The organism is Chryseobacterium ureilyticum (genome assembly GCF_900156735.1).
GTDB classification, from domain to species: Bacteria; Bacteroidota; Bacteroidia; order Flavobacteriales; family Weeksellaceae; genus Chryseobacterium; species Chryseobacterium ureilyticum.
In genome coordinates, this window is record NZ_FTOL01000004.1 from 288,358 (window position 1) to 346,028 (window position 57,671).

At 35.1% G+C, this 57,671-nt stretch carries 46 protein-coding genes and 1 pseudogene (1 of these 47 running past the window's edge); 21 read left to right on the top strand and 26 right to left on the bottom strand.

The window, feature by feature from the left end; genetic code table 11:
• From BW983_RS13955 to BW983_RS13995, 9 genes are all read right to left on the bottom strand, one after another.
• Positions 1-962 carry the 5' portion of a PepSY-associated TM helix domain-containing protein gene (locus tag BW983_RS13955; protein WP_076552513.1) on the bottom strand. It extends 313 nt beyond the left edge of the window, so the window shows 962 of its 1,275 coding nt (coding positions 1-962); it begins with the start codon at positions 960-962; its stop codon lies beyond the left edge, outside the window.
• A 244-nt stretch (positions 963-1,206) separates the two neighbouring features.
• On the bottom strand, positions 1,207-3,384 hold the full coding sequence (locus BW983_RS13960; protein WP_076552514.1) for a TonB-dependent siderophore receptor: 2,178 nt from the start codon (positions 3,382-3,384) through the stop codon (positions 1,207-1,209).
• Positions 3,385-3,596: 212 nt separating this feature from the next.
• Entirely contained in the window at positions 3,597-4,091 is a 495-nt protein-coding gene (locus BW983_RS13965; protein WP_076552662.1) for a hypothetical protein, read from the bottom strand.
• Positions 4,092-4,209: 118 nt separating this feature from the next.
• Positions 4,210-5,043 carry a hypothetical protein gene (locus BW983_RS13970; protein ID WP_076552515.1) on the bottom strand — a complete coding sequence of 278 codons (834 nt, stop codon included), beginning with the start codon at positions 5,041-5,043 and terminating at the stop codon, positions 4,210-4,212.
• A gap of 88 nt (positions 5,044-5,131) precedes the next feature.
• Positions 5,132-5,575, bottom strand: coding sequence for a hypothetical protein (locus BW983_RS13975; protein ID WP_076552516.1), 444 nt, complete (start codon positions 5,573-5,575; stop codon positions 5,132-5,134).
• A gap of 116 nt (positions 5,576-5,691) precedes the next feature.
• Entirely contained in the window at positions 5,692-8,874 is a 3,183-nt protein-coding gene (gene carB, locus BW983_RS13980) for a carbamoyl-phosphate synthase large subunit (RefSeq protein WP_076552517.1), read from the bottom strand.
• A gap of 59 nt (positions 8,875-8,933) precedes the next feature.
• Positions 8,934-9,287, bottom strand: coding sequence for a four helix bundle protein (locus BW983_RS13985; RefSeq protein WP_076552518.1), 354 nt, complete (start codon positions 9,285-9,287; stop codon positions 8,934-8,936).
• A 40-nt stretch (positions 9,288-9,327) separates the two neighbouring features.
• Positions 9,328-10,401, bottom strand: coding sequence for a carbamoyl phosphate synthase small subunit (locus BW983_RS13990; protein ID WP_076552519.1), 1,074 nt, complete (start codon positions 10,399-10,401; stop codon positions 9,328-9,330).
• Between the two features lie 131 nt (positions 10,402-10,532).
• Positions 10,533-11,423 (bottom strand): aspartate carbamoyltransferase catalytic subunit, encoded by an 891-nt coding sequence (locus BW983_RS13995; protein ID WP_065393996.1) that lies wholly within the window; start codon positions 11,421-11,423, stop codon positions 10,533-10,535.
• Between the two features lie 239 nt (positions 11,424-11,662).
• Between BW983_RS13995 and BW983_RS14000 the strand changes: the two genes are divergently transcribed.
• Positions 11,663-12,124 (top strand): Lrp/AsnC family transcriptional regulator, encoded by a 462-nt coding sequence (locus BW983_RS14000; protein ID WP_065393995.1) that lies wholly within the window; start codon positions 11,663-11,665, stop codon positions 12,122-12,124.
• 378 nt (positions 12,125-12,502) lie between these two features.
• On the opposite strand, the gene argH is transcribed toward BW983_RS14000, so the two are convergent.
• The 8 genes from argH to BW983_RS14040 form a co-directional block, all read right to left on the bottom strand.
• Positions 12,503-13,807, bottom strand: a complete 1,305-nt coding sequence (argH, locus tag BW983_RS14005) for an argininosuccinate lyase (RefSeq protein ID WP_076552663.1) — start codon at positions 13,805-13,807, stop codon at positions 12,503-12,505.
• Between the two features lie 313 nt (positions 13,808-14,120).
• Complete coding sequence (locus BW983_RS14010; protein WP_076552520.1) at positions 14,121-15,203, bottom strand: M20 family metallo-hydrolase; 1,083 nt, start codon at positions 15,201-15,203, stop codon at positions 14,121-14,123.
• Positions 15,178-15,972, bottom strand: coding sequence for an acetylglutamate kinase (gene argB, locus BW983_RS14015; RefSeq protein WP_065393992.1), 795 nt, complete (start codon positions 15,970-15,972; stop codon positions 15,178-15,180). The genes BW983_RS14010 and argB overlap by 26 nt, the downstream gene beginning before the upstream one ends.
• Positions 15,973-16,053: 81 nt before the next feature.
• The gene (locus BW983_RS14020) at positions 16,054-17,007 is read right to left on the bottom strand and encodes an N-acetylornithine carbamoyltransferase (RefSeq protein WP_076552521.1); all 954 of its coding nucleotides are present in this window, start codon (positions 17,005-17,007) and stop codon (positions 16,054-16,056) included.
• Positions 17,008-17,036: 29 nt separating this feature from the next.
• Positions 17,037-18,176, bottom strand: coding sequence for an aspartate aminotransferase family protein (locus BW983_RS14025; RefSeq protein WP_076552664.1), 1,140 nt, complete (start codon positions 18,174-18,176; stop codon positions 17,037-17,039).
• Positions 18,177-18,343: 167 nt separating this feature from the next.
• The gene (gene argC / locus BW983_RS14030) at positions 18,344-19,309 is read right to left on the bottom strand and encodes an N-acetyl-gamma-glutamyl-phosphate reductase (RefSeq protein ID WP_076552522.1); all 966 of its coding nucleotides are present in this window, start codon (positions 19,307-19,309) and stop codon (positions 18,344-18,346) included.
• Positions 19,310-19,363: 54 nt separating this feature from the next.
• Positions 19,364-20,560 carry an argininosuccinate synthase gene (argG, locus tag BW983_RS14035; protein WP_076552523.1) on the bottom strand — a complete coding sequence of 399 codons (1,197 nt, stop codon included), beginning with the start codon at positions 20,558-20,560 and terminating at the stop codon, positions 19,364-19,366.
• On the bottom strand, positions 20,532-21,170 hold the full coding sequence (locus tag BW983_RS14040; RefSeq protein ID WP_076552524.1) for a GNAT family N-acetyltransferase: 639 nt from the start codon (positions 21,168-21,170) through the stop codon (positions 20,532-20,534). The genes argG and BW983_RS14040 overlap by 29 nt, the downstream gene beginning before the upstream one ends.
• Positions 21,171-21,330: 160 nt before the next feature.
• On the opposite strand from BW983_RS14040, the gene BW983_RS14045 reads away from it, so the two are divergent.
• The 12 genes and pseudogenes from BW983_RS14045 to nhaA all read left to right on the top strand — a co-directional run bounded on the left by BW983_RS14045 (position 21,331) and on the right by nhaA (position 36,989).
• Complete coding sequence (locus BW983_RS14045; RefSeq protein ID WP_076552525.1) at positions 21,331-21,747, top strand: IS1/IS1595 family N-terminal zinc-binding domain-containing protein; 417 nt, start codon at positions 21,331-21,333, stop codon at positions 21,745-21,747.
• A gap of 238 nt (positions 21,748-21,985) precedes the next feature.
• Positions 21,986-23,365 (top strand): porin, encoded by a 1,380-nt coding sequence (locus BW983_RS14050; RefSeq protein ID WP_076552526.1) that lies wholly within the window; start codon positions 21,986-21,988, stop codon positions 23,363-23,365.
• A 106-nt stretch (positions 23,366-23,471) separates the two neighbouring features.
• Positions 23,472-25,052, top strand: coding sequence for an MFS transporter (locus tag BW983_RS14055; RefSeq protein ID WP_076552527.1), 1,581 nt, complete (start codon positions 23,472-23,474; stop codon positions 25,050-25,052).
• Between the two features lie 43 nt (positions 25,053-25,095).
• On the top strand, positions 25,096-25,323 hold the full coding sequence (locus BW983_RS14060) for a DUF6814 family protein (protein ID WP_065393983.1): 228 nt from the start codon (positions 25,096-25,098) through the stop codon (positions 25,321-25,323).
• A 73-nt stretch (positions 25,324-25,396) separates the two neighbouring features.
• Positions 25,397-25,591, top strand: a complete 195-nt coding sequence (locus BW983_RS14065) for a hypothetical protein (protein WP_076552528.1) — start codon at positions 25,397-25,399, stop codon at positions 25,589-25,591.
• Complete coding sequence (locus tag BW983_RS14070) at positions 25,584-28,286, top strand: ATP-binding protein (protein ID WP_076552529.1); 2,703 nt, start codon at positions 25,584-25,586, stop codon at positions 28,284-28,286. The genes BW983_RS14065 and BW983_RS14070 overlap by 8 nt, the downstream gene beginning before the upstream one ends.
• Before the next feature lie 9 nt (positions 28,287-28,295).
• Entirely contained in the window at positions 28,296-28,655 is a 360-nt protein-coding gene (locus tag BW983_RS14075; RefSeq protein WP_076552530.1) for a response regulator transcription factor, read from the top strand.
• 46 nt (positions 28,656-28,701) lie between these two features.
• Positions 28,702-30,588: an AMP-binding protein gene (locus BW983_RS14080; protein WP_076552531.1), complete on the top strand. Its 1,887-nt coding sequence runs from the start codon at positions 28,702-28,704 to the stop codon at positions 30,586-30,588.
• Positions 30,589-30,756: 168 nt separating this feature from the next.
• Positions 30,757-32,670: pseudogene (gene acs, locus BW983_RS14085) on the top strand (acetate--CoA ligase); the annotation flags it as partial.
• Between the two features lie 458 nt (positions 32,671-33,128).
• Positions 33,129-33,494, top strand: a complete 366-nt coding sequence (locus BW983_RS14090; RefSeq protein WP_076552533.1) for a hypothetical protein — start codon at positions 33,129-33,131, stop codon at positions 33,492-33,494.
• Between the two features lie 106 nt (positions 33,495-33,600).
• Positions 33,601-35,811 (top strand): RelA/SpoT family protein, encoded by a 2,211-nt coding sequence (locus BW983_RS14095; RefSeq protein ID WP_076552534.1) that lies wholly within the window; start codon positions 33,601-33,603, stop codon positions 35,809-35,811.
• Between the two features lie 2 nt (positions 35,812-35,813).
• The gene (gene nhaA / locus BW983_RS14100) at positions 35,814-36,989 is read left to right on the top strand and encodes a Na+/H+ antiporter NhaA (RefSeq protein WP_076552535.1); all 1,176 of its coding nucleotides are present in this window, start codon (positions 35,814-35,816) and stop codon (positions 36,987-36,989) included.
• A 107-nt stretch (positions 36,990-37,096) separates the two neighbouring features.
• On the opposite strand, the gene BW983_RS14105 is transcribed toward nhaA, so the two are convergent.
• Positions 37,097-38,116 carry a YihY/virulence factor BrkB family protein gene (locus BW983_RS14105; protein WP_076552536.1) on the bottom strand — a complete coding sequence of 340 codons (1,020 nt, stop codon included), beginning with the start codon at positions 38,114-38,116 and terminating at the stop codon, positions 37,097-37,099.
• A 134-nt stretch (positions 38,117-38,250) separates the two neighbouring features.
• Between BW983_RS14105 and BW983_RS14110 the strand changes: the two genes are divergently transcribed.
• Positions 38,251-38,724, top strand: coding sequence for a 23S rRNA (pseudouridine(1915)-N(3))-methyltransferase RlmH (locus tag BW983_RS14110; RefSeq protein ID WP_076552537.1), 474 nt, complete (start codon positions 38,251-38,253; stop codon positions 38,722-38,724).
• Between the two features lie 78 nt (positions 38,725-38,802).
• Here BW983_RS14110 and BW983_RS14115 read toward each other — a convergent pair whose 3' ends face one another.
• From BW983_RS14115 to BW983_RS14130, 4 genes are all read right to left on the bottom strand, one after another.
• Complete coding sequence (locus BW983_RS14115) at positions 38,803-39,258, bottom strand: tRNA (cytidine(34)-2'-O)-methyltransferase (protein WP_076552538.1); 456 nt, start codon at positions 39,256-39,258, stop codon at positions 38,803-38,805.
• Positions 39,259-39,381: 123 nt separating this feature from the next.
• On the bottom strand, positions 39,382-40,194 hold the full coding sequence (locus BW983_RS14120) for a tetratricopeptide repeat protein (protein ID WP_076552539.1): 813 nt from the start codon (positions 40,192-40,194) through the stop codon (positions 39,382-39,384).
• Positions 40,191-40,757: a phosphatase PAP2 family protein gene (locus BW983_RS14125; protein WP_076552540.1), complete on the bottom strand. Its 567-nt coding sequence runs from the start codon at positions 40,755-40,757 to the stop codon at positions 40,191-40,193. The genes BW983_RS14120 and BW983_RS14125 overlap by 4 nt, the downstream gene beginning before the upstream one ends.
• A gap of 1 nt (position 40,758) precedes the next feature.
• Positions 40,759-41,103: a Sec-independent protein translocase subunit TatA/TatB gene (locus BW983_RS14130; protein WP_065393969.1), complete on the bottom strand. Its 345-nt coding sequence runs from the start codon at positions 41,101-41,103 to the stop codon at positions 40,759-40,761.
• Positions 41,104-41,477: 374 nt separating this feature from the next.
• On the opposite strand from BW983_RS14130, the gene BW983_RS14135 reads away from it, so the two are divergent.
• Positions 41,478-42,428, top strand: coding sequence for a hypothetical protein (locus BW983_RS14135; protein ID WP_076552541.1), 951 nt, complete (start codon positions 41,478-41,480; stop codon positions 42,426-42,428).
• A gap of 76 nt (positions 42,429-42,504) precedes the next feature.
• Here BW983_RS14135 and BW983_RS14140 read toward each other — a convergent pair whose 3' ends face one another.
• Both BW983_RS14140 and BW983_RS14145 read right to left on the bottom strand, forming a co-directional pair.
• On the bottom strand, positions 42,505-43,305 hold the full coding sequence (locus tag BW983_RS14140) for an arylamine N-acetyltransferase family protein (RefSeq protein WP_076552542.1): 801 nt from the start codon (positions 43,303-43,305) through the stop codon (positions 42,505-42,507).
• 30 nt (positions 43,306-43,335) lie between these two features.
• Positions 43,336-44,556: a TCR/Tet family MFS transporter gene (locus BW983_RS14145; RefSeq protein ID WP_076552543.1), complete on the bottom strand. Its 1,221-nt coding sequence runs from the start codon at positions 44,554-44,556 to the stop codon at positions 43,336-43,338.
• 273 nt (positions 44,557-44,829) lie between these two features.
• Here BW983_RS14145 and BW983_RS14150 point away from each other — a divergent pair, with 273 nt between their 5' ends.
• From BW983_RS14150 to BW983_RS14170, 5 genes are all read left to right on the top strand, one after another.
• Positions 44,830-45,906, top strand: a complete 1,077-nt coding sequence (locus BW983_RS14150; RefSeq protein ID WP_076552544.1) for a hypothetical protein — start codon at positions 44,830-44,832, stop codon at positions 45,904-45,906.
• A 56-nt stretch (positions 45,907-45,962) separates the two neighbouring features.
• The gene (locus BW983_RS14155) at positions 45,963-46,427 is read left to right on the top strand and encodes a DUF4280 domain-containing protein (protein ID WP_228409010.1); all 465 of its coding nucleotides are present in this window, start codon (positions 45,963-45,965) and stop codon (positions 46,425-46,427) included.
• Positions 46,428-46,437: 10 nt separating this feature from the next.
• The gene (locus BW983_RS14160; protein ID WP_076552546.1) at positions 46,438-49,227 is read left to right on the top strand and encodes a peptidoglycan-binding domain-containing protein; all 2,790 of its coding nucleotides are present in this window, start codon (positions 46,438-46,440) and stop codon (positions 49,225-49,227) included.
• On the top strand, positions 49,214-50,134 hold the full coding sequence (locus BW983_RS14165) for a hypothetical protein (protein ID WP_076552547.1): 921 nt from the start codon (positions 49,214-49,216) through the stop codon (positions 50,132-50,134). The genes BW983_RS14160 and BW983_RS14165 overlap by 14 nt, the downstream gene beginning before the upstream one ends.
• A 61-nt stretch (positions 50,135-50,195) precedes the next feature.
• Positions 50,196-51,092, top strand: a complete 897-nt coding sequence (locus tag BW983_RS14170; RefSeq protein ID WP_076552548.1) for a hypothetical protein — start codon at positions 50,196-50,198, stop codon at positions 51,090-51,092.
• Between the two features lie 438 nt (positions 51,093-51,530).
• On the opposite strand, the gene secD is transcribed toward BW983_RS14170, so the two are convergent.
• Entirely contained in the window at positions 51,531-54,425 is a 2,895-nt protein-coding gene (gene secD, locus BW983_RS14175) for a protein translocase subunit SecD (protein WP_076552549.1), read from the bottom strand.
• 216 nt (positions 54,426-54,641) lie between these two features.
• On the opposite strand from secD, the gene BW983_RS14180 reads away from it, so the two are divergent.
• A complete protein-coding gene (locus BW983_RS14180; protein WP_076552550.1) occupies positions 54,642-56,015 on the top strand; it encodes a PQQ-dependent sugar dehydrogenase in 1,374 nt (457 codons plus the stop codon).
• 175 nt (positions 56,016-56,190) lie between these two features.
• On the opposite strand, the gene hemN is transcribed toward BW983_RS14180, so the two are convergent.
• Entirely contained in the window at positions 56,191-57,549 is a 1,359-nt protein-coding gene (gene hemN / locus BW983_RS14185; RefSeq protein ID WP_076552551.1) for an oxygen-independent coproporphyrinogen III oxidase, read from the bottom strand.
• Positions 57,550-57,671 lie beyond the last annotated feature (122 nt).

The following is a 57,671-nucleotide window of genomic DNA, read 5'->3' on the forward strand; positions in this document are numbered from 1 at the left end:
AATTTTGCAGCAACTACATTATAAACCGTCGCAGAATCTTTCCTAGGAACGCTCATTCTGATCTGTTTAGCCTCTGGAATTTCTTTAAAACCTCTATCAATAAAGTCTGTAAAAGACAATGCTTTTTTGTCGGGATCAAATTTCGGTTCGTATTTTTCAGCGATTTTATGGGCATCCGGAGCTCCTCCAAAAGTAACCTGGGTTAGATCTGTTAAAACTTTATATGCCATGATCAATCCGGTAATGGTAATAAAGACAGCCGGAAGTAATGAATAAAAGCCGAAGACATTATGGAAGTCATAATTTTTTCTTCTCCATTTTGTTCCGGATTTGATTTTAAATGCTGTAGTCCTTGTTGTTTTGTTCCATTTCTTGGGCCACCAAAGGATTAAACCACCAATTAATTGGATGAAAAATATGATGGATGCTATTCCCACCACTGTTTTCCCGAATTTACCTGCCAGCAATTGAGCGTGAATATGGGCAACAACATAAAAGAATTCGTAGCTTTTTGTAGAGCCCATTATTTTACCGGTATAAGGATCTAGATAATGATAGGCAAAAACACCTCTGGGACCACGCCCTTTTCCTTTTGGTTTGTCTGCTTTTTCTGCATTTTTATCTTTGGGTGGCTTGGTTGCTGAAGCCACACGGAAAGTTCTGTCTGCTTCTTTGTATGTATCGAAGTAAAAGGCTTTTCTGTCCGGAACCTGTTCATGAAATTTAACAAGTAATTCCTCGGGTGTCATTTTTTTTGCATGAGCCGGAGCCTGAATGTATTTTGCATTTCCGGCACAGAGGTCTACAATTTCGTCACAAAATACAAAAACGGTTCCTGAAAGGGTTACTGTAAGTACAATGATTCCTGAGATAAGCCCCAGCCATAGATGGAGCCAGCCTGTAATTCTTTTGGTCAGGGATTTTCCCTGCTTTTTCTTGGGGTTAGTTTTTTTATTATCCATATCTGAATCTGAAGATTGCTTTTATGATTGTTGGAAGGCGCGAATAAATGAAACGACATGCTGTTTTTAAGGCGCTAGAAAATCAAAGATTTTCAGTAGTTATCTGCTTAATATGTGGGAGATTATATTATATAGCCACGAATGCACTAATAAATAATTCGTGAATTCGTGGCAAAAAATAGCATGTTACATTATATTCTCTGTCTTTATATTTTCCAACAGCTTATTTTTGTTTTTTAGTTTATTAGAATTTAAATGCAAAATTTGCCAGAATTTCTCTTGGTTTCTGTGGCTGTCCATAGAAGTTCCAGTAGGTTTGGTTCAATGCATTATTCATTTTCAGACCTATTCTGTATTTTTTCTTATCGTAGAAAATGGTAGCTCCTACAGATGTATAGGCAGGTGCTAAGAAATGGTTGACAATATTGATATATGTTTTATCCACAAAATTGAATCCAGCCCCGAAACCAATTCCTTCATAAGTTCCATTCATGATTTTATAACTTGTCCAGAAATTTGCCACATGTTTTGGAGTCCAGGCGCTTCTTTTTCCTGCATCTTTACTTACATCATCAAATTTATTGTCATTGTAACCGTATCCAGCAACGATATTCAAGCCTTTAACTGGGTTTGCAACAATATCGATCTCAAAACCTTGATTTTTAATATTCCCATCCTGAATATATAATCCGGTAATAGAAGGATCTTCAATAAGACGGTTTTTAATTCTCATATTGTAATAACTTACCGTGGTTAATAATTTTTTACCAAATAAATCTAGTTTAAACCCGGCTTCAACCTGATTTCCCTCTTCAGGCTTATATTCTATAAAAACATCTTTATTTCTCGGATCTCGCTGAGGTGCTACATTTTTAAATCCATTGACATAATTAGCAAAGAATGAAACCTGATTTTTAACAATCTCATAGACTAATCCGAACTTTGGGGCAAACTGAGTTTGTTTATATTCTCCTTGCTTTTCCGCTCCGTTACTGATTAAATTTTCATTCTTATAATTATCCATTCTTAAACTTGCCATTACCAATAAGTTATCCGTAATATTCAATACATCAGAAACATATACACTGAATGTGCTTACTTTATTGATGTCATATATAGTTCCATTTCTTGGAAGGGATTTGATAACATCACGTGAAATAGGTACCCATGGAGACGTAGAATCTAAAAAAACAATATCATCGTCCTGCTTTTCGTCTTTTTTAACAATGATACCATTTAATGGATATGGAACAAATGCGGAAGATCCGTTTGATCCTACTTTATATACCGGATATTGATTTTTGCTAGTCTGCTGAAAATAATCGAAACCTACTACCAAACGGTTTCTTAAGTTTCCTATTTTAAAGTCACCAATAAAGTTCTGCTGAATATTATCTGTTGTGATCTTATAATTATCAAAAGGACGAATGCTTCTGCTTACCCTGTTATTATCCTTATAGTTTAATACTAAAAAGATAGACTCTTTTTCGTTGGCTTCACCTCTTTGGTAAGATGTTCTGGAAGTCCATTGATCATTGAATTTATGGGTAACTTCCGCCATGGTTACAAAATTTGTTCTTTTGGAACCGATATCATTACTTGTAAATGACCTGCCGTGAATGGCTGAAAGATCTTTCATAGAATGAAAAGTCAGGTTATCAGACTTTCTTACATAAGCATTCAATGTTTTCTCCGGAGCATGGAATTCTGTGTCTAATGTTACTGTCGTTTTATCACTTACTTTATACAAAATACTTCCTGAAAAGAACAGACCTTTGCTATATCCTGCATCCTGAAATGAGTCCTGAGAATAAGCAGCTACATTAAATCTTGCCAATGCTGTTTTTTCTTTATTTAAAGGGGTATTCACATCGGCTGTAATTCTACTCATTCCCCAGCTTCCGGTGGTATAATTGATAATTCCACCAAAGTTTTCCTGTGGTTTTTTGGTGATTACATTCACCACTCCACCATAGTTTGCCAGGGTTCCTCCAAAAAGGGTTCCGGACGGTCCTTTGATTACTTCTACTCTTTCAATATTAGCGATTTCCGACTGTACTCTTGGGTTTTGAGTCAATCCATTTCTAAAGCTTGCATTGGAACTGAATCCTCTCAGGAAAATATCGTTTCCGCTATCGTTTACACTGTTGTTTACTACAACTCCTGGCGCTGAAGCCATTGCTGTATTAAAATCGATAGCTCCCATCTCACTGATGATTTCTTTGGGAACAAGATTATAAACTGTTGGATTTTCAAGATTTTCCAATGGAAGCCTTGCTACTGATTCTGATTTTTTTGTTCTGTAATTGTGAGTTCCTTGTAGGGATACGGATTGGATCTCGGCTACTTTGAGGGTGTCACTTTGTTGTGCACTCAACATGGTTACTGCTAAAAAAGATGCAGAAATAATCGTTTTTTTCATTTTTATAATTAAGCTTAGTGTCGCAAAATTACTTTATTTTTATCGATTCTAAATAAAAATATGACACAAATCATAAAATTTTGTTAACAAAAAAGCCCATAAATAAAGGGTTTATGAAAATTCACAAACCCTTTATTTCAATTATGTATGATATTTAAATGTCTTATTTTAGATCTACGTTTTATATTTTTGATAAAATTTAGCTCTATTTTTTAAACAACCACCATTGTAGACATATAATAATTAGCACAGTGTAATGACGTTAGTAAAAGTATTTCTTTATTAGTATAATTCTCAAAATTTTCGGAGGTTGTTATCTGATATTCATAGTTCAGTGAGTTCCATTTAAAATGGGGCTTCATGACTAAAAGTTCAGTTCCAATTTTATCTGTGAGTACAAATGAATCCTTAAAAATTCCTCTGTGTTTAAATACAAAACTGTCTTTTATTCCATCAAAATAGGTCTGAACCACTATTTCGCCGTTCCAGTTCATTCTGAATTTTAAAAGAACTCTGTCTCCGTCTTTTAATTCAATGGTTGTTCCCCAAAATCCCTTAGGCTCTACTTGATAGTTTTTATGATCTGCCATTTCAATCACAGCATCGAACCTAAACCAGCTGTTATACGTAATTTTTCCCGTGAGCTGATCTTCTTTCGTGATTTCAAATGATAAAGAATTGCTGGATTTTGCTTGATATTCTGCCATGGTCATTTTGAATTTGGTGGGATATAATTAGTTTTTTTAAGAGTATCGGATAATTTATATTTTATGACCCTCTAATTTACAACCTCTTGTATAAATCGACAAGAAAATAAATGCATTATTATCTTCCAAACCAATATTCCCACTTTTCATGATCAATTCCGAATTTTCCCTGCCACCATCTCGCAGGATATCCTACATCATCATTTCTGACAGGTCTATGTTCTCTCTCGGGATAAGTAACGAATTGTTTATCATATCCAAAGTGTACGTCATCATGTAAAATGCCAATTACTCCTAAAATTTCCAGGACACCTAATCGTTCTCCTTCGTTTGATTTGAATGTTTTAGAAATTTTCTTCTTGAGCTGAGAAATTCTATCGTTGGGTTCAGATTCTTCAATTATTTTTTTCAAATCCGCTAGTATTTTATAGTCATTCTCAACAGGTTTGACGACAGGAAGTTTCGGGAATTGCTCCAAATCAAATAAGACCTGGATTAAGCTATCAAAGCAAGCTCCATCTTTATATTTGAAATAATTGATGGTATTAAACTCAATAGGGTCTTCAAATTCATAGGTATGAAGTTCACAAATGGCACAAATATCTTCATTAGGCTCCGGACTTGGTGTAAAACTATGTTCTACCAATGATTTTCCGATGCAGTAACTTGATAAAAATGAACGATACTCCAACTGTCTTGTACTTAAGCTATAAAGAAAGGTCTCTACAACTTCTTCTTTTTTAATTTTGGCAACTGCTGTTTTTATTCTTCTCCCAATTTCATCATGGCTTATATTTTCCTGATCGTACATTACAGAATTCTTCTTAGCATATTCAAAATCCTCTTTTGTAATATACTTCATATAAGAATCCCAATAAAACCAATCTCTTAAGCTTTCATTCTGAGAGGTTTTTATAGTTTTGAGTAAAATTTGTATTGCTTTTTTGTCCATTTAGGTTGGCTATTTTTTGATAATAATTTGGTGCTAAAATTCTAAACCTCATAGGTTTTAAAAACCTATGAGGTTTAATATATCCTTCTTATTCAATTTTATAAACATAATCATTACTAATAAACTTTGTTTTCTTCTGTAATTCTGTAGGACTAAAAATCTTTCCGTCAACCTCAACACTTTTTATCATATACCTCCATCTTCCGTTATAACTTTTGTCAATTCTTGTGGTTGAATTTGGCGGGATTTCCAGAACAATAGCCGAATCTTTCACTTCTATCTTTTCAAGTGACTTCAGATTCTTGACTTTTCGAAAAGCTGGTGGAGATAAAATTTCGTTTTCATAATTAAACACGAAACTATTAGGGTTATTATTAATTGCTTTTGAGACGTGATAATTATAATTGATCTTTATTATTTTTTTGCTTCCGGTGAGATTTTGAATATAAAAATCGGTCAAATAAGAACACCCTGAAAGGACCGTTACAAAAATAAGACTTAAGAATATTATCGTAATTGACTTTATACTCATTCTACTGAGATTTAGATGGTTTTTGTAAAAATAAGCAGATTACTTTAATTGATTAGTTTTTCAAAAAAAAAATCCCGCAAGAAAACTTACGGGATTTTAATATTTATGTTTCGAAATTACATCGTCTCCATTTTGAAGCTCATGCTTTCGATTACTTTTAGAATTGCTTCTACTGTATCCATTGAAGTTAAACAAGGAACTCCGTTTTCCACACTCATTCTTCTGATCTGGAATCCGTCTCTTTCTGCTTGTTTACCTTTTGTAGTTGTATTTACTACATACTGAACTTTTCCTTTTTGGATCAGATCGATAAGATTTACACTTTCTTCTCCGATTTTGTATCCTATTTTGCAAGGGATTCCTTTTTGTTCGAAGAACTTCGCTGTACCTTCTGTAGCCCAGATTCTGAAACCTACTTCATGGAATCTTGCGGCAAGATCAGCTGCTTCTTCTTTGTGCTTATCTGCTACCGTGAATAAGATAGAACCGTGCATTGGAACTTTTCTTCCTGCTGCAACTAATCCTTTGTAAAGTGCTTTTTCAAGCGTTGTATCTTTCCCCATTACTTCTCCTGTAGACTTCATTTCAGGTCCTAGAGAGATGTCAACTTTTGTTAGTTTTGAGAAAGAGAATACTGGTACTTTTACAAACACACCTTCTTTGTTTGGAACTAATCCGTTTTCATATCCAAGGTCTTTCAGTTTTTGTCCTAAGATTGCTTTTGTAGCAAGGTTAGCCATTGGAACTTCAGTGATTTTAGATAAAAAAGGAACCGTTCTTGAAGAACGTGGGTTTACCTCGATTACATATACATTTCCTTCGAAAAGAACGTACTGAATGTTCATTAATCCTATTACATTCAGTCCTTTTGCTAATCTCTTTGTGTAGTCTACTAAAGTATCGATTTCACTCTGAGAGATATTTTGTGGCGGATATACTGCGATAGAGTCTCCGGAGTGAACTCCTGCTCTTTCGATGTGCTCCATAATTCCTGGAATCACTACTGTTTCACCATCACAGATTGCATCTACTTCAATTTCTTTTCCAACCATGTATTTGTCTACTAAAACAGGGTGCTCAGGGCTTGCATCTACTGCATGCTCCATGTAGTGCGCCAATTCTGCTTCTGCGTATACAATTTCCATTGCTCTACCTCCAAGAACGTAACTTGGACGTACTAATACCGGGTAACCAATTTCGTTGGCAATTTTGATTGCTTCTTCTTTAGAAGTGGAAGTTCTTCCTTTTGGTTGAGGAATTCCCATTTCCTGTAAGGCTTTCTCGAATTTATCTCTGTTTTCAGCTCTGTCAAGATCTTCTAATGAAGTTCCTAAGATCTGTACTCCGTGAGAAGCTAATTTATCTGCAAGGTTGATCGCTGTTTGTCCTCCGAACTGTACTACTACTCCTTTAGGTTTTTCAAGCTCGATGATGTTCATTACATCTTCTTCCGTTAATGGTTCGAAGTATAATTTATCAGAGATTGAGAAGTCTGTAGAAACTGTTTCCGGATTGTTGTTGATGATGATCGCTTCATAACCCATTTCTTTGATTGCCCAAACTGAATGCACTGTTGCATAGTCAAACTCAACACCTTGTCCGATTCTGATAGGTCCTGAACCTAAAACGATGATCTTTTCTTTATCTGAAACTACACTTTCGTTTTCTTCTTCGTAAGTTCCATAGAAGTATGGAGTTTCACTTTCAAACTCAGCGGCGCAAGTGTCTACCATTTTGTACACCGGCATGATTCCGTTTTCTTTTCTGAAGTTGAAAATCTCACGCTCTTTTACATCCCAAAGAACTGCGATATTGATATCTGCAAAACCTAATCTTTTAGCTTCAATTAATGTTTCTTTATCAAATTTGTTTTCAGCAATAACTTTTTCGAAGTCAACCAGTTTTTTAAGCTTCCAGATGAAGAATTTATCAATTTTACTCCATTCTACAATCTGTTCCCAATCGTATCCTCTTCTTAAAGCGTCTCCGATGATGAATAATCTTTCGTCATCACACACTCTGATTCTTCTTTCGATTTCTTCAGCAGTAAGAGCTTGAGCTTGTTTTGTTTTTAATCCTAAGTGCTTGATTCCTGTTTCTAATGAACGGATTGCTTTCTGTAAAGACTCCTCAAGGTTTCTTCCGATTGCCATTACTTCTCCGGTTGCTTTCATCTGAGTAGAAAGTCTTCTGTCTGCAGTTTCGAATTTATCGAATGGGAATCTTGGGAATTTAGTAACTACATAATCCAGAGCAGGCTCGAAACATGCGTATGTTTTTCCTGTTACCGGATTCATGATTTCATCCAGTGTTAATCCTACCGCGATTTTTGCAGCGATCTTTGCAATCGGATATCCTGTTGCCTTACTTGCTAACGCTGATGAACGGGATACTCTAGGGTTTACTTCGATGATATAGTATTCGAATGAATGTGGATCTAATGCTAACTGTACGTTACATCCACCTTCAATTCCTAATGCTCTGATGATTTTTAGGGAAGCGTTTCTCAATAACTGGTACTCTCTATCCGAAAGCGTCTGAGAAGGCGCAACTACGATTGAATCTCCTGTGTGAACTCCAACCGGGTCAATATTTTCCATGTTACAAACCACAATGGCATTGTCGTTTGCATCACGCATTACTTCGTATTCAATTTCTTTGAAACCAGCAATTGATTTCTCGATAAGACACTGTGTTACCGGGCTGTGTTTCAAACCAAGTTCAGCAATCTCTTTTAATTCTACCTCAGTGGAAGCGATACCTCCACCTGTTCCTCCCATGGTAAAGGCAGGACGAACAATTACAGGATAACCGATTGCATCTGCGAAAGCAAGTGCTCCTTCTACTGTATTTACAATATCAGATTCCGGAACCGGCTCGTTCAATTCTCTCATCAATTCACGGAAAAGGTCTCTGTCTTCTGCTCTGTTGATCGCAGAAAGTTTCGTTCCCAATACTTCCACTTTGCATTCTTCAAGAATTCCTGATTTTTCAAGCTCTACCGCCATGTTAAGACCAGTTTGTCCTCCAAGAGTTGGTAGTAATGCATCCGGACGTTCTTTTCTAATGATGTGGCTTACAAACTGTAGTGAAATCGGCTCGATGTATACTTTATCAGCGATTTCCACATCTGTCATGATTGTTGCAGGGTTTGAGTTGATCAAAATTACTTTGTAGCCTTCTTCTTTCAAAGACAGACAAGCCTGCGTTCCTGCGTAATCAAATTCAGCTGCCTGACCGATGATGATAGGTCCTGATCCGATTACTAAAATTGTTTTTATATCTGTACGTTTTGCCATTTTTCTTTTTTTAGATACAAGATGTTAGATGTCAGATTTCAGACTTCCAACAGGATGTTTTACTTTTTTAAATTAGATTTGAATGTATAAATCATTCTTTGAATTTCATTCAGATTTGCTATTAAACTATCGACTTTTTCTGCATCAAGTAAATTCAATTCTCTAGTTAAAATTAACTGTGTTTGTAGTTCAAAAGAGGATGCATTTGCTATTCCAAGAAAATGATAAAATTCTCTATCATTATTTCTCCCCGCTCCCTCCGCTATATTTGAAGGAATAGATATCACAGATCCTTTAATTTGAGAAATCAAACCAAACTTTTCATCTTTAGGTAACTCCACACAAATGACATACACCTGTTTTGCAAGTTCAATTGATTTCTGCCAAAAAACTAGTTTTTCAAAATTATGCATGATAAAATCTGTTATCTGATGTCTAATATCTGAAGTCTTTTTACTTCTTAAAGTCTTCCATTAACTGGATAAACTCATCAAATAAGTAGTTTGCATCTTCTGGACCAGGGCTAGCTTCCGGGTGATACTGAACTGAGAAACAAGGGTGAATTTTGTGTTTCAAACCTTCATTTGTTCTGTCGTTCAATGCGATGTGTGTTTCGATAAGGTCTGTTCCTTTTAAACTTTCCTGATCTACTGCATATCCATGATTCTGAGAAGTAATAGCTACTGTATTTTTCGCTAAATCCAGTACAGGGTGGTTTCCTCCTCTGTGTCCGAACTTCAGTTTGAATGTTTTTGCTCCACAAGCAAGACCAATTAACTGATGTCCTAAACAGATTCCGAAGATTGGAACTTTTCCAAGTAATCCACGGATCATATCTAGAGCGTGTGGTACATCTTCCGGGTCACCAGGACCGTTTGAAAGCATGATTCCGTCTGGGTTCATCAATAAGATTTCTTCTGCTGTTGTATCCTGAGAAACTACGATGATGTCACAGTTTCTTTGAGATAATTCTCTGATGATTCCTAGTTTTGCTCCGAAGTCTACTAATACTACTTTGAAACCTCTGTTCGGGTTTGCATAAGGCGTTTTTGTAGAAACCTCTTCCACTTGATTGGTTGGGAAGTTTGTTTCTTTCAATTCTGTTGCAACTGCTGCTTCATCAGCATCAGCATTCACGATTTTTCCTTTCACTACTCCGGAGTTACGAAGAATTCTTGTCAGTCTTCTTGTATCAATTCCTGAAATTCCTGAAAGGCTTTTCTTCTTAAATAATTCATCTAAAGTAATCTGAGTACGGAAGTTAGAAGGAAGATCGCAAAGTTCTTTTACGATAAGTCCTTTAATTGCCGGCTCAATACTTTCATAATCATCACGGTTAATACCATAATTCCCGATAAGCGGATAGGTCATACAAACTATCTGACCGCAATACGATGGGTCAGAGATCAATTCCTGATACCCTGTCATTCCGGTATTGAAAACTACTTCACCTGCAGTTTCCAATTCTGCTCCGAAACCTTCTCCATGAAACACTTCACCGGACTCCAGTATTAATTTTTTCTTCATTTTTTCTATTTAGATTTTCTATTTTTTATTAACAGGTCGCTTATTTTTTATCTTCCATGGGTTTCACCCTTGGCTATTAACAGGTCGCTCCTACGGAGCTCGCTATACTTTTTACTTTTACCTTGGCTCTTTTATTTAAAGGTAAACCCTTTTTCTTCTAATGCCTCCTTTAGAATTGCCATTCTTGCGAAGACACCGTTTTGCATTTGTTTAAAGACTCTTGAGCGTTCACATTCTACAAGGTCTGAGTCTATTTCTACTCCTCTGTTAATTGGTGCAGGGTGCATGATGATTGCTTCTTTTTTCATTGCTTGTTCTCTTTCTTTAGTCAGACCATATCTTTTATGATATTCCGAAGCAGAGAAACTCATAGCTGCATCGTGTCTTTCGTGCTGAATCCTTAATAACATCAGAACATCTACTTCAGCGATCAGCTCATCTACTGAAAGGTAAGTTCCGTTGATTAATGCTCCTTCGTCAAACCATTGTTCGGGTCCTGAGAAGTATACTTTAGCACCTAATCTTCTTAAAGCTTCGGCATTTGAGTTTGCCACACGGCTGTGTTTTACATCTCCTACAATTCCTACTTTCAATCCTTCAAATTTCCCAAACTCCTGATAGATTGTCAAAAGGTCCAGCATACATTGTGACGGGTGGTTACCTGTTCCGTCTCCCCCGTTGATCACAGGGATCTTAATATTTTTTAATTCCTCAAAATATCTGTCTTTCTTGTCACGGATCACTACTAAGTTTACTCCCAGACTTTCTATGGTCTTTACTGTATCATAAAGGCTCTCTCCTTTATTCACTGAGCTGTGTGAAGCATCAAAAGGAACAACCTGAAGTCCCAATTTTCTTTCTGCAATATCAAAACTTGTTTTTGTTCTTGTACTATCTTCGAAGAAAAGGTTTGAGCAAAAAACTTCTCCTTCAATTTTAGCAGTTTTACCATTTGCAAAAGCCATCGCTTCTGTCAGTATACTGTTGATTCTCTCGGTACTTAGTTCTGTAATCGTAAACATAATTCTTATTTTTGGGCATAAAAAAAGCGAAGACAACAATCTTCGCTAATAACAATAAATATCGTAAAGGGCGCTTTCGCCCGGTAAATCTAATGATATAAATGCTTTTTTATTCATTAGGTGCAAAGATACAACAATTTTATGAACCTACAAAAACAAAGTTTAAAATAAATTAAAAACTTACGAATTCCTTATTCTCATTTAAAATTAATATTTTTGTTAAAACTCAAATATAGTTTATGGATTTAAAAGACAAAATGATTCTCAGCATCATACAGGAAGACTCTACTTTATCTGTTAAAGAAATTTCAGAAAAAATAGGTCTTACCTTTACTCCAACGTACGAAAGAATCAAACAATTGGAGAAACAGGGGATCATTGAAAAGTATGTAGGTCTCTTAAACCGTGAAAAATTGGGTTTAAATATTGTCGTTTACTGTAATGTCCGACTTAAAGAACAATCCAAGAAAGTATTGGAAACCTTCGAGAAGAACATCATAAAGTACGACGAGGTACAGGAAATCATCAGTCTTTCCGGAGAATATGATTATATGTTGAAAATTATCGCAAAAGACATTAATTCTTATAATGACTTTGCTGTAAGTGTAATTTCAAACCTTCCCAATATTGGACAATACCACAGTTCCATCGTCCTTCATGAGGTGAAAAAATCTACCAAGTTTAAAATTGATCTGGAATAAGTCCTTTTATTTTAAACTTAATATTAATTCTGGTTTTCACTTACTGAAAACAATATATCTCATTATCATTTTGCGCCTTTGCGTTTTCAAATAGGTTTTTTAAATCTCTTATTTTGTTATAAAAACGCAAAGACGCAAAAGAAATATATAAACTGTATGCTTTAAGGCACAAAGATTTTATCTTCGATAAAATTTACAACTGAGTAGTTTTCAAAAAATCAATCATCAAATTCAAAGAGCGAAGTAAAACCCAACCATTAAGACCGCTTAAGCAAATAAGATTTAAGGATTTACAAACGATAAAACATAAGGCGTATTCTAAAAGTAATTTTAGATTTTTATGTCAGCTTAAGTTTTATGATCTTAATGGTTCAGATTTTAACCCAATAATTTATTCTTCAGTTTATTGAACTGGTATTCTATTTTATCAAGACAAAGATTTCCGATACTTCCCTGATGGGTATGATCCAGATCTCCGATTTCAAAATCAAACTCATTGTTTTCAATCTCCTGTCCTACTTTCACATAGGCATCACGGAAAGAGCTTCCACTTTTCACTTCTTCATTGATCTTCTCTACACTGAAAAGATATTTATATTTTTCATCCTCCAAAATCCCGTCTTTTACCTGAATATTCGGCAAAGTATAACTTAAAATTTCCAGACATTCTTTTAAGGAATCAATTGCAGGGAAAAGAATTTCCTTTGTCAGCTGTACATCTCGGTGATATCCTGACGGAAGGTTATTCGTTAATAGGATCAATTCATTGGGTAAAGATTGAATTCTATTGCATCGCGCACGAACCAGCTCAAAGATATCAGGGTTCTTTTTATGTGGCATAATGCTGCTTCCAGTCGTAAATTCCTTAGGGAAGCTGATGAAATCAAAGTTCTGATTTAAATACAGACAAACATCATAAGCAAATTTACCAAGGGTTCCGGCTAAAGTAGCCATTGACATTGCCAGTAATTTCTCCGACTTCCCACGAGTCATCTGAGCATATACAGAGTTATAATTCATTGATTGAAATCCTAAATTATAAGTCGTACTCTCACGATTGATCGGGAAAGATGAGCCATAGCCGGCTGCTGAACCTAAGGGATTTTTATTAATGATATTTTTCACTGAAAATAACATTTCAACATCATCCAAGAGAGCTTCTGCATACGCCCCAAACCATAATCCGAATGATGATGGCATTGCAATCTGCAAATGGGTATATCCTGGAAGCAAAACATTTTTATGCTGATCTGCCAATTGAATCAAAATCTGGAAAAACTCATCGGTAAGCGCTGTAATTTCACGGATTTCGTCTAATAAATATAGTTTTATGTCTAATAAAACCTGATCATTTCTTGATCTTGCTGTATGGATTTTTTTTCCTGTATCTCCTAATTCTGCAATCAGGATGGCTTCTACCTGAGAATGGATATCCTCAGCATCTTTATCAATTTCAAAACTCCCATCTTCTATTTTATTTAAAATATCGTTCAATACGGAAAGCATCTGTACTGATTCTTCGTTGGAGATAATTCCGGTTTCTGCAAGCATCTTACAGTGTGCCATAGAACCTTTAACATCATATTTCGCTAAACGTTCATCAAAGTCAAGGTCTTTTCCTACTGTAAAATTATTGACTAATATATTGGTGGCGAGGTCATCCTTTTGCCATATCTTTTTCATAAATAAGTATTGATTTTCTACGATCATATGTTGTCGTGATACGATCCTACCATGATCTGATTTAAAATATTTGATTGATTTTGACAAGCCCAGCAAGACTTTCCTTAAATTACTATTAACTATAAAAAAACATTTTATTATTATATAAAGTCACTATTTTTAATCGTATTGTTTGCATAAATCCTTATTAAAAACGTAAACTTTAAATGTCTGCTGAGCGTTAGTCAAAATATATTGTAAGCCGGAAGTATAAAACTGGGAGTTAATAACAAATTGTAAAAACATCCTTTCTTCTATCTTCCTGCTCCATCATTTATAACACTTTTTCCAAAACCCGGATATAGATTTCTATCCCTTCCTCTATTTCGTTGATATAGATGAATTCATCCGCTGTATGGGAGCGCCTACTGTCTCCAGGACCCATTTTCACAGATGTGCATGGAATAATTGCCTGATCTGATGAGGTTGGTGATCCATAAGTTGTCCTTCCGATTTCCAATCCTGCCTGTACAAACGGGTGATCCATTTCTATTTTTGAGGAATTCAGTCGGAAAGATCTTGCAGTAAGTGTTGATTTCATTTGTGACTGAATGATTTCAAAGGCTTCTTTATTGGAATATTCATCCGTAACCCTTACATCCAAAGTAAAATTACAGGATTCAGGAACAACATTGTGTTGTACTCCGGCATGGATTCCTGACAGTGTTACTTTAACTTCTCCCAGATATTCTGAAATTTTTGGAAATTTAAAATTTAAAATTCCCTGCAGATCCTGCATACATTTCACAATCGAATTGTCATCATTGGGATGAGCAGCATGAGAAGGAGTTCCTTTCATTTCTCCGTCAATCACCAACAGTCCTTTTTCAGCGATTGCCAGGTTCATCTGCGTGGGTTCTCCTACAATGGCAAGCTCGATATTAGGTAACTGTGGAAACAGAGCCTCGATTCCGTCAAAACCTGAAATCTCCTCCTCTGCCGTCAACGCTATCACTAAATTATATTTTAAATCTTCTTTATCATAAAAATGTAAAAAAACCTGTGCCATGGAAACCAGAGAAGCTCCGGCATCATTACTTCCCAACCCAAACAGTTTACCGTCTTTTTCAATCGGCACAAACGGATCAAGTGTGTAAGCTTTATTAGGTTTTACGGTATCATGATGGGTATTCAGTAATACAGATGGTTTGAATACATCAAAGTTTTTATTCACTGCCCAAATATTATTTTTAAAACGTTTGGTAGGAATCTGGTGTTTCTTGAAAAAGTTTTCAATCTCCACCGATGTATTGAATTCATCTTTACTGAATGAAGGAATTTCAATCAAATTTTTAAGCAATCCGACTGCATTATTCAACAATTCTTCTTTATTATAAACAGATTTCAGTTCCTGCATGATGATTCTCTATATGATTTTTTAATTCGGTTTCTTTAATCAGAAATACCTTATTTACATTATTCTTTATGGCTCCAAGAGCGTTTTCAAGTTTGGGTAAAATCCCTTTGTGTAATTTTCCTTGTTCTTTCAGTGTAGAAAATTCTTCTTCATTTACACTTTTAATAATAGATTCCGGATCATTTACATCTTCTAAAACTCCTTCTTTATCAAAACAATACAACAACTCTACTTCATATTTTTCTGACAACGCCTGAGCAATCACAGAAGCAATGGTATCAGCATTCGTATTGAAAAGATTTCCTTTTTTATCATGTGTAATGGCTGAAAATACAGGAACAAGATCCAGTTTAATTAATTTTGAAACCAATTTCTTGTTCACACTTTTCTTATTGATATCGCCCACAAATCCAAAGTCAATTTCAGGATGTTCTCTTTTTTTAGCTTTAATAAGATTTCCGTCAGCTCCGGAAAATCCTATCGCATTACATTTTTTATGTTGTAATTTCTCAACAATATTTTTATTGATTCCACCTGCATATACCATCGTTACAATATCCAATGTTTCTTTATCGGTAATCCTCCTTCCGTTGATCATTTTCTGTTCTATTCCGAGTTTATCTGCCAGCGTTGTCGCTAGCTTTCCTCCGCCGTGAACAAGAATCTTCTTATCATTAATTCCGGAAAACTGATCTAAAAACTGATCCAGTAATCGTTCATCATCAATGAGCGCTCCGCCAATTTTTATGATGTATATTTTCTGTTTCATTTTTTTATTTATTGTATGGATAGATTAATAGGAATAAATTCCTATCTTGGTGTTAAATCGTCCCTTCGGGACTCTTGGGGATTATTTTATATGGTCTAAAATTTCGCTGAATACGGTTTGTGCTGAGAAAATACGGTTCTTTGCCTGCTGGTAGATAATAGAATTATCACCATCCATTACCTCATCACTCAATTCAACGTTACGACGAACAGGAAGACAGTGCATTACTTTTGCATCATTAGTGTTTGCCAGTTTTTCATTGGTCAACATCCAATTTTCTTCTACTTCCGGCATTGCTGCATAATCATCAAATGAAGACCAGTTTTTTACATAAATAAAGTCGGCATCTTTCAATGCTTCATCCTGATCATGAATTACTTTTGTATCTTTTGTAAAAGCAGGGTCCAAATCATAACCTTCTGGGTTAGTAATCACAAGTTCCACATCCATTTCCTGCATCCATTCTGCAAAAGAATTTCCGACAGCATGAGCAATTGGCTTAATGTGTGGTGCCCATGTTAAAACAACTTTCGGCTTATGATCTTTTTTCCAGTTTTCTGTAATAGTGATACAATCCGCAAAACTCTGTAATGGGTGACGTGTTGCCGATTCCAAAGAAATAACAGGAACTGTTGCATGTTTTTCAAACTGACTTAAGATGCTTTCGTTCACATCATCATCCTTGCTTTTCATCCCTGCAAAACAACGAACAGCAATGATATCACAATACTGGTTTAACACCTCAATAGCATCTTTGATATGTTCCACAGTATCTCCGTTCATCACGGCTCCATCTGCAAATTCAAGGTTCCATGCTTCTTGTGCAGCATTTAATGTCAATACATTTAAACCTAAGTTTTGCGCTGCAATCTGGCTGCTTAAACGTGTTCTTAAACTTGAATTTAAGAATACAAGACCTATTGTTTTTCCTTTTCCTTTTTCTGTTTCAGAAAGTGGGTTTGCTTTAATTTCTAAAGCTTTTTTTATGATTTCCTGTAAGTTTTCTACATCGCTTACTGAGGTAAATTTTTTCATTTGAATTGATTTTAAAGATTATTTTACTCTTAAATATTTTTCAACACCTCTTTCAAAGCATTGATAAAAAGATCCGTTTCCTCTTTTTTGATATTCAGTGCCGGAAGAATCCTTAAAACACTTTTATCATTAGAGTTTCCGGTGAAAATATGATGATCAAACAGTAAGCTTTTCCTTACTTCTGAACAGTCTCTATCGAGTTCTATTCCGATCATCAATCCTTTCCTTCGGATGGATTTAATATGTGGTAAATCTTTAATTTCATTTTCAATATACTCACCCATTTGTTGAGCATTTTCGATAAGGTTTTCATCTTTCATTACATCCAGAACAGCAATTGAAGCTACACACGCTAAGTGATTTCCTCCAAAAGTTGTTCCCAGCAAACCGTTGCTAGCTTCAAACTTAGGATTGATTAAAACTCCGCCAACAGGAAAGCCATTTCCCATCCCTTTCGCTGTAGTAATGATATCTGCTTCAACTCCAAATTCCTGATGGGCAAAGAAATATCCGCTTCTTCCATATCCTGACTGCACTTCATCCAGAATCAAAACAGCATCATATTTCTCACACAACTCTTTAATCTTAAATAAGAACTCTTCTGTGGGAATCATAATTCCGCCTACCCCTTGAATTCCTTCGATAATTACTGATGAAATTTCATTTCCGTGTACTTCAAAAGTTTGTTCAAGCTGCTTTATATCATTCCATTCGGATTTGATGAAGCGTTCTGAAAAATTTACCGGAGCAACAATTTTAGGATTATCCGTTACAGAAACTGCCGCAGAAGTTCTTCCGTGAAATGATCCTGAGAAATAAAGTACTTTGCTTTTTCCATTGTGAAAAGAAGCTAGTTTTAATGCATTTTCATTAGCTTCAGCTCCTGAATTACAAAGGAAAAGGTTGTAATCTTCATACCCCGAAAGTTTTCCCAGCTTGCCAGCCAACTCTACCTGCAATTCATTCTGAACAGAGTTAGAATAGAAAGAGATTTTCTCTAATTGCTCTTTCAACTTATTTTTGTAGTGTGGATGATTATGTCCAATTGAAATCACAGCATGTCCGCCGTAAAAGTCAAGATATTGTTCTCCTTTGTCATCCCAAAGAAAAGATCCCTGAGCTTTAATTGGATTTATGTTGAATAATGGATATACGTTGAATAAATTCATTTTTTTGTTTTTAATTAATTTCTTTTGTCTTGAAATCGAAGATTCGACATCGTCAAACAAAAGAAACAAAAGTTCAAGACCTGGAAACTTCCGCTAAAAATTAGTTCTATTCTCCTAAGTCAGATTTAATTCTAGTTTTTAAAACTTACGATTGACTTATTAACTATTTAAAAGGCTATCGGTTTCAAATTCAAACCTGTATTTTCTTCCCAGCCCATTGCGATATTCATATTTTGTACCGCCTGTCCTGAAGCTCCTTTCAACAAATTGTCAATCGCTGAATGAATTACGGCAACATTTCCATTCTTCTCAATCTGAATCACACAGCGATTGGTATTGACAACCTGCTTTAAATCAATCGCCCTTTCACTTACTGTAACAAAAGGCTCTCCTGCATAAAAATCCTGATACAATTGTTCTATCTCCTTCAATTCCAGATCAGTTTTCACGGTAGAACTTGTAAAAATCCCTCTTGCGAAATCTCCTCTCCATGGAACAAAATTCAGGTTTACTTCTTTATTATTAAATGAGATCAACTGTTGTAAAATCTCATCCACATGTTGATGTGTCAAAGTTTTATAAGCTGAAACATTATCATTTCTCCATGTAAAATGAGTTGTTGACTGCAAAGATTGCCCAGCTCCTGTAGAACCTGTAATCCCTGTGGTAAAAACTTCATTCAACAATCCTTTTTCTGACAATGGCAATAATGCCAATTGAATTGCGGTTGCAAAACATCCCGGATTGGCAATACTTTTTGACCCTGACAGTTGTTTCTTATTGATTTCAGGTAAACCGTAGATAAAATTTCTGTTTCCAAAATTTCCATCCAAGCGGAAGTCATTCCCTAAATCAATCACAAGCGTATCTTTATCAACAGGATTTTGAGTTAACCAATTCTGACTTTCCTTATGAGGAAGGCATAGAAAAAGAATATCGACCTCTTCTGTTTGATTGGTTAAAACCATTTCACAAACCGTCGTTAAATCCGGGTACAGATCAGAAATTTTTGTTCCCGAATTCGAACGACTATATAAAAAACTCAATGTCACTTGGGGGTGAAAAGCCAGCAAGCGTATTAATTCACTTCCTGTATAACCATTGGCACCAACTATTCCTACTGTTTTTTTCATGTTTGAACTAATAGGACTGCGTCCTATCTTGGGTTAAATCGTTCCTTCGGAACTCTAGTTGATATTTTGATTAATCTGGTGGTATATATTCAAAGAATTACTTACAATTTTCGTATATCCTTTTACATCTTCTCCCGTCCAGGCTCTATTTGCTTCTCCGTAGCTTCCGAATTTATCAGACATTAAATCATGATCAGATTCAATTCCGTTTAAGATAAATCTATATGGATGAAGGGTTACAAACACTTTTCCACTTACCGTTTTCTGAGAATCCATTAAGAAAGACTCAATATTTCTCATCACAGGATCTAAGAAAAGTGCTTCATGTAGCCAGTTTCCATACCAGTCGGATAACTGGGATTTCATCATTTGCTGATATTTTGAAAGCGTATGTTTTTCTAATAAATGATGCGCTTTAATAATTACAGATGCTGCCGCTGCTTCAAATCCTACTCTTCCTTTAATTCCTACAATGGTATCTCCAACGTGAATATCACGACCAATTCCATAAGCAGAAGCCAGTTCTTCTATTTTTTGAATCGCATAAACAGAGTGATTAAAACTTTCTCCATTTACCGCTACAACCTCTCCATTTTTAAACTCAATTTCCAATTCTGAAGGTTGAGTTTCCTGAACTTGGGACGGAAACGCTTCTTCCGGCAGATAGTTTCTTGAGGTCAAAGTCTCTTTTCCACCTACAGAAGTTCCCCAAAGTCCTTTATTTACTGAATATTGTGCTTTATGGAATTCCATTTCATAGCCATGGCTTTTCAAAAACTCAATTTCTTCTTCACGGGACAAAGCCATGTCACGAATTGGCGTAATGATCTCAATATTCGGACACATTACCTGGAAAATCAGATCAAAACGAACCTGATCATTTCCTGCTCCTGTACTTCCGTGAGCAATAGCATCTGCTCCTACTTCAATCGCATATTTTGCAATTTCCTGCGCCTGAATGGTACGCTCAGCACTTACAGAAAGAGGATACGTGTTATTTTTCAATACGTTCCCGAAAATCAAATACTTCACACAAGAATTGTAATAATCTTCCTGAGCATCTACGCACCTGTACTCTTTTACCCCAAGGTTTAAAGCTTTTTTCTCCAACTCTTTTTCTTCTTCTTTAGAAAAACCTCCGGTATTTACAGTAACCGCATATACATCATACCCCAGTGTTTCACTAAGATATTTTGCACAGTAGGAAGTATCTAAACCTCCACTAAACGCTAAGATGACTTTCTTGTTCATTGCTATATTTAATTTCTGGTTGCGCATTCACAACACTGTTTACTTTATTAAGATCAGGCTGATTATTTACAGCCTCATTTTTTTTCATATTTTCCGGAACAAATAACATCGCTGTACATAAGCAGTTTTTACGTTCCTTTTTCATTAAAATTTCATAGTTCACACAGTTCTTACAACCGCTCCAGAACTCTTCATCCTGAGTCAATTCAGAATAGATGACTGGTTTATACCCCAAATCACTATTAATTTTCATTACCGCAAGACCTGTTGTTAATCCGAACACTTTTGCTTCAGGATATTTTTCTCTAGATAATTGGAAAACTTTATGTTTGATCTGAGTCGCTACTCCACCGTTCCTGAATTTCGGAGATACAATCAGCCCCGAATTTGCCACAAACTTCCCATGTGACCAGGTCTCTATATAACAGAAACCTACCCATTCACCGTTTTCAGTCGCAACCACAGCATTGCCTTCTGAAATCTTCTTACTCAAATATTCTATGGAACGTTTTGCGATTCCCGTTCCTCTACGCTGTGCAGAATCATACATTTCCTGCTGTATTTCACTCACATACACTAGATGTTCGCATGAGGAAATTTCTATTTCCATTTATTTATCTAAATTTTTTGGCAAATTTAAAATATAATTACTTTAAAAACCAAATAAAAAAGATTTTTTTTTTGTTTTAAAAAATTATACAGGTAAAATTATCTTTATTGAAAAATATATTTTTGCTAATTTATTATATATTTGCTAAAATAATATAGCTATGGAAAATACATGTCCGAAATGCAAGGGTAATAAAGTTGTTAAAAGCGGCATTATCAATGAAAAACAAAGGTTTCACTGTAAGAATTGCAACTATTATTTTACCGTTAAAAAGCTTGGAAAACAGATTGATGATTACTACGTTACTAAAGCGCTACAGCTTTATCTGGAAGGCTTAAGCTATCGTGAAATTGAGAGAATTATAGGAGTTTCTCATGTGACCATCAGCTCATGGATCAAAAAATACAATATTACCAGACCTCCCCATTCTGAGTTCCATCCTGTTTATAAAATACTGAAACAAAATGAATTAATTGAATATATTACTAAAGAAGAGAATATTAAAAACTCTGGTATTATCATTACTCAATTTGCTGATAAATATATGCTGATCAAGTGGGAAAGATTTAAGAAGTAGATACGAGGTTCGGGGTATTCGGTTCGAGATTCGAAGCACAAAACAAAGAAACAAGGCATTAATTATCAACACTTTACAAACAAAACAAATTCAAAACCTCGGATTACAAAACACGAAACTCGCATCTAGCAACAAATTACACCTATACTATTACCACTAATATATATTAAATTTTCGTAAATAAATTATTAATTCCAATTTGGCTTTCACAAAAAACAACGCCAAAAATTGATAATTTATGAAGAAATTACTTACATTTATTGGAGTAGCCTTAATCAGCAGTTCTGTATATTCACAAGGCTCTCCTGATTATGGCAGCGGGCTCAAAGTAAACCTCAATCCTGAGGGAGACAAATTCATCAGATTTATTTTATGGGATCAGCTTTGGTTGAGAAACAGCCAGATGAATCCAGGAAGTATGGTTGGAGGTGAAGCAACAGACAACACCTGGAACATAGGAAACAGGCGATTACGAGCTTTAACATACGCGCAAATTTCTAAAAGATATATGATCCTCTTACATTTCGGGATCAATAACCAAACCTTTATTAATGGCGGTGCTACAGGAACTACAGGCACAGGAGGTTATGGAAACGGAAAGAAAACACAGTTATTTTTTCATGATGCCTGGAATGAGTACGCAGTTATTTTACCTGGAGAAGCGGGAAAATTCAGTTTATCTTTAGGGGCAGGGCTTCATTATTACATGGGACTTTCCCGTATGACAATGGCTTCAACATTGAATTTTCTTACCGTTGACTCCCCTGTTTTCTCATGGCCATTAATTGATAATTCGGATCAGTTTGCAAGACAGATCGGAATGTTTGCCAAAGGAAAATACGGAAAGCTTGAATACCGCTTTAGCTTAAATAAGCCTTTTGCAACAGATCTTACTCCTGTAAATACAACAGATCCATCAAGGGCTGTAGCGGTAGACAACAATGGAAATCCTAATTTTTCAAAGGCTGGTTATGTTGAGTATCAATTCCTTGATGAAGAATCTAATACACTGCCTTTCAAAGTAGGTTCTTATTTGGGAACGAAGAAAGTATTCAATGTAGGCGCAGGTTTTTATCATCAAAAAGACGGGACGAGGACTTCTGTTAATTCTAATATTGAAAAACATGACATCAGCCTTTTTGCTGTAGATGCATTTGCGGATATTCCTTTGGGAGAAGCTAAAAACAAAATGGCAGTTTCAGCGTATGCCGGATATTACAATTATAATTTCGGTCCTAATTATGTAAGAAATCTTGGGACAATGAATATTGCGGCTACCGATCCTAATTTCATAGGCAATAAAGCCATTGCAGGTCCGGGAAATCTACAACCGACTATCGGAACAGGTAATATTATCTACGCACAGGCTGGTTTACTATTACCAAGTCAGGCGGAAAAGCCAAAAATCAGAATACAGCCTTTCGCTGCTTATACTCACAAAAACTTTGAAGCATTCGAAAAATCTTCATCCCAGTTTGATGTCGGAGCCAATTGGTTTATTGATGGACATCATGCAAAAATCACTACACAATATTCAACAAGGCCTGTTTATACCAATCCTAGTGAAAAACCATCTTCAAAAGGAGAATTTATTGTACAGTTCCAAATCTATTTATAAAGTTTGAACCATTAAGAATAGTAAATCTTATCAACTTAAAGTCTCTTAATAGTTCAAAAAAAAATAAATCAAAATCCTATTCCAATAACATCAAAAACGAATCAATATGAGCGAAAATCATCACGAAAGCTACGAGAATATGACTGACAAGCAGAAAAACCGCACCATATGGAGCGTGATCACTGCGTCATCCCTCGGAACACTTATAGAATGGTATGACTTCTACATTTTCGGAAGTTTAGCGGTTGTTTTGGCAACTAAATTTTTCCCGGCAGATAATCCTACAGCTGCATTTTTATCTACCCTTGCTACTTTTGCAGCAGGATTTGTAGTAAGACCTTTCGGAGCTTTATTCTTTGGAAGACTGGGAGATCTTATCGGGAGAAAATACACCTTCCTTGTTACTTTACTGATCATGGGATTTTCCACTTTCCTGATCGGATGTATTCCAAGTTATGAAACGATTGGGTTCATGGCTCCTGTTTTAGTTTTAATTCTTAGATTATTGCAAGGATTAGCTCTTGGTGGTGAATACGGAGGTGCCGCAACCTATGTTGCCGAATATGCACAACCTCATCGAAGAGGTTACTGGACCTCATGGATTCAAACTACTGCAACGGCAGGACTTTTCATTTCATTGATCGTTATTTTAATTACCAAAACCACACTTTCTCCTGAAGAGTTTGATGGCTGGGGATGGAGAATTCCGTTCTGGATTTCAATTTTAATGGTTGCGGTATCTTATATCATCAGAAAAAACATGAAGGAGTCTCCGCTTTTTGCTAAAGCTAAGAGTGAAGGAAAAACATCCAAGAATCCGTTAAAGGAAAGTTTCGGAAATAAATATAATTTCAAATTTGTTCTTCTTGCTCTTTTCGGGGCAGCAATGGGACAAGGGGTAATCTGGTACACAGGACAGTTCTATGCTATGAGTTTCATGCAAAAAGTAATGAATATAGATTCTACACAGGTAGACTATCTTATGGCTACGGCTTTGTTTTTAGGAACCCCTTTCTTTGTATTTTTTGGTTGGCTTTCTGATAAAATCGGAAGAAAAGCAGTGATGATGACAGGAATGTTAATTGCAATTTTAGCGTACAGACCTATCTATGACAGTATGTTCAAAAGTGTAAATCTTGAAAATAAAGTAATAGCATCTAATGGAATCACAGAGAAAAGAATTGCTAAAATCCACAATGATATTGCAACAGATAGCCTTGTTACCTTCCACAAAGAAACTCTTTTCACAGACGGAACTTTAATCAAGAAAGACAGTATCGTTCACTGGTCACCAAGCGGTCCGGTAATGAAAGACGGAAAAGCTGAAGAGGCAAAAGTTTCTCAAGCTGTAAAAGTAAGTGATGACACAAAATGGTATCTGATCTTCCTGGTGTTTGTACAGGTGATATTTGTAACGATGGTTTACGGTCCTATTGCAGCATTCCTTGTTGAAATGTTCCCGGTAAGAATCCGTTATACATCAATGTCTTTACCTTATCATATTGGAAATGGTGTATTCGGAGGGCTTCTACCTGCAGTGGCAACTTATCTGGTAACCACAGGAAAGGATGCAGGACATGCGACATGGTACCTGGAAGGACTTTGGTATCCGATTGGAGTTGCAGCGGTATGTTTCATCATCGGATTAATTTATCTTAAAAATAAGAACAATAATCTTCACGATTAATCATTGATTCACTCAAATTTTTATTAATTTTAAAACTACTAAAATGAACGGACTAAAAAAAATATTAGGCATTCTCTGGATCGCAATAGCAGTGGTCGTAGGATATTTCGGAATTACTGTAATGGGAATCCCCAAGATTGCTTCAGGAAAACAGGAAGATCTGGTTTTTGGTATTATTATCTTATTTGTACTGATGCCGATTATCTCAGGCGGAATGGCTGTTTTCGGGTATTATGCCATAACTGGAGAATATTCTGACGACAAAATATAATTAAAAAGCTACAGGATGATTGATGGACGGCAAAAATGTCTGTTCATCAATTATCTTTTACGAATCATCATTTATGAAAAAAAGACACGAACAAAAACTGATTATTCTGAGCATCGGGCTGATGATTGCCTTCAGTATTCCTATTTCACTACTTTTCAATAGTGATCGGGAAGTTTTAGGCTATCCTATGATCCTGATCTATTTGTTCGCAGTCTGGATGATTTCCATCGTGATTTCCTTTGTAATCGTAAAAAAACATGATGAGTAGTTTTGCTTTATTTTTTGTAGTTCTGTTTTATCTGGCTCTCCTTTTCTTAGTTGCTCATCTGGCAGAGAAGAAAAGAAGTAAGCTTTGGATCAACAACCCGTATATTTATGCACTTTCATTAGCTGTGTATTGTACGGCATGGACTTATTACGGAAGTATTGGCGTAGCAGCTACCAGTGGATTAAATTACCTTCCGATCTACATTGGTCCCATCATGATTATCCCTGCCTGGATCTATATAAACACGAGAATTGTAAGAATTTCCAGGGTCAACAAAATCAGTAGCCTTGCAGATTTTATATCTTTACGATACGGAAACAGCAGAAGCTTCAGTGCTATCATTACCGTCGTGTGTCTTCTTGCTATAGTTCCTTATATTGGGTTACAGATCAAAGCTATTTCTGAGACCTTTCATTTGGTTACAGAAACGTCAATGTCACAGGATATTCTGACGGACAATGCTACATTTGTTGTCATTCTTATCGCTCTTTTTTCTTCTTATTATGGAACGCGTTACGTAGATGCATCAGAAAAACGTTTAGGAATCATTTCAGCCATTGCACTGGAAAGTTTTTTAAAGTTGTTTTTCATTATTATTCTTGGATTATTTGTTATTTATTACGTTTTTGATGGGTTTACAGACATTTATCACAAAGCCAGTCAGTTTAAAGATTTTAAAGAAAAAAATACATTCAACGGTATTGAAGGAGCTATGAACTGGATGGTTTTATGCATGATCTCAGCCACGGCGATCTGTATTCTTCCAAGACAATTTCATACTGCAATCGTTGAAAACAGACAGGAGAAACACATCAGAACAGCGATCTGGTTTTTCCCGCTTTATTTATTGATTTTCACCATATTTATCTTCCCAATTGCATGGGGCGGAAGATTGATTTTCGACGGACAAAAAGTAAATCCTGAGTTCTACTCTATTTTAATTCCTCAGCATTTTGATAATACTTTAATCACGGTTTTGGTTTTTCTTGGCGGATTGAGTTCATGCATTTCCATGATCATTATCTCTGCAATCACTCTGTCCATCATGCTTTCCAACAACCTGATCATTCCTTACGGATTGCTTGGAAAGTTTAAATCCGAAAATGAAGAACAAAACACAAGAAGCATTACTAATATCAGAAAATTTAGCATTTTCGCTCTGATTATCATGGCTTTTGTGTTCTACAAATATTTCATCATCAAAAAATCACTGGATTCTGTAGGCTTGATTTCTTTTGTTGTAATAGCACAATTGGCGCCTGCATTTTTCGGAGCCTTATTCTGGAGAAGAGGAAGCTATAAGGGTGCTATAATAGGGCTTGGGGCCGGATTGGCGATCTGTTATTTCGGATTGATTATCCCACAGTATTATTTTTCGTATAACCAGGAATTCAAAGGAATTTTAAGAGATATGTATGATTCTTTTGATTTCTTTACCATTCCTTATCTGGCAAGAATTCCACAGATTTTCTTCTGGTCCCTCTTGATAAATACAGGTTTATTTACCATTATTTCAGTGAGTTCAAAAGGAAATTATCGTGAAAGGAACTTTGCTGAGCTCTATGTAGATATTGATAAATACATTCAAAATCATGAGAATGCTTTTATCTGGCGAGGAACAGCTTATATTTCCGATATTCAAAATATTCTGGAACGTTTTTTAGGCAAAAATAAAACCGAGCAGGCGTTAAGAATTTTCAATTTAAAATATAATATTGATTCAAAAACTGAAACTGCAGACTCAAGATTTATCAAGTTTTCTGAAAACCTGTTGGCAGGAAGAATCGGAACAGCATCTGCTAAAATCCTGATTGAAGGTGTTACAAAAGAGGATAAAATATCCTTAAAAGAAGTTTTAAATATTCTGGAGGAATCAAAGGAAAACATCAGCTTAAATAAGAAACTTACGGAACAGTCTGAAGAGCTGCAAAAGCTTTCGGATGATCTGAGAACAGCCAATGAAAACCTCATCGTGAAAGACCGTCAGAAAGATGACTTCCTGGATTCCGTTGCTCATGAATTGAGAACTCCAATTACAGCAATACGTTCTGCAGGGGAAATTCTGGCAGATGACGATGACATTCCACTGGATATCAAAAGTGAGTTTTTAAACAATATCATTACAGAGTCTGACCGATTAAGTGAAATCATTAACGATATTCTTTATCTCGACAAATTACAGCATGGAGAGATCTCTTTAAATATTCAACAGCATAATATTATTGAGACCTACAAAAAGGCATTAAACCCTCTGCTCCACCTGATACAACAGAAAAATATTCATTTAAGCGAGGTTAATCTTTTGAATCATTTTATATTTGAATATGATGAAGCGAGAATGATCCAGTTGTTTCAGAATATTTGGGGAAATGCTCTGAAATTCACCGATGAACAGGGAACAATACAGACCAAGCTATTTGAAAAAGACAATCAGTTAATGATAACTATTTTCAATACGGGAAAACATATTCCTGAAGAAGATCTGGAAATGATTTTTGACAAGTTTTATCAATCTAAAAATCAAAATATTTTAAAACCAACAGGAAGTGGACTTGGACTTGCCATCTCAAAAAAGATAGTACAGGCACACCAGGGAAGTATAAAAGCTGAAAATAGCGGACTTGGAGTAACCTTTACCATCAGTCTTCCTGAAAAGATAATACACGAGAGTAAAAATGAAGTTGAACACCTTTAAAAAGCCTTTATGAAAAAGATAATTATTGCAGATGATGAGCATAAAATATTAATGTCGCTGGAATATAGCTTCAGGAAAAACGGTTATGATGTTTTCATTGCCCGTGACGGAACGGAAGTTCTTGAGTTCTTAAAAACCATGATTCCCGATGTCATACTTCTTGATATCATGATGCCCAATCTGGATGGATACAGCACTTTGGACATCATCATACAAGACAATAAACTAAAAGATACTAAGGTAATTTTCCTGAGTGCTAAAAACAACCCCAGAGATATTGAAAAAGGAATGGAAATGGGCGCCGATGCTTATGTAACCAAACCTTATTCAATAAAAAAACTGATGCAGCAGATTGAAGAGCTGTTTTAGATGAAAATACAAGGGTAACAACCACTCCAAATACACAATTATTGACATGAAAACCGATACTTTATTTAAACAAAGCATAGAAGACAAAGAAAATTTCTGGAAGGAACAGGCTGAAGCAATACACTGGTTTGAGTTTCCACAACAGATCCTTTCAAAAGATGACAATGATTACCCTCAATGGTTTTCCGACGGAAAGCTCAATATGTGCTATTTATGTATCGACAAACATATTGAAGACGGATTTGGTGATCAAATTGCCATCGTGTATGATTCTCCGGTAACCAACCAAAAGAAAACCTATACATTCCATCAGGCAAAAGAAGAAATTTCAAAGTTTGCAGGAGGATTGTCTTCTTTAGGATTGAAAAAAGGAGATACGGCTATTATTTATATGCCGATGATTCCACAGACGCTTTTTGCTATGCTCGCCTGTGCAAGAATTGGGGCTATTCATAATGTGGTTTTCGGAGGTTTTGCACCTCATGAATTGGTGGTAAGAATTGATGATTGTAAACCTAAAGTTTTAATCACCGCAACAGCAGGAATAGAAATCGCCAAAAGAATCCCTTACCTTCCATTAGTAGAAAAAGCTATTGAACTGGCGCAGGATAAAGTAGACAACATCATTGTTTACAATAGAAAACTGGTAGATAATCAGCATGAAATGTTTGAAGGGCTTATCGATTATGAAGAACTGGTTCAAAAATCTGAATCTGCAGACTGTGTGCCTGTAGAATCCACTCACCCGCTCTATTTACTTTACACTTCCGGAACTACCGGAAAACCCAAAGGCATCGTTCGTGATACAGGTGGCTACGCAACCGCTTTAAAATTCTCTATGAAGTATATGTATGGTATTGAACCCGGTGAAACTTATTGGGCGGCTTCTGATTTTGGATGGGCAGTCGGGCACAGTTATTCTGTCTACGGACCTTTACTCAATAGAAATACAACTATAATATTTGAAGGAAAACCTATTATGACACCGGATGCGGGAACTTTCTGGAGAATCATCTCAGAATATAAAGTTTCGGCAATGTTTACCGCTCCTACTGCAATAAGAGCAATAAAAAAAGAAGATCCAAACGGAGAATGGGTTAAAAAATATGATCTTTCCTATTTTAAAAAGCAATTTTTAGCAGGTGAACGATGTGATGTTGCCACCTTGGATTGGTTTGCAGAGCATATCGGAGTTCCTGCTATTGATCACTGGTGGCAGACAGAATCAGGATCACCCATGCTGGGGTTGTTAACCTTTGATGAAAATTATAACATCAAAAGAGCTTCTGCCGGAAAACCAATTCCGGGATATGACATTAAAATCTTTGACGAAAACGGACTGGAACTCGATCCACATCATGAAGGCTATTTAGTGATCAAACTTCCTCTTCCTCCAGGTGCTTTACTTGGAATATGGAAAGATTATAATCGTTTTGAAAAAAGTTACTTATCCCAATACAATGGATATTATTTCTCCGGAGATGGCGCTATACAAGATGAAGACGGCTATATTTTCATTACAGGACGTGTGGATGACGTCATCAATGTTGCCGGACACAGACTTTCCACTTCTGAGATGGAAGAAATTGTTTCATCACATCCCGATGTTGCAGAATGTGCCGTTGTAGGCATTGATGATGAACTTAAAGGACAAGTACCTTTCGCAACGGTTGTTTTAAAAAACGGCACCACCATTTCGGAAGCCGATGTTGAAAAGGACATTATTCAAATGGTTCGTGAAAAAATAGGTGCTGTAGCTTTTCTTAAAAGTGCAATGGTTGTCAAACGTTTACCCAAAACAAGATCAGGAAAGATACTTCGTAAGCTTATCAGAACATTATTAGATGGTAAAGATTTTCAGATTCCTTCCACTATTGATGATGAGAAAATCATTGAAGAAATTCAGGGAAAAATCAAGGAATATAGGGCTTAACCAAAAAATTAAACATATATTTAAGTATCATTTCTGAGCGTTAAAAATTACCATTTTAAAATTTTAAGACCTATTATTTCTTACACAGATAAGATGATATCTGAAAATTAAATTCAAGCAAAAGATTAAACAAATTAACAATATAATTCAAATTTCAAAAAAACGAAAAAGGATATGAGAAATTACTTAATAGAAGATTTACCACATTATTTTGAAGAATATAAAAAATCTATCAAAAATCCAAAGAAATTCTGGGATAAGGTAGCAGATCAAAACTTCGTGTGGTACCAGAGATGGAGCAAAGTCGTTAAGTATGACATGAATGAAGCAAAGATCACCTGGTTCAAAAACGCCAAACTTAACATTACCAAAAACTGCATTGACAGACACCTTACCATAAGAGGAGAAAAAACAGCTATCATTTGGGAACCGAACGATCCGAAAGAAGAAGCACAACACATTTCCTACAACGAATTATACACTCGTGTCAACAAAACAGCCAATATTTTACGCGACATGGGAATCGAAAAAGGAGACAGAGTCTGTATTTATCTTCCTATGATCCCTGAACTGGCAGTTACCATGCTTGCCTGTGCCAAATTAGGAGCTGTACATTCCGTTATTTTTGCAGGATTCTCCGCTTCTGCCGTTTCTTCAAGAGTTAATGACTGTGAAGCTAAAATGGTTATTACTTCAGATGGAAGTTACAGAGGAAGCAAAGTTTTAGACTTAAAAAGTATTGTTGATGAAGCTTTAGAAAAAACACCAACCGTTGAAAAAGTTCTTGTTGTAAAGAGAACTCACAACGAAATTAAAATGAAAGAAGGAAGAGACTACTGGCTAGCCGACCTTTACGAAAAAGCATCCCCGGATTTCGTTACCGTAATCATGGATTCTGAAGATCCTCTTTTCATCCTTTATACTTCAGGCTCTACAGGAAAACCAAAAGGAATGCTTCACACCTGTGCCGGATACATGGTTTACACCGCATATACCTTTAAAAACGTATTCAATTATAAAGAAAATGATATTTACTGGTGTACTGCGGACATTGGATGGATCACAGGACACTCCTACATTCTTTACGGTCCATTGTTGAATGGTGCTACCACAGTAATCTTCGAAGGTGTACCTACTTATCCTGAGCCGGATCGTTTCTGGGAAGTTATTGAAAAACATAAAATTACTCAATTCTATACTGCTCCAACCGCAATACGTTCTTTAGCAAAAGAAAGTGCAGAATGGGTAGACAAGCACGATCTGAGTTCACTGAAGGTCATCGGATCTGTAGGAGAACCTATCAATGATGAGGCATGGCACTGGTTTAATGATCATGTTGGAAAGAAAAAATGCCCAATTGTAGATACTTGGTGGCAAACTGAAACCGGAGGAATTATGATCTCTCCTCTTCCGTTTGTTACCCCTACAAAACCAACTTATGCGACATTACCTTTACCTGGAATTCAGCCTGTTTTAATGGATGATAAACGCAATGAAATTACAGGAAATCAGGTAACTGGAAACCTATGTATTCGTTTTCCATGGCCAGGAATTGCAAGAACAATCTGGGGTGATCATCAGAGATATAAAGAAACTTATTTCACAGCCTTTCCAGGTAAGTATTTTACAGGTGACGGAGCTTTAAGAGATGAGGTGGGTTATTACAGAATTACCGGACGTGTGGATGATGTAATTATTGTTTCTGGACACAATTTAGGAACCGCACCTATTGAAGACAGTATCAACCAACACCCTGCTGTAGCAGAATCTGCAATCGTAGGATATCCGCATGACATTAAAGGAAATGCTTTGTATGGTTATGTAATGCTTAAAGAAACCGGAGAAAGCCGTGACAAAGACAACCTTAAGAAAGAGATCAATCAATTGATTTCCGATCAGATTGGTCCTATTGCAAAACTTGACAAGATACATTTCGTTTCAGGGCTTCCGAAGACACGTTCAGGAAAAATTATGCGTAGAATTCTGAGAAAAATTGCAGAAGGAGATTTCAGTAATTTTGGAGACATCAGCACATTATTGAACCCGGAAATTGTAGAGGAAATTAAAAACGAAAGAATTTAATTAAATAACAAATATTAAATAATAAGACCGTTTCAATTATGAAACGGTCTTATTTTATTAGCTCATACTTCATAAATGTTTTTTTATCTAAAATAATTGGAAAATAAACACAAAGAAATACAACGAAAATTATAAAAAAGTAAGAGTCAATCTAGCAGTAATTAAAATCGGCTCTATTCGCTAAGTCGGTGTGAGGATTAATTTAGTCAAGTTATAAAAGTAGAGTTAATCAACATCAAAAACCTTCATTTTGCTTTCATTACAGACAACTGATAAAACGTAACTGTATCAGAGAAATTATTTAATTAACAAATTTAAACACTCGTTCAATAGACATCCTCAAACATTTTAACATTATATTATAGATGAAATATTAATAGATAAATTTTATTGGATAAATACTAAAAAAATAAGAAAATTATTATTAACTTTAATCAGAACTTTAAAACCCATTAATTATGTCAAATATATTAGCTGGGCTATTTGAGCACCATAGCGATTACAAAAAATTGGAAAATGATCTGGAAAACTCAGGATTCCCAAGTTCAGATTATATTATATACCTTAGCAGTGACCCAAACAACGCTCAGTACTTGGCTAGCGTTGCAGTAAAAGACAGTACTCAGGCAGACAGTGCCCGGAGCATTTTTACTCAGAATACTGTTATAAAAACTTATTTATTTGAAAATATGAGCATTGATCAGGCTAATTATGATACGATTAAAAAGTACATCGATGCCAGAAACAGGGCGGAAATCCACAACAGCCCAGACATTAAGATTAAAACGTCGAGTGACGGTATGAATTCAGAAGTAAAATTTTAAATCAATATAAAATCTAATAACCGAATCCGTAGTAACCCTACGGATTTTTATGTTTGAAAAAAGTAAAAATTTTCGTATTTTCGTCTAAATATAGGCATCTGCACAAATGAGTTACGATTTAGAACAAGAAAACAAAGAGATCCTTGCCAGATATAAGGATCTGATTTCTAACACATACAGAACTTTGGATGAGGAAAATAATAAGCTCATCCGAAAAGCATTTGACATTGCGTTGGACGCTCATAAAGATCAAAGGAGAAAATCTGGGGAACCTTACATCTATCACCCTATCGCTGTAGCAAAAATTGTAGCGACAGAGATTGGTTTGGGTGCCACTTCCATTGCCTGTGCACTTTTGCATGACGTCATTGAAGATTCTGATTATACATACGAAGACCTTAAGAAAATCTTCGGAGAGAAAATTGCCAATATCGTGAATGGATTGACAAAGATATCCATCATGAATCATCAGAATATTTCTGTTCAGTCTGAAAATTACAGAAAGCTGTTGCTTACATTATCTGAAGATTTCAGAGTGATTCTGATCAAGATTGCAGACCGTCTTCACAATATGAGAACGCTGGAAAGCATGGCTCCGGATAAGCAGAAGAAAATAGCTTCGGAAACGGTGTATATTTACGCTCCCATGGCTCACCGTCTTGGTTTGTATAATATCAAATCAGAGCTTGAAGATCTTTCTCTAAAGTATAATAATCCTGAAGTTTATAATGAGATCACGGAAAAATTGGAACTTGCCAAAGAAAGCCGTGAAAGATATATCGAAGAATTCAAAACAGAAGTTTCTGAGAGACTTCGTGAGGAAGGATTAAACTTTAAAATCAAAGGTCGTGCAAAGGCTATTTCTTCCATTTACAGGAAAATGCTTAAACAGGGGGTTTCCTTTGAAGAAGTTTTTGACAACTACGCGATTAGAATTATTTATAAATCTGATGCTAAAAATGAAAAATTTCTGGCATGGAAGATCTACTCTATCGTTACCGATGTCTACCACAGTAATCCGTCCAGAATGCGTGACTGGATCACACAACCTCGTTCTACAGGATATGAGAGTTTGCATTTAACAGTTTTAGGTCCTGATAAAAAGTGGATTGAAGTACAGATTCGTTCAGAACGTATGGATGAGATCGCTGAAAAAGGAGTTGCAGCACATTACAAATATAAAGAAGGCTACAAGCAAAGTTCCGATGACCGTAATTTTGAAAAATGGGTTACAGAAATCCGTGAAGTACTGGAACAGCAGCAGAATCTTTCTACGTCTGAACTTTTGGATAATATCAAGCTTAATCTTTATTCAAAAGAGGTATTTGTATTTACACCAAAAGGAGAAATTAAAATTTTGCCAACCAATGCTACGGCTTTAGACTTTGCCTTCTCCGTTCACTCTGATCTGGGAATGAAATGTTTAGGTGCTAAGATCAATGGAAAATTGGTTCCGATTTCTTATGTACTGCAGAATGGAGATCAGGTGGATATCTTATCTTCTCAAAATCAAAAACCTAAATCAGACTGGCTGGAATTTGTTGTGACTTCAAAGGCTAAGTCTAAGATTAAAAGTTACCTGAATTCCCAGAAAAACCAGCTGGTAGAAGAAGGAAAAGAAATTCTACAAAGAAAGCTTCGTCATGCGAAAATCAATTTCAATGATGAAGAGATTAATAAATTACAGAAGTTCTTTAATCTAAAATCATCACAGGAACTATTTTTAAAATTCCAAAGCAACGAACTGGATGTAAGTAGTTTAAGAAAATATATTGAAAGTAAGAATGTATTCAACAATTTACTTTCGAGGTTCAGAAAATCCCCATCTAAAAATGTTCAATTCGAGGAATCGAAAGAACAAAATCTCGATATGATCGTCTTTGGAAAAGACGAGGAAAAACTGAACTATACTTATGCAAAATGCTGTACGGTAATTCCTGGAGATAAAATCTTCGGATTCATCACTATTTCTGACGGAATTAAAGTTCACAGCGATAACTGCCCGAATGCGATCAACCTTAGAGCACAATATGACTACCGTGTCATTCCTGCAAAATGGGTAAATGCAGAAAGCTTCAAAAACAGAGTAAAAATTGAAATTGAAGGTCTGGACAGAATGGGTATGATCAATGATATTACCACAGTAATCAGTGGAAGTATGGGAATGGATATGAAAAGCATGTCCATAGAATCCAATAATGGCGTTTTCACCGGAAACATCAATCTTGAAGTTAAGAATAAAGGTCAGTTAGAAGAAACCTTTAAAAAACTTAAAAGTATTAATGGAGTCTCAAGGGTGAGACGAGTACAATCATAAATATGAATTTATCACAATATTTTAAAAATTTTTTCAACAACAGTCAGGCATCAGGAATTATACTTATTTTCTGTGTGCTTATTTCATTACTTATTGCAAACTCATCAGCCGCAGAAAGCTTTCAGCACTTTTTGGATAAAGAAGTTGGAACCCATCTGTTTGGGCTTGAATACCCTGTCAGCATCTGGATTAATGATGGTCTGATGGCTGTTTTCTTTCTTTTGGTAGGACTTGAGATCAAAAGAGAGCTTGTAGAAGGTGAACTTTCATCTTTTAAGAATGCCTCCTTACCTATTTTTGCTGCAGTCGGCGGAATGCTTGTTCCGGCAGTTATTTACAGTATTTTCAATGCAGGAACAGAATACAGCAATGGCTGGGGAATTCCTATGGCTACAGATATAGCCTTCTCATTGGCAATTATTTCAATGCTCGGAAAGAAAATTCCTAATTCTATCAAAATATTTCTGGCTGCATTAGCCATTGTAGATGACTTGGGAGCAATTCTTGTTATTGCAATATTTTATACGGATCAGATCCATTGGACCTATCTTTTATTATCGTTTGGAGTAACAGCGCTACTGTTTATTTTAAACTTTTTAAAAGTAACCAAAACAATATTTTATATTATTCCAGGGCTATTTTTATGGTACTTCCTGCATCATTCAGGGATTCATGCAACTATAGCTGGTGTTTTACTTGCGTTTTCCATTCCGACCAATGCATCTAATGTAGAAATTTCACCATTGGAAAAACTGGAGCATCAGCTTCATATTCCTGTAAGCTTTTTAATCATGCCTATTTTTGCTTTAACGAATACCAACATTACTTTTTCAAGTGAAATGGTAACTGGAGTTACAAGTACGTTAGGATTAGGTATTATTTTCGGTTTGGTTGTTGGAAAACTGGTTGGAATTAATCTATTCTCTTTAATTGCCATTAAATTAAAACTCAGTTCATTACCTCAAAACAGTAACTGGACTCAGATGATAGGTGTAGGTTTACTTGCCGGAATTGGATTTACTATGTCTATTTTCATCGCATTACTTTCCTTTAAAGGCGAAATACTTATCCAGGATGAAGCTAAATTTGCTATTCTTATCGCGTCTTTTATTGCAGCTGTTTTAGGATATACGATCTTAAGTTTAAGCTCAAAAGGAAATATTCCTGAAGAAGATTAAAGACTTTATGAGACACAAAGAATTCGTAATTTATATCATAACATAAAGAGTCGGGGAATCAATTTTATTGATTCCCCGATTTACTTTTTTAACAAGATAGTCTATTATTAAGACTCATCTTTTTTATTATTTTCAAGTTTTCTTTGGTGCTCTTTGTCACTGTTAAAATCCGGTTCTATGACCTGAGTATGGTATCCAATCGTTTCTTTTTGGATCTCATCTGAAAGCAGCTTCTCTATTCTGAGCTTTCTGATCGCCATATTCAATTCGTTTCCAAATAACAGAAGATACACGTTAACATTCACCCAAACCATCAACAGGATCATACTTCCGATGGATCCATAAAGAACGTTATAACGGGCAATATCTTTTACGTAAATCGCAAAAATATAGGTAGTAAGTACAAATAATATCGTAGTAAGTACAGCACCTGGAATAGCTTGTCTGAATCTGATAATCTTCACTGTACCCAGCCAATAAAATAAGGTCAAAAGAATGAAATAGAACAACGGAAACGATACAAATCCAATAATACTGGAAAGGTTATCTACCAACCATGAAACGTCATAAGCGGGTGTGAAAAGCTTCATTACAACCTCTGAATAATAAATTCCGAATAGCGCCAGAAATACAATTGTAATAAATCCTATAGTAATAAAGAACGAAAGAATAAACTCCTTTACATCACTCAGTTTTTCTTCTGTATTTTCATTGAATCCATTAATCAAAGAAAAAGTACCATTTGTTGCGAATATAAGTGCCAATACAATGGTAAGATTACTGATTCCCTTCATATTCGGGATAATATTGGTTTCAATATATCCTCTCACATCACCTTCCATATTGGATGGAAATACATTATGCATCAATACATCAAAGATATAAAACTGCAACTTGTCATAGTGAGGCATATAAGGCAATACGGAAAGAAGGAAGAGAATAAAAGGAAATAAACTTATGGTAAAGCTCCATGAAATAGCGGCTGCTTTTCTACCAATTTTCCCTTTGAAAATTCCGGAAATATAAATCTGAAACATCTGCCAAAGCGATATTCCCAATACAGGAATATGAATGTCATCAAAAAAATCTTGAATCTTCAAAATAAAATTAGGAACCTTTACACCCATCTATTTGCTTGTCTTTTTACAAAGGTAGGGGAATTAAATTAAATAGGCAGCAGGTTACGGATGATAGGTAGCAGGGATTGGATGAGAATATTAAACTTTAAAACCCTTATCTTTGCCACCTGAAATTTTTCACAATGCGAATCAGTTTACTTTGTATCGGCAAAACAGATGACAAGGAAATTACATCCTTGATCAATTATTATCTTAACCGTCTTCCCAAGCACTGGAATTTTGAAATCACGGAAATTCCTGATGTAAAAAATGCTAAAAATCTATCCCCAGACCTTCTGAAAAAAGAAGAAGCTAAGTTATTCATGAATCACATTGATAAAAATGATCTTGTGGTAATTCTTGATGAAAAAGGGAAACAGTTTACCAGCCGTGAATTCTCGCAGAAAATAGATACGTGGATGAATTCTTCTGTGAAAAAAGTACACATTCTGATTGGAGGAGCTTATGGTTTTTCAGAAGATATGTACAGCAGGGCTAATGAAAAAATGTCGCTATCTAAAATGACATTTACCCATCAGATGATCAGATTATTTATCGTTGAACAGCTTTACAGAGCCGATCAGATTTTACAGGGAAAACCGTATCATAACGATTAAAAATAAATACCACTATCCGATTGATTATAAAATCGCAGGATAATGGTAATAGAATAATTTTATTTAAAAAAAGGCAAATTAGTTTTTTAAACTGATTTGTCTTTTTGCTTCACCCACCACAAAAGCGACAGAGTTCGCAATATTAAAACTTCGAATAAGTTTAGACATCGGAATGGTTAAATGATTTTCAAACTGATCTAATACTTCTTTACTCAAACCCACACTTTCTTTTCCGAATACCAACCAATCTCCCTCCTGAAAATTATTTTCAAGATAAGATTTTTCTGCATGGGAACTCATCAGGAAAACGCGCGACGGATCTGGAATACTTTTTACCCACTCCTCTACATTGGCATATTCAGTGACATCAAGATGTACCCAATAATCCAATCCGGAACGTTTTAAATTTTTATCATTAATTACAAATCCAAACGGATGAATTAAGTGCAACTTACACTCGGTTCCCACACACAATCTTCCGATATTTCCAGTATTATTAGGAATTTCCGGTTCTACAAGAACAATGTTTAACATGTCTATTTACTTTACTGAATTAAAAAAACAGCTAAAGTTAACGATTTGTTGCATTCAGCTGCTTTTATGAATGATTAAAATAATGACGCTAAGGAAGTAAAATTCCATCTGTCATTATCTATATTATTTCTTGGTACATTTAGAATAATAGTCAGCCAGTATCGCTTTTTCATAGCCTAATACTACTGCTTTCTCCAGATTTTCACAAGCTTCTTTAGGTTTCGCAGTATCAAATAAAATCAAAGCTTTCGTCACATAAGATTGGGAAAACTTTGCATCAATAGATATAGCTTTATTGATATCCGTAAGAGCTTCTTTATGTTTTTTCATTTTCAGATAAACATCAGCACGCCCGTTGTACAGTAATGATTCCGGTTTCTCGGCAATAAGCTGATTATAATCTTTTAAAGCGCCTTCAAGATCACCGCTATTTTTTTTCAGATTTGCCAATCCCGTTTTTGCAAATACATTATCCGGTGCAAAAGTCAGAATCTGATTGAGGTCTTTAATTGCAAGGTCTTTTTTCCCCTGGCTATCATATATTTTGGAACGGGTAAGATAGAAATCTGGATTTTTATCATCAATCTGAAGTCCTTTTTCAATATATTCCAGTGCTTTTGCTTTATTTCCTTTTTGGCTGTGCAATGAGGCAATATTTGCATATACAGGAGCCGATAAAGGATTTGTTTTTAAAGCTGATTCATAAGATTTAAAGGCAAGCGCTGTTTTCCCCAATCTTCTTTGAACTGTTCCCAGATTATTGTAATATTCGGATTGAAATTTCTGAATCTGTTCTTTTTCTGCCAGCTTGGAATATTGTTCTTCCGCACATTTATAATCGGCTTTTTTAAAACATTCTTCTGCTTTTATTTTATCCTGAGCGTAAATGTTTAGCGAAAGTCCAACGGAAACTAAAAGTAATAAAGATTTTTTCATGAAGGTATATTTTGTTTGTTGATCACTTTTTTAGCGAGTGCTCCAAATATCACTCCCAATAAAGATCCAACAAACGCCCCCACCAAAATATCAATCGGGAAATGCACTCCTAAATATATACGGCTGTAGGAAACCACTATAGCCCAAACAAATATAGCATATGGAAACCACTTGACCTTACTTTTCAGTACAATACTTAAAAAGGCAGCTAAAAAGAATGTATTGGAAGCATGAGCGGAATAAAATCCGAATTGCCCACCACATTTTACAATTCTCATGTAATGCTCCAAGGTAGGGTCATGACAAGGTCTTAATCTTGCTACGCCATATTTGAAAACACTTGCCAACTGATCTGAAACCGTTGCTCCAAGTGCGATAAATATAAGAATGAAAACTAAAGATCTTAGTTTATAATTTTTGTATAAAAAATAAAGGAATATAATGTAAAGAGGAACCCAGATCCATGTACTGGAAATCAACATCCACAGCTGATCAAAAGCCGGATCCCCTAAATTGTTCAGGTACAGAAATACCTGTTTATCTTCCTGAATAATCTCCTCCATACTATCTGCTTACAGGTCCTTCGTAGGTTTCGTCGTCTACAGGCTTCGGTTTTGGAGGTTCATTAGAAGCAACAGAATTATTAGGCTCTGTAAGAATATCTTTTTCAATATCCTTCATTGGATTAAAGTCTTTGGCTGCATCCTTCACCTTTTCAATCTCACGCTTAATCTCGGAAACAGGATTATCTGTTTCTTTCATGATTTCAGTTTTGATATCCTCTACTGCTCCACGCATTTTTCTAACGCCTGCTCCTAAGTCACGCGCTATCTGAGGTAATTTATCCGGACCGAATAATACAACGATTGCCACTGCAATCAATGCCATTTCTCCAATGCTTAATTCCATGCTGTAAAATTACGAAAGATTATACATTTATTTACTGTAAACTAAAAATTTAAACAAATTTTAAGATTTTGTACCTCTAGAAGAACATTTTACAGATTCAAAGTTATGGATATGAATCAGTTGACGATATATATTTAATCTCTTCTTCAAAAATTCAAAGAATATTTGTGACTCCTTCAGAAGATGGATAATCAAGGACTACATTATATATTATTGGTTAATAGATTTCTTACATTTTACTTTTCATTTCTATTCTTAAAAGCTGATATCTAGCACTTAAAACTTACTAATTAACAAATAATTAATTCAAAATATTGAGAATTACTCAGCAATTAAGTATATTTACTACACACAACCTAAATAAAATATTTATTATGAAAAAACTTGTTACTGGCTTTAAAATTCTAGCCGTATTATCGGTACTTACCTTCCATAGCTGTAGTGATGAGAGCGATGAACTATCTCAAAAAGAAACCGTTCAGGCTAAAATCACAACTGCTGATCTGAAAAAAGAAACAACGCCTATTTCACAAGCTGTTCCGGGAGCCGTACAGACTCAACTGGATGAATCCCAAAAGAGCCTTGAAAAGTATTTGAAAAGTGACTTACAGATTTCTGGTGTAAATGTGATAGGAAAAATCTCTACTCAAAAAGGAATTGAACTTTCCAAAAGTCTTATTACAGATAAAGATCAATTTATTGCATCTGGAAATATAACGGAATCTTCTTCTGTAAAAATGGGGAGAATTGGTGATGTATACACTGGCGATGATCTTACCCTTGCACAAAACGGATTAAAGGAAATGGCAACGGAAGAAATCAAAACCGGAACCAATGTAATGGAAGTTATCTGGACCAGCAAAACTGGGAAATTTACCACTCTTTGCTTTTATAATGACTCAGGAATTGTTTGGGATAATGTTCTTGGAGGATTAGTTATCATGGATACGAGAGGAACTATGGAAGATTCTACATCCGTGCAGGCAGCTGCAAGAGTAGCTTCTAAATGGTATAAACAATGGTGGACTGCAAGCTGGCTTTGGGGTTCTAAAAGAGGGGAAATGGGATATCAGATCACGGTTTATTATACAGGATCTACTGTTTCCAATACCGATGTGAATGACTGGGCTTATATCAGCCTTGGAAAAGCGAAAAGCGAAACTAAAATAACAAAAAGAACGGGTGCTTACGGACAATGCCAATATGCTTTAGGACTTTGTACTCCTACCGGTTCTTTAAGCTTCAACTCCAGCAAGTTTTCTATTTCTTTCTCAGGATTGGGAAGCAATATCGTGAACAACGGAGTAAAATCACTTTATCCTTAGTTTTTTCTAGAATATTAAATTTTTAAAGAAGTAAAGGGAAGCTCATGGCTTCCCTTTATATATTTCATGTTTATAATTACTTATTTTTCTTTTGTTTCAAAATCTCTACAGCATTCTCTTTGAGTCCGAAAGTATCTTGTAACATTTGATACAGTTCAATGTCATTCTCTATCTGAATTGATTCTTTTTCTCCTGTATTTTTTCTGATATTCAGTGTATTTTCACTAAAAGTATATCGTGCATTTTCATCCACTTTTGAAAGAATCAGATTATTCTTAAACCCTGAATCCGAATGGGTAGAAAGATACCAGTTAGCAATTTCAAGCTCAGGAAGTTCTACATCATCAAGACTGAAACGATATACTGGCAGCCATTTTTCCCTCCATGTCCAAAGCGTATATGAACTATTATTTTTTGAAATCTTAAACAATCCGTTGGGTGTCTGCTGTGGTTCTACATTATGCAATAACAAAGGGCTTGTAAGCGTTGCTGTTCCGAAACCACAATCTATCAGATAGATTTGATCATTAAAATTTACGGTTAACAATAGATGTGTTCTTGCTGCGCTACTGCTTTCTTCTCTTCTCCACACTACCCTGCCCAATCTAAGATCAACATTAAATCCGAGATATTTTAAAATATCATGTAAAAGAAGGTTCTGTTCATAACAATAACCGCCTCTTGAATCTATAACAAGCTTTTGAAAGATATCTTCTGTATTTAAAGAAGGAACAGTTCCCGTATAAGAATCAATATTTTCAAAAGGAATATATTTTGGATGCAACTGATGGATTTCTTTTAAATTCTCCATATTTGCACTTCTATCTCCGGAATAATGAATTCTTCCAAAGTATTTTTCTAATGCTAAATTATCCATACTTTAAAGTTAGAAATAAATCTGTATTGCTTAAATTTTTCCTTTCTTTTTAAAGGCAGAATAAGTGATCACTACACTTAAAGACATTAATATAAACGCAAGAAAGAACGGTGCTCCTGAAAATTTAAACGGCGCCTCATCATGCGTGAAAAAGTAGAATAGATTCGTCATCATCGGAGGTCCGATAATGGAAGTTGCACTCATCAAGCTCGTAAGTGCTCCCTGAAGCTCTCCCTGTTCATTTGAAGGTACACTTTTGGTGATTACAGACTGTAAAGCTGGTCCGCAGATTCCTCCTAAACAGTAAGGAACCAAAAAGGCAAACATCATCCACCCTTCGGAAGCAAAAGCAAACAAGAGCATTCCGACTGCATACAAAGCCAAACCATAATAGATACTTTTCTGCTCACCCAATCTCGGCGTTGTCCATCTGATGAGAAGTCCCTGAACCAATCCTACCAATAACCCGACAACACCCAAAGAGATACCAACCATTCTTTCCGACCAGTTGAATTTATACATCGTAAAGAAACTCCAGTTACTTTGTACTGCATGCCCTGCAATATAAATCAAAATCAGAGAAACAATAAGCCCTGAAATTTCCGGATGCTTTCCTAAGAATTTAAATGATCCTATAGGATTTGCGCGTTTCCAATCAAACTCCCTCCTTTTATCTTTATCCAAACTTTCAGGAAGAATAAAATATCCATAAAGGAAATTCAGCAAACACAATCCTGCTGCTGCATAGAAAGGAACTCTTGCTCCATAATGTCCCAAAACCCCACCAAGAACAGGTCCAATGATGAATCCGAGACCAAATGCAGCTCCTATCAGCCCAAAGTTCTTTGCCCGATCTTCATCAGTAGAAATATCGGCAATATATGCACTTGCAGTAGTAACACTTGCTCCGGTAATCCCTGCAATCACTCTTCCAAGAAACAGCCACCAGATCGTGGGAGCCAATGCCAGAAAAATATAATCTACAGCAAATCCGAAAAGTGAAATAAGAATAATAGGTCTGCGTCCGTATTTATCACTAAGGTTCCCCACCAGTGGAGAAAAGATAAATTGGGTGAATGCATAAGCAAATCCCAGCCAACCTCCATATTTTGCAGCTTCACTGATATCTGCATGAATCAATTCTTCAATTAATTTAGGAACAACCGGGATAATGATTCCCCATCCAGTAATATCAATCAGTAAAGTAATAAATATAAAGCCAATAGCTGCTTTCTTCCTTGAATTTTCCATGATGATACAAAATTAATCAAATCTTAAAAATAATGGTTCTAAATTTCATTACATTAAACATATATAATATTGAACAATAGATTTATACTAAAAAACTTCCTTTTTATATATTTTAAATAATTCATCCAATCGACTGAAAATAAAAGCCATAACACATTATCCCATCACTTTACAGACATGCACATGAAAGAATAATTCAAAATACAGGGAAAACACCTATATAATTTTTAAATAATTTTAAGTATACTTGTTATCATAAAAAACACAAATTCGATGATCATTTATTACACCCAATCTGGGCAGTCCCTTGCTGATCTCTGTAATGAGATACAGCTTGAAAACCCTGAGTATTTAAAAGAGTATCATAATCGAAACTGTTCTTTGTCGGAACGTTTTGATGGCGATATTGTTCAGGGAATGAAACTTTATATTCCATCATCACCTGAAATCCTTGGGCTCAACAAGAAAATCAGAGACAACAACCAAAGCTTTTATGATTTCCCAGCTAATGGAAAATTCCCTTTTGATTTTAGATTCTGGGAAGGAAATTATCAAATTACCCAGACTGTCTATTCTGATGACACAATCCTTACAAAGTATGAGAACAAAGTCAAATTACATTTTGAAGGAATTAAAAACAGGAATTATCATTTTCTCTTTTCAGCATTTGATTTCAGAAAAAATGAAGATATCTCAGACACTAAAGTGGACACCCTTGCAAAAATGTGCATAGAGGTAATCTATCCAATTCGATATATTATAGATCCTGATGGGAAGCTTATTGATATAGTACTGACAAAGAAAACAGAAGATATTGTTTCTGAATTGGATTCTATAAAGAACTTTTTCCCAGATCAATATTCCTCTGATTATATTGAAAAGATGAGAGATATTATAGAAAGTCCAGAAATCACTTCACAGAAGTTTAAAAATACGTTATTTAACTCTTTTATGTTTGGTGCCTTCTACAGAACTCAATTAGGAAACTGGGTTACTTCAAATGTTTACTATGATTTTTATCCTTGGATCTTTGATGCTCAGCCGATACGGTTTGAATTTCAAAACACATTATTGTCCAAAGATATTGTAGATGATGAAAGAGTAAAGATTCAGCAAAAAGGGAGTTCTATTGACAATCGAAATCTGGAAGACTTATATATTACGGATTCCAAGTTTGATGAAAAAACAGATACAGAAAAGAAGCCTATAGATTGCGAGCATTTTTCAGAATATCTTTTTAACCGAGAAAATTTATCATTGTATAAAATTGAAGCGAGATTTCAATATTTCGGGCATGAAAATACACGAAGAGAAGATTTTTTATTAGAAAGAATTACGGATAGCTATTAAATTTAAAAACACAAACGATTTCAAAAAATACACCCCCTCACGATGGTAAATATTTCGTGATCCAAAAAGGAAAAGCCCAATGCAATCAAGGGAATCAGTTTCCACAATTTAAAGTAACCTCTCACCAGAAACATTATTGGAATAATAAAGAAGGACAAGCTGATTATTTAGCTGTTACAGAAGACGATCTGCAATTCAATCCTTCCGGACCTAGTTTTGGGCAGTGTAAGTTAAAACCAAGTTCAGGCGGTTATTTACCTTGTGCTTTTGCTCCTGCTGGAAAATGGCAGAAGTCCTATGAAAAAGTAAAGGTTATGAACAAAAGTTGTATTACAGAACTGTCTGAACTTATGTGTGTAACAGGTGGGAAAATTACGATAAAAGAACATGGACAAACTTCGGAGGTAACCCAACAGAATGTAAGAAATGCAGATCCAAAACAGCAACAGAATATTAACCCGTTGCTTGACTACAAAGAATTTCAGGATGAACAGGAAGAAGATGTAAACATCTGCAAATAAACACACAAATATGGGAAAATTAACAATCATCGGAAACGATAAGCCTGTGATAGGAAAACAGGAAATGTATTCTGTCACTACAATAAATGGCTGGCTGAACCCTTTACAACCTATTAAAAACCCTTTACAAATACCCAAAGCACATTGGGAGGTGATGGTACAGACCAAAACAGGTTGGAGAAAAGGCGGAAGCGATAAAGAAGGTCAAATGGTTCCTTATATTTTCGGACAGAAGAGTTTATTTCATAAGGGAATAAAGATCATTGTACGTCAGGGTGAAGACTATGGAGAACTTATTGTACATCCACAACGGGCTAAAGAACCTAAAATAACCAGAGTGGAACTTCTGGATGCTAACTATAAACCTATTCCAAAAGGTAAAAAGTTAAGCTATAAAGATACCATTATTGCAAGGGCATATTGTGTAGAGATGTTCGAGATGAATATTGCTTTTACCCTTTGGGAAGATGATGCTCAGGGAGAAGGACACAAGCCCACAGTAAATGCTTTGAATAAAATCAATCCTGTCCCTGTTCTTAGTAGAGTAAATGAAAAAGGAATGGCAGAAGCTGTTTTCAGATTACCTTTTTACACAATGGCTGTAATGATAGCCAATGCACGCACTGCATCAGGTGATAAAAATGAGGGAGCAACTCACGAATATTATGTAACGGCTGATGTGGTTAGCAAACATATACAAAAAGCAAGTCCTAATATTAATGTAGTCAACCCTACTCATAATCCAGAACCTCCAAGAAAAAGAGAGGTTCCTAAAGGGCATACTCCCTCACCAGCAAAGCCCAAAACAACTCCTACTCCAGCAAAACCCAAACCTAAACCTGATGGAAATTCAGCAAAATTCCCAGTAACCACGGGCGGAAAAAAGAGTGATGATCCTCAAGGAAAGATCCTGAGTGCTGAATTTGTGGATAATAATGGTAACAGACTCCATTCTTCCAAAGTGGGAACAGCTGTAGCTGTAAAAATTACGGCAAAGGGTATGAAGAATAAAAAAGTGAAGATCAAAATATGGGAGGAAGACAATTTCAGTTGGACTAATGATTTGATTCATGAAAAAGATTGTGTATTGGTGGGAGATACAAGTTTTGTAGGAGTACTGTTAACAAAAGAAATGTTTGACAAAGCCAAAGAATTTGGAACTGATAGTAGCAGACAGGATTATTTTATAGAAGTAATACACAATGATACTTCTGTAAACTCGGCCGTGATGCCTGTGAGTGCAGATGCTGAGCCTACAAAGGTGGAGAGTGGGAATAGTGCAACGATGGTGAAAGAACCGAAATTGGAATCTAAGAATTGTGGAGGTAAATATTGTATTGACAAAAATTCTGCTCCAAGCGAGTTGATAAGAGAAATAAATATTCGTTTAGCAGGTTTTGGTGGAAATGTACCAACAGATAAATTTACAGACAGAACCGAAAGAATGATTAAACAGTTCCAAAGAGACTATATGAAAGTTCCTGAAACAGGAAAAGTTTGCGGAAATGTTTTAAAGGCTATTGATGAGTTTTCAAATAAATATTCAGTTAATATCGATGAAGGAAAATGTCCATGTAGAAAATGTACAGGGTTTGGTAAAGGGTTATATCCAGAAGAGAAAAATAATGCTAAAATTCTCGAAAAAAGTAGAAAATATGAATATCCAGGTATTCATAGATCGTTATTATGGGTAGAGAAAGCAATAAAATTTTATTTAGCTAATCAGGAAAAGCAAATAGGATTGAGGGTCGGTAAAATAAATTCAGGTTATCGTTGTAATGCCAATAATAAGATAAATAAACGACATAGCACTAATCACATGGGGAAGGCTTTAGATATTCATATTTATAAACTTTCTGATTCAATTAATACTGAGAAAAATGCAGATAAAGTAAGAGATGTTTTGATTAAATATACTGATGCAAAATATAGGTGGAAAGACCATAATGTTTTTGCTTTAGAACCAAGTTCCAGAAATAGAATAGATGAGGAGTATATTGCTACAACTTGGGTACACTATGATGTTAGAACTTTTGACTTAGAATATCTCAAAGATGAATATTTTGTAAAAGATAATAATGGTGTAAATGGCGAAAATATTATAGCTTTAGCAAATAAACTAGGATATAAAAATACTTGTAATTGTAGTGACGGAACTAGAAAAGAAAATAAGACTAAAGAAAGTAAAAAAGCAGATAAATATAAGTGGGCTCATAGTAAATTTGGAAATTTAATAGCGAAAGTTGAATCATCAGATGATTATAATAAATGCAATAAAACCGAAAAAGTAGCATATAAAGTCAATGGTAAGATAAAATACAAACGGGTTGTTAAAGTAGTAAATAGTGTAAAAGTTGTTGAAACTACTATCAAAGAAATTCAAAAAAAACAGGCAGATAAAGATCTTTTTGCCATAGGCAGGTATCAACTTATTCCAGAGACATTAAAGAGTGCAATTTTAAGTTTGAGTCTTGATATAAATAAAAAATTAGATGAGGAAACACAAGATAAAATTTTTGATGATTATCTTATCAAAGTTAAAAGGCCAAAAATTATTGGATATTTGGAAGCGAACGGTGCTGTTGAAGATGCCATGTATTCTGCCGCCCAGGAGTGGGCTAGTATTGGTGTTGAAAAAGGGAAACGTATAAGTGATAAATTAACAAAAAGTGGAGAAAAAATAATAAGGTATGCCAAAAATGGTGAATCTTATTATGCAGGTGATGGACTAAATAGAGCACATGTTAATCCAGAAGAAATAAAAGAAGCATTAATAAATTCTAAAAATGATAATAAATAAATATTTAGTGGTTAGTATGTTCTTATTTGCAGTAAGTTGTAAAAAAGAAACTCCTAAAACGATAACGAATAACGTTAAATCTGATACATCAAAAGTCCCCCAAAAAGAAAATACTTCTTCATTTGATAAGATTAATGGTTTTGTTAAAGAGTCTTTTGTTATAAGTTGTGGCTCAGGCTGTGCTATTAGTTATTCACCTGAAAGCATAAAGCAAATTAATAATACAATAGATGTAACATTTAATGTTAAAATGTATGAAGATGAAAAAATAACCGATACTTACGATGAAGCATACATTTTTTCATATAATGATTTAGGCAAATTAGATAAAATTATAAAAAAGGGTGAAAGTGAAGATTTTTTAGGGACCCTTATGCCAGATGCTCAACGATCGTTTTTAGATTTTGGTAATAATTTAACGGCTAATAAAGGTATTATATTCTCGAAAGGTAAGAAACAAAACAATTCATCTGATGAAAAGGAATATAGAATATGTAAATTACCTTTTAACTTTGATGATTTTTACAATATTTGTTATGATAATTCTGAAAAATGTTCAGAAAGATATCCTTCATATACTTTTCCAAAAAATAAAGATATTCTTGACTATTATAGTATTGATAGATCTCCAACAAGTTTTTTTTTATTACCTAAACTCAATAATATTCAGCCAATAATTTGTGCATATACAGATTCTGATATTGAAGGATATGAATTGATAACTGCAGAAAAAGGGAAGTTAATTTCTTCTTTAAAAATAGCAAAAATGGATGGTGAAAGTATTCAAGATTTTAATATAACAAAAGAATATCTTATCATATTATATAAAGCAAAGAATGCAGATGATTCTAAAAAAGAAATAGGAAGGTATAAAATATCAGATAATGGGAATATTATAAAACTATAGAATATCAATAATTAAGATAGATCTTTAAGAATTATGCCGCTCCTTATATTATTTCCAAAAAATGCAAACAAATAGAATCATTTTTTTAAACATCCTTATAGTACTATTGATAGGATGTAAAAAAGAAACAAATGCACAAAATAGGGATATCCTAGATACAGTCAAAACTAAAAAAAATGAGGTAACTAAAACGAATTATTTAGAGAGTCTTCAATACAAATCGTTTGTCGTGAGTTGTGGTGGAGGTTGTGCAATGACTTATATAGCAAATAATGTCGAAAAAGATAATTCTGTTTTTAAAGTGAAATTTACGGTTGAAATGTACACTAATGAACAGTTATCAGACACTTATAATGAAACCTACTTATTTTTCTATGATCAGACAGGTAAAATCTGTAAGATCATATTAGAAGGCACAAAAAATAATGCTTTAGAAACTCTACCTAGTGGAGCTCGTAGATCATTTATAGAATTCAGCCAAAATTTAATTAAAGTGACTTCACCAGATAATCAAAATAAGTCAGAAGAAAATAAATTTATTGTGGAAAAAAATCCCAAAAAAGTAAATTTACCATTTAGTTTTTATGACTATTTTAATAATGATTATTCTGAAAGCAAATATCCAAATTATGAACTCAAACCCTTTTTAATAGATTTTTTGAAGAACAATAGTTATGATACAGAAACATATAAAGGTCTTGTGATATATTCCGATGAAAATTTTTTGTACCTACTTATTTCAATACTTAGGGGTGATTCAGAATATTTTGTCTTAGTAACAACAAAAAATAATGTAATTATTGATTACAAAGAGATAGGTTTAATAGGTGACGAAAACCCAGTTACTTTTAAAATATTACCAAATTTTATTATTGAAAGATATAATGGTAATGGCCCTAACCTCAATGCTTTTGAAAAATTTAAAATTAATGAAGCAGGTAAAATAATCAAAGAATAAACGTTCTTTTAATTTTTTAGTAAAAACTAAAGAAGGATATATTCATAAAAGCAGGATAAAATCAAAATAATGTATCCTAAATGAACAACATCGAAAATTACTAAACTCTCTAATGGTTCAAGCGGAATTATTTCTAAAAGAAAACGATGAGTTTGCTCCGTTTGGTACATACATTGGAGCTTATTCTGAAACAACCGATTCAAACGAAATGTAATGATCTACTAATACAGGGAGTAAGAGAAGATCTAAAAGACGAAGATATCTAAGCAACAGCTATCCTACACAATGGTTCATGTTCAATATTATTAACAAAGTATTTCTTTCTTTAAAATGAAAGAAAATATAAAAATTAGGAAGCAACATAAGTTTAAATTGTGATAACCGGAAATAAAAAAGCCTTTCTTTCGAAAGGCTTTTACTAATTTATTGTAGTTTGTATTACTTTGAAGCAAGCACTTCTTTCTCGGAAGTTGTTTTTCCATGTACATCTTCTTCTTTTCCTTTCTTAAGGAAGTCATAGGCGATTGCCGATGCAATAAAGATAGATGAGTAAGTACCAAATCCAATACCGATTAACAGAGCAAACATGAATCCTCTCAGGTTATCACCACCAAAGATGAAAATCGCAAGGATTACCAAAAGCGTAGTGAATGAAGTGTTGAATGTTCTACCCAACGTACTTGAAATAGAATCATCAAATAATCCAGCTAATGTTATTGATTTCTTCTCTCTCAGATATTCTCTAATTCTGTCGAAGATAATTACCGTATCGTTGATTGAGTACCCTAATACCGTAAGGATCGCAGCAATGAAATCCTGGTTGATCTCCATGTTGAACGGCATATATTTGTGAAGTAATGAATACGTCCCTAAAATGATAACCGCATCGTGGAATAATGCTGCCACAGCACCTAACGAGAACTGCCATTTTCTAAATCTGAATAAGATATAGATAAAGATACCAGCCAATGCAGCAACAACTGCAAGAATACCGTGTGTCTGAATATCATCAGCTACCGTAGGTCCTACTTTTTCAGATGAAATGATACCCGCGTGATCTTTGTCTGCAGATTTGAAATCATTTAAAGTAATAGTAGAAGGAAGATCTCCTTTTAATCCTTCAAATAACTTCTGTTCAATTGTCTGGTCAGCTTTTAAAGATTCATCCTCAATAAGGTAATCTGTAGATATTTTCAACTGCTTAGAGTTTCCGAAAGTCTTAGCCTCTACAGAAGAGTTTTTACCATCTTCTGTTTTGAATAGTTTTACTAATTTTTCTTCAACATCATTAGCATTTACTTCTTTATCAAATCTTACAACATAGTTTCTACCCCCTGTAAAGTCGATACCATATTTGAATCCGTGTGTAAACATAGACACCAAGCAGATTACTGTTAATACAGCAGAAACGATATAAGCGTACTTTCTCTTTCCAATGAAATCGATCCACGTATTTCTGAATAGGTTTTTTGTAGGAGGAGTCCACACAGAAAGTTGTTTACCTTTGTTCAGTCTGCTGAAGATCATTACTCTTGATAATAATACAGAAGTGAACAATGTCATGATAATACCGATCATCAATGTCAATGCAAAACCTTTAATAGGTCCTGTTCCGAAGAAGAACAATACAACTGCAGTTAATAACGTAGTTGAGTGACCATCAATAATTGCACTTAATGCATGTTTGAAACCATCCTTATAAGCTTCTAAGATACTCTTACCCGCAAATAATTCTTCTTTCGTTCTTTCGTAGATGATTACGTTTGTATCTACTGCCATCGCCATCGTCAATACGATACCTGCGATACCAGGAAGCGTTAACGTAAAGTCTCCGGAATCCATAATTCCGAAAATATAGAATAAGTTGATTATCATTGCGATTACAGCGTAAACCCCTGCACCACCATAATAGAAAATGATATAAACAATGATAATTAAGAATGCAATAGCAAATGAAATCATACCTGCGTTGATAGATTCCTGTCCTAATGACGGACCTACCTGAGTAGCCTGAACTACTTTTGCACCTGCAGGTAATTTACCCGCTCCTAATACGTCTACTAATTCTTTAGCTTCTTCCTGAGAGAAGTTACCAGAGATTTGAGTTCTTCCGTTAGGAATAGCACCTACAACGTTTGGCGCAGTATAAACTCTGTTATCAAGAGTTACAGCAACTGGTTTACCAACGTTTTTCTCAGTTAAAGTTTTCCATTCTTTTGCTCCTTTAGAATCCATCTGCATATCTACCACTACTCTTCCAAGTTCGTCGTAGCTGATGTTAGCTGTTTCTACAGCACCGTCTACCGGAGCTTTTTGGTTAATGTTACTTCTGATCGCATACAATACTAAATCATCAGGACTTGTAGCTTCAGGTTTGTAACCCCACATGAACTGTGTATATTTAATGTTTGCAGGACGTGAAGCAATCCCCACTTTGCTGTTTAAAATCTTGTTTACAGCAGCAGTATCAGATAGTTTTACACTTGCAACACCATTCGTTCTTAATTTGTCAAGCTGTAAAAGGTTCATGAAGTTCACATTCTTTGCAACTCCCATAGAATCTCCTTTCGCAGCAACCATAGTTGTCAATGTTTGGAAATAAGGTGCAATTTCAGGTATTTGCTGTACTTCCCAGAACTGAAGTTTTGCAGAAGTCTGAAGCATTTTCTTTACCTTATCGATATCCTTCATACCAGGCATCTCTACAGAAATTCTAGCTGTTCCAGGTACTCTCTGAACGTTTGGCTGGATTGCTCCAAGTTTGTCAATTCTCGTTCTGATAACCTCGAAAGCTGTTCCTACAGAAAGATCTACTCTTCTTTTAACAATACTTTTTACCTGCTCATCAGCCGTGTTGTACTTGATTTCAGATAAATTTGTATTCCCGAAAAGTTCCGGATCTGCAAGCTTAAGGTTCGTTCCTTTTGCTTTGTTTATCGCATCGAACTGATCAAAGAAGTTGTCGATGTAAGATTTTGTTGAGTTTTTCTGAACTTCATCAGTCTTGTTCAAAGCCTCAATAAGAACAGGGTTCGTTGAATAATTGGTCAAATCATTTACCAAATCTCTCTGGTTGATCTCCAATAGAACATTGATCCCTCCTTTTAAGTCAAGACCAAGTTTCATTTCCTTGTCTTTAGCTTTAGAATAATAAAGCTTCGTATACCCAAGATTAAGAGTATCTTCCTTGATGCGTTTGATCTCTTTCTCGTTTCCTTTCGCAGCTTCAATCTGCGATTCAATTTTGCTCGTGTACCAGGTTGGCAATAGCTCGTTTAAGCAGATCAACCCCAGGACAATAGCAACAATTGTAATAAGTCCTTTTCCTTGCATTTTGTTATAACTACGTTAAATTAAGTCGGCAAATATAATGATTTTCTTGTATTTTATGAATTTTTAACAACAGAAATGGTTTATTTTCAGATATATTGGTATTCTGATTTCTATTTAAGATTTAACAATTTTTTCATCGTATCTTAATGAAGTCTTCAAAATATAATTGGTATAAAATTTTCATACTTATTTCAACACACTAACTATCAAAATATTATGAAAAAATTACTTTTTACCTTTAGTATTTTTTCTTCTTTAATTGTTAATGCTCAAAGCATTAATTTGGAAGAATTTGTTACCGAACTTACCAACCCGGTTGAGATTACAAACGCCAATGACAGCCGATTGTTCGTGGTACAGCAAAACGGAATGATAAAAATTATTCAACCCAGCGGAGCTGTCAATCCAGTTAATTTTCTGAATATTTCAACGAAAATTGTCTATGGCGGAGAAAGAGGTCTTCTCGGACTTGCATTCCACCCACAATACCTGACCAACGGGTATTTTTTTGTATACTATAACAACACCGCCGGCAATGTGGTAGTCGCAAGATACACCGTAAGTACTACAGATCCCAACGTGGCTGATCCTGATTCTGAGAAGATCTTATTGAATATCCCCAAACCTTTCGAAAATCATAATGGAGGAAGCATACATTTCGCACCCGACGGCAAGCTATGGATCATCACCGGAGACGGCGGCAGCGGCGGAGATCCGAACAACAATGCTCAAAATAAAAATGTGCTTTTAGGAAAAATGCTGAGAATAGATGTAGATGCCACTACAGATCCTTACAACATTCCGACAGATAACCCATTTGCAGGATCAACTGTAGACGGTGCAGATGAGGTTTGGGCTTACGGGCTTAGAAACGGATGGAAGTTTTCTTTTGATCTTGATACAGGCAACGCATGGATTGCTGATGTAGGACAGGGAGCTATAGAAGAAATCAACAAAATGCCTATTTCTCAAGCCGGTCTTAATTACGGCTGGAGATGCTATGAGGGAAACACTGCTTATAACACCGCAGGGTGTCCACCACAGTCATCCATGACATTTCCTGTTGCCGTATATGATCATTCAGGTGGAAAATGTTCCATTACCGGAGGCTACGTTTACCGAGGCTCTGAATATCCTTCATTACAGGGAAAATACTTTTTTGCAGATTATTGTTCCACACAAATCGGCATCCTGAACTCTGACAATTCTATTGTTTGGACGTCTCCTTATACCGGAAACCGTTTTTCTACCTTTGGGCAGGATTCTCAGAAGGAGCTTTACGTAGCAGCCGTTAACAGCGGAAAGATATTTAAGATTAAAACAATCACCTTAAACACACAGGAAAACCAACATTCACAAAGTCTAAAGATTTATCCTAACCCTGCGAGTAAAGAAATTTTCATTGAAGGAGTAAAGGATAAAAAAACAACTTTGGAAATAATCAGTGTTGACGGACGAAAAGTATTAGAAGCCAATCAAATTATCAATGGTAAAAGCATTGATATTTCAAGAATACCGGCTGGTGTCTATTTTATAAACTTAAAATCCGGTGATCTGAAATCTTACAGCCAGAAAATTGTTATTAAATGATGCTTGTAAACAAAAATGACAGCCACTAGATTATAGTTTATGATATTACTTTATTATTTAAACAGGATATGAACAATTATTTTAAGCCTTACCATTAGAAATATCTATTAACGCGTTCTTATTCGTGAATTAGTGGCAAAATAAAAAAGCGGTTCATTACTGAACCGCTTTTGTTTTATATAGTCATTGAGAAAATCCTGGTTTCAGGTTTATTTCTCATCATTCTCAGGTCAAAAACCATTGCAACATTTCTGGTGAATGCTCTTCCTGCTTCCGTAATTTTTATTTCTTTGCCGGAAATCTCAACCAGCCCGTCATTTTCCATTTCTTTCAGCATTTCCAAAGCATTATCAAGTTCTGGGAAAGAGTTATCAATATTAAATGTAGTTTCCAGCTGACACATTAAATTTAAAATATGCCTTCTTACGATAAGATCTTCTTCATTCAGAACGTGACCTTTCACTACAGGAATTTTACCTTCTTCTACCATCGTCTGATATTCTTCCACCGTTTTTACATTTTGAGCAAAAGCATACCATGAATCTGAAATCGCTGACATTCCAAGTCCTACCATCAACTGAGTATTACTTGATGTATACCCCATAAAGTTTCTGTGAAGTTTCTTATGGATCAATGATTGGTATAAATCATCATGTTCTAAAGAAAAATGGTCCATTCCTACCTCAATATAACCTAAATCCTGAAGTAATTTTTTACCATCTTCATACAGTCGTCGTTTTTCTTCTCCACTTGGCAAATCACCTTCATCAAAACCTCTCTGCCCTACTCCTTTCACCCATGGAACGTGTGCATAAGAATAGAACGCCAGTCTGTCCGGTTTCAGTTCCATTGTTTTTCTGATGGTATTTTCCATCGCTTCCCAGGTCTGATGCGGAAGCCCGAATACTAAATCATGACTGATTCCTCTGTAGCCGATTTCTTTAGCCCATTCCGTTACATTCTTTACATTCTCAAAAGGCTGAATTCTATTGATAGCTTTCTGCACTTTCGGATCATAATCCTGAACACCAAAACTCACTCTTCTGAACCCAAGATCATATAATGTCTGAAGATGCTCCTTTGTTGTATTATTCGGGTGTCCTTCAAAAGAAAACTCAGGGTGTTCTGCAATATCTACCGTTGTAAAGATCCCTTCCAGTAATGTCTTTAAATTCTCTGGAGAGAAAAACGTTGGAGTACCACCACCAAGATGTAGTTCTTTTAATTTTGGTTTTTCGTCAAAAAGTTCAAGATAAAGTCTCCATTCTTTCAGTACACTTTCCAAATAAGGTACTTCAACACTATGTTGCTTTGTAATACGTTTATGGCATGCACAGAATGTACACAATGCCTCGCAGAAAGGCAAATGGATATAAATAGAAATTCCCTCCTCTGCATTACTTTCATTAAAAGACCTGATTACGCTCTCCTTCCATTTTTCCGGTGTAAAGGTGGAATCATCCCAGTAAGGAACGGTAGGATAAGAAGTGTAACGTGGTCCGGGAATATTATACTTATCTATTAAAGAGTTCATTTTGAAAATTAAAATTTTATAAGGTAGAGGAAATTTAGCATTTTAAAATTCCATCCTACAAAATTAACCATTAGTTATGAATTTTAGCCTATGAATTATATTAGGTTATAGTTTAGAATGAG

What these genes read in the sequence shown, in the direction of transcription:
- argC (WP_076552522.1), bottom strand. Translation starts at nt 19,309, where the DNA reads ATGAAAAAAACAGTAGGAATAGTTGGTGCCAATGGTTATACAGGAAGT.
- BW983_RS14180 (WP_076552550.1), top strand. Translation starts at nt 54,642, where the DNA reads ATGAAAAAATTACTTTTTACCTTTAGTATTTTTTCTTCTTTAATTGTT.
- BW983_RS14090 (WP_076552533.1), top strand. Translation starts at nt 33,129, where the DNA reads ATGTCAAATATATTAGCTGGGCTATTTGAGCACCATAGCGATTACAAA.
- BW983_RS14020 (WP_076552521.1), bottom strand. Translation starts at nt 17,007, where the DNA reads ATGAAAAAATTTACCTCAGTAAGCGATGTAGAAAACTTACAGGAAATC.
- BW983_RS14025 (WP_076552664.1), bottom strand. Translation starts at nt 18,176, where the DNA reads ATGAATTTATTCAACGTATATCCATTATTCAACATAAATCCAATTAAA.
- argH (WP_076552663.1), bottom strand. Translation starts at nt 13,807, where the DNA reads ATGAAAAAGATATGGCAAAAGGATGACCTCGCCACCAATATATTAGTC.
- BW983_RS13970 (WP_076552515.1), bottom strand. Translation starts at nt 5,043, where the DNA reads ATGGACAAAAAAGCAATACAAATTTTACTCAAAACTATAAAAACCTCT.
- BW983_RS14130 (WP_065393969.1), bottom strand. Translation starts at nt 41,103, where the DNA reads ATGGAATTAAGCATTGGAGAAATGGCATTGATTGCAGTGGCAATCGTT.
- BW983_RS14140 (WP_076552542.1), bottom strand. Translation starts at nt 43,305, where the DNA reads ATGGATAATTTAGCATTAGAAAAATACTTTGGAAGAATTCATTATTCC.
- BW983_RS13995 (WP_065393996.1), bottom strand. Translation starts at nt 11,423, where the DNA reads ATGTTTACGATTACAGAACTAAGTACCGAGAGAATCAACAGTATACTG.
- BW983_RS14170 (WP_076552548.1), top strand. Translation starts at nt 50,196, where the DNA reads ATGCAAACAAATAGAATCATTTTTTTAAACATCCTTATAGTACTATTG.
- BW983_RS14080 (WP_076552531.1), top strand. Translation starts at nt 28,702, where the DNA reads ATGAAAACCGATACTTTATTTAAACAAAGCATAGAAGACAAAGAAAAT.
- BW983_RS14115 (WP_076552538.1), bottom strand. Translation starts at nt 39,258, where the DNA reads ATGTTAAACATTGTTCTTGTAGAACCGGAAATTCCTAATAATACTGGA.
- BW983_RS14110 (WP_076552537.1), top strand. Translation starts at nt 38,251, where the DNA reads ATGCGAATCAGTTTACTTTGTATCGGCAAAACAGATGACAAGGAAATT.
- BW983_RS13975 (WP_076552516.1), bottom strand. Translation starts at nt 5,575, where the DNA reads ATGAGTATAAAGTCAATTACGATAATATTCTTAAGTCTTATTTTTGTA.
- secD (WP_076552549.1), bottom strand. Translation starts at nt 54,425, where the DNA reads ATGCAAGGAAAAGGACTTATTACAATTGTTGCTATTGTCCTGGGGTTG.
- argB (WP_065393992.1), bottom strand. Translation starts at nt 15,972, where the DNA reads ATGAAACAGAAAATATACATCATAAAAATTGGCGGAGCGCTCATTGAT.
- argG (WP_076552523.1), bottom strand. Translation starts at nt 20,560, where the DNA reads ATGAACAAGAAAGTCATCTTAGCGTTTAGTGGAGGTTTAGATACTTCC.
- BW983_RS14065 (WP_076552528.1), top strand. Translation starts at nt 25,397, where the DNA reads ATGAAAAAAAGACACGAACAAAAACTGATTATTCTGAGCATCGGGCTG.
- BW983_RS14055 (WP_076552527.1), top strand. Translation starts at nt 23,472, where the DNA reads ATGAGCGAAAATCATCACGAAAGCTACGAGAATATGACTGACAAGCAG.
- BW983_RS14040 (WP_076552524.1), bottom strand. Translation starts at nt 21,170, where the DNA reads ATGGAAATAGAAATTTCCTCATGCGAACATCTAGTGTATGTGAGTGAA.
- BW983_RS14045 (WP_076552525.1), top strand. Translation starts at nt 21,331, where the DNA reads ATGGAAAATACATGTCCGAAATGCAAGGGTAATAAAGTTGTTAAAAGC.
- hemN (WP_076552551.1), bottom strand. Translation starts at nt 57,549, where the DNA reads ATGAACTCTTTAATAGATAAGTATAATATTCCCGGACCACGTTACACT.
- BW983_RS14145 (WP_076552543.1), bottom strand. Translation starts at nt 44,556, where the DNA reads ATGGAAAATTCAAGGAAGAAAGCAGCTATTGGCTTTATATTTATTACT.
- BW983_RS14165 (WP_076552547.1), top strand. Translation starts at nt 49,214, where the DNA reads ATGATAATAAATAAATATTTAGTGGTTAGTATGTTCTTATTTGCAGTA.
- BW983_RS14095 (WP_076552534.1), top strand. Translation starts at nt 33,601, where the DNA reads ATGAGTTACGATTTAGAACAAGAAAACAAAGAGATCCTTGCCAGATAT.
- carB (WP_076552517.1), bottom strand. Translation starts at nt 8,874, where the DNA reads ATGGCAAAACGTACAGATATAAAAACAATTTTAGTAATCGGATCAGGA.
- BW983_RS14050 (WP_076552526.1), top strand. Translation starts at nt 21,986, where the DNA reads ATGAAGAAATTACTTACATTTATTGGAGTAGCCTTAATCAGCAGTTCT.
- BW983_RS14105 (WP_076552536.1), bottom strand. Translation starts at nt 38,116, where the DNA reads ATGGGTGTAAAGGTTCCTAATTTTATTTTGAAGATTCAAGATTTTTTT.
- BW983_RS13960 (WP_076552514.1), bottom strand. Translation starts at nt 3,384, where the DNA reads ATGAAAAAAACGATTATTTCTGCATCTTTTTTAGCAGTAACCATGTTG.
- BW983_RS14075 (WP_076552530.1), top strand. Translation starts at nt 28,296, where the DNA reads ATGAAAAAGATAATTATTGCAGATGATGAGCATAAAATATTAATGTCG.
- BW983_RS14135 (WP_076552541.1), top strand. Translation starts at nt 41,478, where the DNA reads ATGAAAAAACTTGTTACTGGCTTTAAAATTCTAGCCGTATTATCGGTA.
- BW983_RS14160 (WP_076552546.1), top strand. Translation starts at nt 46,438, where the DNA reads ATGGGAAAATTAACAATCATCGGAAACGATAAGCCTGTGATAGGAAAA.
- BW983_RS14120 (WP_076552539.1), bottom strand. Translation starts at nt 40,194, where the DNA reads ATGAAAAAATCTTTATTACTTTTAGTTTCCGTTGGACTTTCGCTAAAC.
- BW983_RS14070 (WP_076552529.1), top strand. Translation starts at nt 25,584, where the DNA reads ATGAGTAGTTTTGCTTTATTTTTTGTAGTTCTGTTTTATCTGGCTCTC.
- BW983_RS13965 (WP_076552662.1), bottom strand. Translation starts at nt 4,091, where the DNA reads ATGGCAGAATATCAAGCAAAATCCAGCAATTCTTTATCATTTGAAATC.
- BW983_RS13990 (WP_076552519.1), bottom strand. Translation starts at nt 10,401, where the DNA reads ATGAAGAAAAAATTAATACTGGAGTCCGGTGAAGTGTTTCATGGAGAA.
- BW983_RS14010 (WP_076552520.1), bottom strand. Translation starts at nt 15,203, where the DNA reads ATGCAGGAACTGAAATCTGTTTATAATAAAGAAGAATTGTTGAATAAT.
- nhaA (WP_076552535.1), top strand. Translation starts at nt 35,814, where the DNA reads ATGAATTTATCACAATATTTTAAAAATTTTTTCAACAACAGTCAGGCA.
- BW983_RS14000 (WP_065393995.1), top strand. Translation starts at nt 11,663, where the DNA reads ATGGATTTAAAAGACAAAATGATTCTCAGCATCATACAGGAAGACTCT.
- BW983_RS14125 (WP_076552540.1), bottom strand. Translation starts at nt 40,757, where the DNA reads ATGGAGGAGATTATTCAGGAAGATAAACAGGTATTTCTGTACCTGAAC.
- BW983_RS14060 (WP_065393983.1), top strand. Translation starts at nt 25,096, where the DNA reads ATGAACGGACTAAAAAAAATATTAGGCATTCTCTGGATCGCAATAGCA.
- BW983_RS14150 (WP_076552544.1), top strand. Translation starts at nt 44,830, where the DNA reads ATGATCATTTATTACACCCAATCTGGGCAGTCCCTTGCTGATCTCTGT.
- BW983_RS13985 (WP_076552518.1), bottom strand. Translation starts at nt 9,287, where the DNA reads ATGCATAATTTTGAAAAACTAGTTTTTTGGCAGAAATCAATTGAACTT.